This is a genomic window from Rhodopseudomonas sp., from assembly GCF_048594845.1.
GTDB lineage: Bacteria > Pseudomonadota > Alphaproteobacteria > Rhizobiales > Xanthobacteraceae > Rhodopseudomonas.
On sequence record NZ_JBMDXE010000324.1, the window covers coordinates 1 to 54940 of the forward strand.

Sequence of the window (54940 nt, forward strand, 5' to 3'; positions counted from 1 at the left end):
ACCAACGAGAAGCTCGCTAATGCCCGGTTCGGCGTCGAGGTCGAGCAGTCCTACGAGGCGGCGCGCAGCTCGACCCAGGCGCGCGCAATCCTCACCGCCATCATCATCTTCATCGTGTTCGCCAGCGTCGTGGCAATCCTGTGGGTCGGCTCGCACGACGTCGCCAACGGCACGATGACGCCGGGCCGGCTCGGCCAGTTCATCCTCTATGCAGCGTTCGCGGCCTCCAGCCTCGGCCAGCTCAGCGAAGTCTGGGGCGAAGTATCTGCCGCGTCCGGCGCTGCCGAGCGGCTGTTCGAGATCCTGCGCGTCAAGCCGGAGATTGCCGCACCCGCCAAGCCGCGCGAGCTGCCGCTGCCGGTGCGCGGCGATGTGGCGTTCGACAATGTCAGCTTCGCCTATCCGACCCGGCCGGACTATTTGGCGCTGAACGGCCTAACGCTCTCGATCAAAGCCGGCGAGAAGGTTGCGATCGTCGGCCCCTCGGGCGCCGGCAAGAGCACGCTGTTCCACCTGCTGCTGCGGTTCTACGATCCGGTCGCCGGCAAGATCTCGCTGGACGGCGTGCCGATTACCGAGGCCGATCCGCAGGCGGTGCGCGAGCGCATGGCGCTGGTCCCGCAGGACTCGGTGGTGTTCGCCGCCTCGGCCCGCGACAACATTCGCTTCGGCCGGGACGAGGCCAGCGACGCGGACGTCGAGCGCGCCGCCCAGCAGGCCCACGCCACCGAGTTCATCCACCGCCTGCCGGACGGCTTCGACACCAAGCTCGGCGAGCGCGGCGTGATGCTGTCGGGCGGCCAGCGCCAGCGCATCGCCATAGCCCGCGCCATTTTACGCGACGCCCCGCTGCTGCTGCTCGACGAAGCGACTTCGTCGCTCGATGCCGAGAGCGAGACGTTGGTACAAACCGCCCTGCAGGGTCTGATGCGGGACCGCACCACCCTGGTGATCGCCCATCGCCTTGCCACCGTGCTGTCCTGCGACCGCATCCTGGTCATGGAACACGGCCGCATTGTCGAACAAGGCACCCACGCCCAGCTCGTCGCCCGCGGCGGGCTCTACGCACGGCTGGCGAAGCTGCAGTTCGAGGCGGCTTAGCGCTGCTATTCCGAGCGCGTCGGCTGGTCCGGATTTCGGGCGGCGTGACGAACCGCGTGGATAATGATCTCGCTCGCAGCGATCTCGTAGAAAACGAGATAGGGATAGGGGCTGGTTACCAGCCGCCGGATTGTGGGATCGGTAGCTCGGACGCCGATCTGCGGATGGTCTGGTAACAGCCCGATCATGGTCCGGATGCGCGCCTGGACGCGGCGGGCTCCCTGCGGCGACTGTTCTGCCAAGTAATCGAGAATCGAGGCGAGATCGGCAAGGGCCGGGGCTGTGAAGCGCAGCCTCACAGCCCGTGCTTGGCCCACACCGCGCGGATCTGTTCGTCCGTCGCAAATTCGCCGCGGACTGCTGCGGCTTTCGATCGCTGGATCGCCGAGCGTTCGTCGTCCGACAATGAAACCGTCGCGACGTCTCGGCTCGCAAGCTGCATGACTAGCCGGGCGATGTCGTCCTGCTCCTCCGCAGGCAGACTGCGGGCCATCTCCAGCGCCTGATCGAGCAACGTTGTCATCGGCGCAATGTAGCTAGTTTTGCGCGGCGGCGAAAGATCAGGGCCGCCACAGCATGTTCAGCACCGGGCGGCCGGAGCTGTTGGTTTCTTCGCCGGTGACGGCGAAGCCGTGGCGGCGGTAGAACTTGATGGCTCGGTAGTTGTCGGCGTTGACCTTCAGCGTCACCTCGCGCGGCGAGCGCAGCTTGACCTCGTCGACCAGCGCTTCGGCAACGCCCCAGCCCCAATGTTCCGGCTCGACCACGAGTTGATCGAGATAGCCGGCGGTGTCGATCGTCACGAAGCCGATCATGCCGCCGCTGTTTTCAGCGACGATGATCTCGGCCTTGGGGACCAGCTCAGTGCGCCAGCGTTCGCGCCACCAGTCGACGCGCTTGTCGAAGTCGATCGCCGGATAAGCCAGCCGCCAGGTGCGCAGCCACAGGCCGATCGCGGCGTCTTCGTCGTCGTTGCGATAGGGGCGGAGCGTGAAGGCGGTGGTCATCCGGGCTCATTCGTCATGCCTGGACTTGAACCGGGCAACTTGTCGGAAGCATTCGTCGGATGGAAGGCCGGGTCAAGCCCGGCCATGACGCTTTGATAACAGCGATGACTCACCGCTCCGTCAGCTTCAGCTCGATGCGGCGGTTGCGCTTGAAGGCGTCTTCGGTGTTGGCGGTGTCGAGCGGCTGGAATTCGGCGAAGCCGGCGGCGAGCAGGCGCTGCGCCGGCACACCGAGCGTGATCAGATATTGCACCACCGCGATGGCGCGGGCGCTGGACAGTTCCCAGTTCGACTTGAAAACGCCGGTGATCGGCCGCTTGTCGGTGTGGCCGTCGACGCGGATCACCCACGGGATCTCCTCGGGAATCTTCTTGCCGATCTCGATCAGCGCCTGCGCCACCTTGTCGAGCTCGGCGCGGCCTTCGGGCAGCAGCACCGCCTGGCCGGTGTCGAAGAACACCTCGGACTGAAACACGAAACGATCGCCGACGATGCGGATATCGGGGCGGTCGCCGAGGATGGCGCGCAGCCGGCCGAAGAATTCCGAGCGATAGCGCGACAGCTCCTGCACCCGCTGCGCCAGCGCGACGTTCAGGCGCTGGCCGAGATCGGCGATGCGGCCCTGGGATTCCTTGTCGCGCTTCTCGGACGCATCGAGCGCTTCCTCGAGCGCCGCGAGCTGGCGGCGCAGCGCGGCGATCTGCTGGTTCAGCACCTCGACCTGCGCCAGCGCCCGCGCCGAAATCTGCTTCTCGGAGTCGAGCGCCTTGCCGAGTTCGCCGGCGCGGCCGGCTGCATCATTGCCGGCGCCCGCGAGGCCGTCATACAGGCTCTTCACCCGGTCGCGCTCGCCCTCCGCCGCGGTGAGGCCGGCGCGAACCTGCGACAGCTGCTCCTCGAGGTTCAGCTTGCCGAGCTTCTCCAGCGACAGCAGGTCGTTGAGCTGGGCGATCCGGGCATTCAGTTCCTGCAGCGCCTTGTCTTTGCCGGTGACTTCCTGTGACAGGAAGAACTGCACGACGAGAAACACCGACAGCAGGAACACGATGCCGAGGATCAGCGTCGACAGCGCGTCGACGAAGCCCGGCCAGTAGTTGAACCCGACCTCCTGCCGCCGCCCGCGCCCGAGCGCCATCAGCTCTTCTCCCGCTGGCGCACCAGCGTGGCCAGCAGTTCCTTGATCTCGCGGTTCTGCTCGCCCTGGGCGTCGGCCCATTCGCGGATCATCTGCTGCTCGTTGCGCATGTGAGCGACGAGGTTCTGGATCGCGTCGGCGAGATTGGCCATCGCGGCCGTGGTGGCGCGGTTGGCGCCGCCGTCTTCCATCGTCAGCCGCAGCCGCTCGATCGCGGTCTGCAACTCCGCGCTGCCGGCCATCGTGCCCTCGGGCGCGGCGCCGCGCACCGTCGAGGCGAGCCAGTCTTCGAGGTCGGTATAAAAGCGGTTCTGCGCCTGGCTCGATTGCAGGTCGAGGAAGCCGAGGATCAGCGAGCCGGCGAGGCCGAACAGCGACGACGAGAACGAGATGCCCATGCCGCCGAGCGGCGCGGCGAGGCCTTCCTTCAGCGTGTCGAACAGCGAACCGGCATCGCCTGTCACCTTCAGTCCGCCGATCACCCCGCCGATCGAGCCGACGGTTTCGATCAGGCCCCAGAACGTGCCGAGCAGGCCGAGGAACACCAACAGGCCGGTCATGTAGCGCGAGATGTCGCGCGCCTCGTCGAGCCGCGTGGCGATGGAGTCGAGCAGATGCCGCATGATCTGCGGCGAGATCGAGATGCGGCCGCTGCGCTCACCGCCCAGGATCGCGGCCATCGGCGCCAGCAGCGTCGGCCGGCGGTCGAGTGCAAGGCCGGGATCGGCAAGCCGAAAATTATTGACCCAGGCGACTTCGGGATACAGCCGGATCACCTGCCGGAACGCCAGCACGATGCCGATCGCCAGCACCGCCAGGATCAGCGCGTTGAGCCCCGGATTGGCGAGGAACGCCGCCATCGCCTGCTTGTACAGCACGACTGCGACCAGCCCGCACAGCACCAGAAAGACCAGCATCCGCACCAGGAAGATCCGCGGCGACGACAGCTTGGTGAGTTCGATCTCCATCGCCGAGCGGGAAGAGGAGCCAGATGCCATCGCGCGTTCGTTCTCCGGTTTGCCGGAAGCGGCTGTTTCAACCAATATGGCACAGTGCAGCGCGGAAGGAAGTCTCACCAGAGGTTTTCCGCTACTCCTGCACCATCGCGCCGCCTTGGTTCGGCTGGTGAAACCGGACGTTCCACGCGACCGTATGTCGGCTGCATGGCGCGGGCATGAAGGACTTACGATGACGGCTTTGTATCTCGAAGCTCTGGTGGCGATCGCGATTGCGCTCGGCGTGCTGATGGCCGGCGCCTGGCTGGTGCAGCAGAAGACCGGCAACTCCGGCTGGGTCGACACCATCTGGACGTTCTCGCTCGGCCTCACCGGCGCCGCCGCGGCGTTGTGGCCGGTGGAGGGAGCAGCGCCGAATACGCGGCAGTGGCTGGTGGCGGCGCTGGTGGTCGCCTGGTCGGTGCGGCTCGGCTCGCATATCGCGGCGCGCACCCGCCACATCACCGACGACCCGCGCTACGCCGCCTTCGCCAAGGACTGGGGGGCGGATGCGCCGAAGAAGATGTTCGTGTTCCTGCAGCAGCAGGCCTACGGCTCGGTGCCGCTGGTGTTCGCGATCTTCGTCGCCGCCCGTGCGCCGGCAGGCCCTTTGCGGTTGCAGGATTGGCTCGGCCTCTTGATCCTCGCCATCGGTATCGCCGGCGAGGGGCTCGCCGACTCGCAGCTCAAGGCTTTCCGGGAAAATCCCGCCAACAAGGGCAAGGTCTGCGACGCCGGATTGTGGCGCTGGTCACGGCATCCGAACTACTTCTTCCAGTGGTTCGGTTGGCTCAGCTATCCGGTGATCGCGATCATATTTGCCGATCCCTTGTCCTATCCGTGGGGCTTCGCGGCGCTGCTGGCGCCGCTGTTCATGTACTGGATCCTGGTCCACGTCACCGGCATTCCGCCGCTCGAAGAACAGATGCTCAAATCACGCGGCGAGCGCTATAAGGCGTATCAGGCGCGGACCAGCAAGTTCTTCCCGCTGCCGCCCGGAGGGTAAGCTGGACTATGAGCTTTGTGTCTTCCATTATCGGCGTCGCAGAGCGCGTGCCGTTACCGGACGCGGTGATCCGCGCCGGCATTCAGCGGCTGTGCGCCCGGACCGCCTTGAAGCTGGCGCAGGGCAACGAGGCGGCCGACGCCGCCTTCGCCCGCGAGATGGCGTTGCGCGCTGTGGCCGAACACACCGATGCGGCGAACGCGCAGCACTACGAGGTGCCGGCGGCGTTCTTCGGCAAGGTGCTGGGTCCGAACCGCAAGTACTCGTCGTGCTTCTATCGCGAGGCCGACACCACGCTGGCGCAGGCCGAAGAGGAAGCGCTGCGGATCACGATGGAGCACGCCGATCTGCGCGACGGCCAGTCTGTGCTCGAACTCGGCTGCGGCTGGGGCTCGTTGTCGCTGGCAATGGCCCGGCATCTGCCGAGCTCGCGCATCGTCGCGGTGTCGAACTCGTCGTCGCAGCGCCACTACATCGAGAGCGAGGCGGCGGCGCGTGGCCTGCTCAATCTGCGGGTGATCACCTGCGACATGAACGCGTTCGAGCCGCACGAGAAGTTTGACCGCATCGTCTCGGTCGAGATGTTCGAGCACATGATGAACTGGCGCAAGCTGCTCGGCTGGATCCGGGGCTGGCTCAATCCCGGCGGGCTGTTCTTCATGCATATCTTCACCCATCGCAGCGGCGCCTATCTGTTCGACCGCGCCGATCGCGAGGACTGGATCGCGCAGCACTTCTTCACCGGCGGCGTGATGCCGAGCCACAAGCTGATCCGGCAATACGGCGACCTGTTCAGCATCGATGAGCAGTGGCGCTGGAGCGGTCGGCACTATCAGCGGACCGCCGAGGACTGGCTGACGAATTTCGACAAGCACGAGTCCGAGATCGCAACCATCCTGCGTCCGGTCTATGGTGACGACACCGCGCTTTGGATGCGGCGCTGGCGCTGGTTCTTCCTCGCGACCTCCGGCCTGTTCGGCTCTGCGGACGGCGACGAATGGGGTGTGAGCCACTACCGGTTGAAGCCAGTCTAGGCGTTCGCCGTCGCCAGCCTGCGATGTTGTGCCGCGGCGTGCGGCACGAGCTACTCACGAGCTGTTGAATTTCAACGCAGCGTTGCGGGCGCGCGGAAAATCGATTAACAATCAACTAACTACATCATCTGTTAGGTCCGGATCGGGGCATTGTTGCGGTTCGGAATTGATCCGGCGCAATGCGGCCAGAGGTACTCGCGTCTAGGTTTCCGGCTCAACAACGGCAGGAGATGTAGCGTGTATCTGGATTCGCTTGGTTCGCTTGTGTTGTTCCTGGCCTGTGCCGTCGCACCCGCGTTGATCGCGTATCTGGTTCTCGACGACATTCGCCAGCGCGTGTTCCGGCGGACGCAATTGCGGCAGCCGGAGCCGATGGTGCGGGCGGCGTCCGTGCCGATGCAGGCGCGTCGGTCCGGCTGGTTCGCCTGGGCGAATAGCTGAGCTTCGATGAAGCGCGGAGCACCCGCCGCGAGTGATCCGGGTGCAACTCATCAACCAACGACAGTGAGGGTGAAGCCTTGACCATTGTTGCATTGATCGCCGCGATCTACGTGCTGGTCGGCCTGATCGGCCTCGTCGCGCTGGTCTATGGCGGACGCGAGATGGTGTCCGAGACCGCGCGCTGGAAGCGGTTCGACGAGGCGCATTACTGGGACGCCGCCGCCGAAGACTGGCGGCCCCATGAGCATCTCGCCGCGGGACAGATGCGCTGAGGCAGCGCTTTCAGGAATCCGTCCTGATTCTGTTCGATCTGCCCTGTTCAAGATCTGCCGGCATCCACCTGATCGGGTGGGTGCCGGTTTTTTATTCGGCGCGATCAGCGACGAACTCGAGAATGTCGCCCGGCTGGCAGTCGAGCGCCGCGCAGATCCGTTCCAGCGTATCGAAGCGGATGCCCTTGACCTTGCCGGATTTCAGCAACGAGACGTTCTGCTCGGTGATCCCGATGCGCTCGGCGAGCTCCTTCGAGCGCATCTTGCGCTTCGCCAGCATGACGTCGAGATTGACGACGATCGCCATCGATTACACGAAGCTCGCATTCTCGTCGGCGAGCCGCGTTGCCTCGCGCATCACCGCCGCGACCGCGATCAGGACGCCGCCGACGATCACCGAGACGTAGTCGTTACTTGAAAAGGTCAGCACCAGCATCCGCTGACCGGCGGGATTGCTCAGCGACAACGCGAGGGCCAGAGCGGTCGCGGTGACCGGGCCGAGCAGGCCCTGCGCCAGCACGGCGATGCCGAAGCGCTGAAGGTGGGTTGCGGCCGCGGCGGTGAACACCCGGCCGCGCGCAAACTCGGCGAACAGCGCCCGCACATTGACCAGCCCCCACAGCATCACCACGACCGGCACGGCGATGATCACCGCCGCCAGCGCCTGATTGCCGGAGTCGAGCGGTAGCCGCGCGCCGATTTCGCCGAGCTTCGTCAGCAGGAGATTGCGGGTCCAGCTCGGGACCAGGAAGGCCGCGGCGATCAGAGCTACGATCAGCACGATCCCGATCGTCGTCACCCACTCCATCGCGCGCGACAGCCGCACCAGCCTGGCGGCCGCCGGGTCAGCCAGACCGAGCGGGGCGCCGGCAGATGTTCGTGCTTGCATCGGAAAGCTCCATCATCTATTTCGACATGAAATTATCGTAAAACGATAAATTATCATCGTCAAGATAGGATGGCGTGATGCGCTTCCCTGCTCTGTTCAAATCCGCTGCTGCCGCCATGGCGCTCTGCGCACTGACCGCCTGCAGTTCGGTTCCGGTGACTTCGATGGTCAAGCTGGCGCGTACAGATCTGGCGGCTACGGACCCGGCCGCGCTGCGCATTGCCGTGCGGCTGCCGCAAGGGCTGCGGCCGCGCCGCGTGACGCTGCGCGTCACCGTGGCGGTCGGCGCGGAGAAAAGCGAGCAGGCGTTCGTACTGGCCGATCTGGACGACCCCGGCGAACTGTTGTCGCTGGCCGGCGAAGTGACGAACGACAGCATGATCTACGCCTTCCGGATCGCGCCGGCCGACGTGCCGCGGCTGCTCGCCGTTCGCGACGAGATGGCGGCCCACAAGGCGAAGGGCGAGCGCGGCTCGCTCACCATCGGCGTCGGCGCCGAAGCGTGCCGGCTCGGCGCGCTGCCGGCCAAGACGCTGGTCACCACCTATCTGAAAACCGAGCGCACCGGCGACTTCTTCCCGCTGACGCGCGACGTCGATCTGCGCAAGGACATGCCGAAAGAAGCCGCCCCGGAGCGGATTCCGTTGTGCGGCTAATGCGAGGGCGGAATAACCTCTACCCGCGCGCGGGGAGAGGTCGACCGGTGAAGCCGGGCGGGTGAGGGGGCGTCTCCACGAGTTTGAGCGTCTCGACCTGCTAGTTTGTAAGTTCCGATGACCGCCATCCGCGCTCGGCCGCGTGGAAGGGCCCCCTCATCCCACCCTTCTCCCCGCGCGCGGGGAGAAGGAGCAGGCTGTGCCTGGGGCTGACTCTTTCGAAGCGAGTTGGTAGTTCGACGACTTGGGCTCAGCTCTTCGGACACGTCGGAGGCGTGTCGTCGGACCATTCCGGCGCGGCGAGATCGAGGTCGTCGAGGCCGAGCAGGCCGATGGCGCGCAGCGCGATGTGGTCGATCATCTCGCTGATCGAGCGCGGTCGCTGATAGAATGCCGGCGAGATCGGCGCGACGATGCCGCCGATTTCGGTGACCTGCGCCATGCTGCGGATATGCCCCAGATGCAGCGGCGTCTCGCGCAGCATCAGCACCAGCCGGCGGCGTTCCTTGAGCTGCACATCGGCGGCCCGCACCAGCAGATTGTCGAGCTGGCCCCCGGCGATCGCCGACAGCGTGCGCACCGAGCACGGCGCCACGATCATGCCGGCGGTGCGAAACGAGCCCGATGCGATGCTGGCGCCGACGTCTTCGAAGCCATGATGCCGCTGTACGAGCTCTGTGACATGGTCGAGCGCCTTCGGCCCGATCTCGTAGGCGATGGTGCGCTCCGCGGCCGACGACACCACGAGATGAATTTCGTAGTCGGTGGTGGCGAGCAGTTCGACCACGCGCAGCCCGACCGCCGCGCCTGACGCGCCGCTGATGCCGACGATGACGCGGCGCGGCGCGCTCATCGCAGCAGCCTGCGCGCCGCGGCGCTCGGCGTCGGCGCGGGACTGAGGCCGAGGCTGGTCCACATCGCATCGACCCGCGCGATGACGTCCTTGTCCATCTCCAGCACCTTGCCCCATTCGCGGTCGGTTTCGGTGCCGATCTTGTTGGTCGCGTCGATCCCGAGCTTGCCGCCGAGGCCGGATTTCGGCGAGGCGAAGTCCAGATAGTCGATCGGGGTGTCGCTGATCGACACCATGTCGCGCGAGGTGTCGCTGCGTGTCGACACCGCCCACATCACGTCGGCCCAGTCGCGGACATCGACATCGTCGTCGACGATGATCAGGAGCTTGGTATAGCTGAACTGCGGCAGCATCGACCACAGCCCCATCATCAGCCGCCGCGCCTGGCCGGGATAGCGCTTCTTGATCGATGCCACGGCGATCCGATACGAGCACGCTTCCGGCGGCAGCCACAGATCGACGATCTCCGGAAACTGCCGCCGCGCCACGGGCAGGAAGACGTCGTTGAACGCCTCGCCGAGCCGCGACGGCTCGTCCGGCGGCCGGCCCGTGTAGGTCGACAGGTAGATCGGATTGCGCCGCATGGTGATCGCGGTGATCCGCATTACCGGAAATTCGTCGACCGCGTTGTAGTAGCCGGTGTGGTCGCCATACGGCCCTTCCGGCGCGGTCTCGGTCGGCGACACGAAGCCTTCCAGCACGATCTCGGCGTCGGCCGGCACCTGCAGCGGGATCGACACGCACGGCGTCAGGCTCGGCCGCTCGCCGCTCAAGAGGCCGGCGAATTTGATCTCCGACACCGTTTCCGGCAGCGGCAGCACCGCGGAGAGGATCATCGACGGATCGGCGCCGATCACGATCGCGACCGGCATCTCGCGATTGCCAGCCTTCCACTGATGATGATGCTTGGCGCCGCCGCGATGCGCCAGCCAGCGCATGATCAGCCGGTCCTTGCCGAGCACCTGCATCCGATACACGCCGACATTGTCGGTGCCGTGTACTCCCGGCGCCGGCTTGGTGAAGACCAACCCCCAAGTGATCAGCGGCGCCGGCTCGCCCGACCATGGAATCTGCACTGGCAGCCGGCCGAGATCGACTGCGTCGCCGGTCAGCACCACCTCCTGCACCGATGCGGATTTGGCGACCCTCGGCCGCATCGCCAGCGCGGCCTTGGCCATCGGCAATTTGCTCAGCGCATCGGTGAGGCTCTGCGGCGGCGCCGGCTCGCGCATTTCGGCGAGGGCTTCGCCGAGCCGCGACAGATTTTCCGGCAGGATGCCGAGCCCCCACGCGACGCGTTCGACAGTGCCGAACAGATTGACCAGGATCGGCATCTGGGACGGCGTGCCGTCGGCCTTGATCGGGTGTTCGATCAGCAGCGCCGGGCCGCCGGCGTGCAGCACGCGGCGATGAATTTCGGTGAGGTCGTGGACCACCGACACCGGCTTGCGGATCCGGTGCAGTTGCCCGCGGGATTCCAGATAGGCGGTGAAAGCGCGGAGGTCCGGGAAGGGCGGTTTGACGCGGCTGAGCATGGTGTCTCCGTGCGGACACCTCTGGTCAGCATCTGCGATCGGAGCTGTCTTTGATCAGGCGCAAAGAAGTACCGGCGAGACCGTTTAAACGAATGGTTCCTCATAAGGTGGCTCATGTCGGTATCCAATTCGTCCGTCTCCAGGATGCCCGCGCCGCTTGCCCTCGCAACGCGGGTTCTGCCGCTGTTGCCCCTGCAGGTGTTGCTCGGCATTTGCCTGCGGGAGATCCGCAGTCGGCATCCCCGCATCTTCGATCGTCTCGGCACGCACACCGGCAAGCGCTACGGCCTCGCGCCGACCGATCTGCCGATCGCTTTCGTGCTCGAGCCGCGGCGGATGAATCCGCGCGTCACCGTGGTGCGCACGCTGCCGTCCAATATCGACGCGCGCATTGCCGGACCGTTGTCGGCGCTGATCGGCATGACCGACGGCTCCTATGACGGCGACGCGCTGTTCTTCTCGCGCGACATCGAGGTCGACGGCGACATGGAAGCCGTGGTGGCGCTGCGCAACGCGATCGACGACTCGCGCGTCGATTTCCTCAAGGAGTCGGTGGCGTGGTTCGGCCCGCTGGCGGCGCCGATCGAACGAATTCTGCGCAGCCTGGTGGGCGCGCAGCCGACCTATCGCGAAGAGATGGGCGTCGGAGGCGGAGGTTAGACTATGGAACTGATCTGTCCGGCCGGCACGCCCGCCGCGCTGCACGACGCTGTCGCGGCAGGCGCCGACGCGATCTATTGCGGCTTCAACGACGAGACCAATGCGCGCAACTTTCCGGGGCTGAATTTCAGCCGTCAGGAGATGCGGGAGTCGATCGCCCATGCGCATCGCTACGGCACCAGCGTGCTGGTGGCGATCAACACCTTTGCGCGTGCCGGCAATGTCGAACTGTGGCAGCGCGCCGTCGACGATGCGGTCGAGGCAGGCGCCGACGCAGTGATCCTCGCCGACGTCGGCGTGATGGACTATTGCGCGCGGACGCATCCGCAGCAGCGTCTGCACGTCTCGGTGCAGGCAGCCGCCGCCAATGCCGACTCGATCAGGTTCTACATCGACAGCTTCAACGCCAAGCGCGTGGTGCTGCCGCGCGTGCTCAGCGTGCAGGAAATCGCGGCGATCACCAAGGAGGTGAACTGCGAGACCGAAGTGTTCATCTTCGGCGGGCTGTGCGTGATGGAGGAAGGCCGCTGCTCGCTGTCGTCCTACGCCACCGGCAAGTCGCCCAATATGGATGGCGTGTGTTCGCCCGCGGCGTCGATCCAGTATCGCGAGCAAAACGGAGCGCTGGTGTCGCGGCTCGGCGAGTTCACCATCAACAAATTCGCCAAGGGCGAGGCAGCGGCCTATCCGACGCTGTGCAAGGGCCGCTACCAGACCGACGAAGGCTGCGGCTATCTGTTCGAGGATCCTGCCTCGCTCGACGCCACCACGATGCTGCCGGACCTGCGTGCGGCGGGCGTCGCGGCGCTGAAGATCGAAGGCCGCCAGCGCGGTCGCGCCTATATCGAGCGCGTGGTGAAAACCTTCAAGGACGTGCTCGGTGCGCTCGACGAGGGCCGGCCGCTGCCGGTCGACGCGCTGCGCGGCCTCAGCGAAGGCCAGTCCAACACCACCGGCGCCTACAAGAAGACCTGGCGCTAACTCTCGAACGCTGATCGCGTCCGGCGCGCCGCGCCGGCGATCGTTTGATCGATGCACAACGAGGCGACTCCCATGCAACTCACGCTCGGTCCGGTGCTGTACAACTGGAAGCCCGAGGAGTGGCGCGATTTCTATTTCCGCATCGCCGACGAAGCGCCGGTCGACACCGTGGTGGTCGGCGAGGTGGTGTGCTCGAAGCGCCAGCCGTTCCTCGAGCCGCACATCCCCGCGGTGGTCGAGCGCCTCGCCGGCGCCGGCAAGGCCGTGCTGATGGGCTCGCTGACGCTGATGTCGCTGCCGCGCGAGCGCAAGGCGATGGCCGAACTCGCCGCCGATGACAGCTTCCCGATGGAGGTGAACGACCTCACTTGCCTGGGCATGCTCGGCGGCAAGCCGCATGCGATCGGCCCTTTCGTCAACATCTACAACGAGGCGACCGCCGGTTACTTCGCCACGCGCGGCGCGACGCGGATCTGCCTGCCGCCGGAATTGCCGCTGTCGGCGATCCGCGCGATCGCGCGGTCGCAGCCCGAAGTGACGTTCGAAGTGTTCGCGTTCGGCCGCGTGCCGCTGGCGATCTCGGCGCGCTGCTATCACGCCCGGCTCAACAAGCTGTCCAAGGACAATTGCAAATTCGTCTGCGAGCAGGACCCCGACGGCCTCGCCGTGACGACGCTCGACGACGAGCCGTTCCTGGCGATGAACGGCGTGCAGACGCTGTCCTACACCTGCGCCAGCTTGCTCGGCGACATCGACAAGCTGAAGGATGCCGGTGTCGGCAGCCTGCGGCTGTCACCGCAGCAATGCGACATGGTGGCGCTGGCGAAGCTGTTCCGCGACGTGATCGACGGCAAGATCAGCGCGGCCGAGGGCGGGCAGCAAGTGGAGCAGCTCTACCCGCTGCGCAAATCCAACGGCTTCCTGTTCTCCAAGCCGGGCGCCGCGTTCATTACCGACAGCGGTGACGTGCGACGGATCGTTCCGGCGGCGTGACCGCACGGGACTGATTAGCACCATGGGCGTCGCCACAGTGCCTGCCATCGTCCTCCGCGAAGGCGTAGGATAGGGGCGGCGGCGCGCTAAAGCTGGGCTTTGCGATTTAGGGGCGCCCGCGCTTGCAGGCTACGAAGGCTTGTCCGCCGCGCAGTCGCGTATCGCCGCTCCGCCATCATCCGTAAGCGCCCTCCCAGGTCCCAGGTCCCAGGTCTTCTCACAGAAGTTAGGGGAGCCGATCGAAGCCTGGCAGCAACGCCGGGGGCGGGGGCCAGCTCGGTGACCAGTGCATGACATGAGGCAGCGAAGTTGCTGTGTCGCGACAGCGGTTCGGCCCCACTTTCTCCGGAACGGTCAATTTTGAACGCGCTTGGTGATTGCGACTACGTGTTAGTACGAGGTCAAAATTTCACCGATCCTCAATCGTTGATGTCGCATTTGATAAGCATCATTCCAAGCATAAGCCGGGTTCGATGCGCCTTACTCTCAAATTCTCGCTGATCGCCATTGTGTCGCTGCTCCTGATGATTGTGGCGGTTCAAGGTGTCGTCGCCGTCATGAAGATCCAGGCGGTCAATTCGCGGACCGAAGATATCGCGGTCAACTGGCTGCCGTCGGTCAAGGTGCTCGGCCAGCTCAAATATGCGGTCACCCGCGCGCGGCTGAGCGTGTTCCGGCAAGCTCTGGGCGATGCGCAGTCGCAGGACCGGCTCGGCAAGATCCTGGATGACCGCCTCGCGACGGTCGACAACCTGTCCAAGCAATATGCTCAGCTGATCACCGGTCCGGAGGAGCGAAAGCTCTGGGACGACTTCTCGGCGAAATGGAAGGCCTATCTCGACGAGCAGCGCAAGGTGATGGAGGTCGGTCCCGCGAACTTCATCAATGTCGATGACGCGAGGTCTCGGCCGCTGTTCGACGCGGCGCTGAAGGCGCTCGATGCCGACGTCGACTTCAACAATAACGGCGCGGCCAATGCGACGGTCGCGGCCAAGACCGGGTTCGACGAAGCCTGGTACATGATGGTCATCGTCAGCACGGTCGCGGTCGCCATCGGCATTGCGGCGATCCTGTTCGTGATCTTCTGGGTCGCCCGCGGCCTGACCGGTCTCAACGGCGCGCTCGGCCGGATGGCCGGCGGCCAGCTCGACATCGTGATCCCGGGCGCCGGCCGCGGCGACGAAATCGGCGACATGGCGCGCAACGTCACACGGATCCGCGAGAACGCCGAGCTGAAGGCACGCGAGGAGGCCGAGGCCAAGGCGCGGCAGGAGCACATCGCAGCCGAGCAGCGGAAGCAGGAACTGCTGGCGCTGGCGGACAATTTCGAGGGGGCGGTCGGCGAGATCATCGAGACCGTGTCATCCGCCGCCACCGAGCTCGAAGCCTCGGCCGGCACGCTCACGACCACGGCCGATCGCTCGCTCCAGATCGCCACCGAGGTCACGTCGGCGTCCGACGAAGCCTCGACCAACGTCCAGTCGGTAGCCTCCGCCACCGAGGAAATGGCCTCGTCGATCACCGAGATCAGCCGCCAGGTCCAGGCCTCGGCGCAGATCGCCGGAGCCGCGGTGGCTCAGGCGGAAAAGACCAACTCGCAGATCGGTCAGCTCGCATCGGCCGCCAACCGGATCGGCGATGTCATCGAACTGATCAACAACATCGCCGGCCAGACCAACCTGCTGGCCCTGAACGCCACGATCGAGGCGGCTCGGGCCGGCGAGGCTGGCCGCGGCTTCGCCGTGGTGGCTTCGGAGGTCAAGGCGCTGGCCGAGCAGACCGCCAAGGCGACCGGCGAGATCAGCCAGCAGATCAGCGGCATGCAGGCGGCGACCGGCGAGTCGGTCAACGCCATCAAGGAAATCAGCCTCACCATCAGCCAGATGTCGGAGATCGCCTCGACCATCGCGTCGGCGGTCGAGGAGCAGGGGGCCGCCACGCAGGAGATTTCCCGCAACGTTCAGCAGGCTGCGATGGGCACCCAGCGGGTGTCGTCGAACGTCTCCGACGTTCAGCGCGGCGCCGGCGAAACCGGCTCGGCTTCCGCCCAGGTGCTGTCGGCGGCCAAGTCGCTGTCGCGCGACCGCAACCTCCTGAAGCAGCAGGTCGGCAAGTTCCTGAACACGATCCGGGCGGCCTGACGCCGTCCGGCGGCGCTGGCGGGCCGCTTTAGCGGTCCGTCTCGCTCGTCAGCTCAGCGGCTTCAGAATCCGCGCCAGCGTGCCGTGGATGACCTCGTTGCCGGCGACGATGTCGCCGGTCTTCAGCACGTCGCCGCCGTTGATGTCGCCGACGGTGCCGCCCGCTTCGCGGATCATCACGATGCCGGCCGCGATGTCCCACGGCGACAGGTTGCGTTCCCAGTAACCGTCGAACCGGCCGGCGGCGACGGCCGCGAGGTCGAGCGAGGCGGTGCCGAAGCGGCGCAGGCCGGCGACCTTGGGCTGCAGCGCCAGCATCTCGCGCTGGTTCTGAGCGAAGTCGCCGCGGCCGATATGTGGCAGGCCGCAGGCGATGACGCAGTCGTGCAGCTCGCGGCGGCCGGCGACGCGCAGTCGGGAGTCGTTGAGGAATGCGCCCTTGCCGCGCTCGGCGATGTACAGCTCTTCGTTGGCCGGATTGTAGATCACGCCCGCGATCGGAACGTCCTCGCGCACGAGGCCGATCGAGATCGCGAAGTGCGGGATGCCGTGCAGGAAGTTGGTGGTGCCGTCGAGCGGATCGACGATCCAGGTGTGGCTCTTGTCGCTGCCTTCGCGGGAGCCGCCTTCCTCGCCGAGGAAGCCGTAGCCGGGCCGCGCCTTGGCGAGGTCGTCATACAGCATCTCTTCGGCGCGCTTGTCGGCCTTCGACACGAAGTTCGCCGGCCCCTTGAGCGACACCTGCAGGTTCTCGAGCTCGCCGAAATCGCGCTTGAGGCTGCGGCCGGCGCGGCGCGCGGCCTTGACCATGACGTTGATGAGAGCGGAAGGGATCATGGCGGTCTCGAAACGACCTGCGGCAGGTCTGACAGAGGAATTTGCGGGGGATGGACGGGCCGAAGGGGTGCCCTGCGCGGGCCGCGCCGTCAAGCCTCGATGACACGCCGGATCAGGTGCGGGGACGCCTGATCATTTGGCGCCGAGCCATTTGCGGGCGGCGTCCTGGGCCTTGGCGCGGTCCTCGGGGCTCAGCTGGGCCTGGGCTTCGTCGAGCATCAGGTCGCCCTTGCCGGAGGTCTTGGCCACCAGATGCCATTTGATGGCCTCGACCGGATCGCGCGGCGCGCCCTGGCCGCTGAACAGCACATGGGCGAGGCGGTTCTGGGCGATCGGATTGTTGGCCTGCGCGGCCTTGCGCAGCAGCGCCACCGCCGCGACCTCGTTCTTCGGCGTGCCGGTGCCGTTGTACAGCGCGATGGCATATTCGACCTCGGCGGCGACGTTGCCGGCGACCGAGGCGGCCTGCAGCAGCCGCACCGACTGCTCGATGTTCTTCTCGACGCCGGTGCCCTCCTTGTAGAAGGTCGCCAGCGCATATTGCGCCTCGGGATTGCCGGCATCGGCCGCCACCCGCAGCAGCTCGGCGGCGCGCTTGAGGTCCTGCGGGAAGGTCTGGCCGTCGAGATACAGCAGCGCCAGATTATAGGCCGCCTTGGGCTCGCCGAGCTTGGCTGAGGACGCCAGCCATTTGGCGGCTTCCTCGCGATTGGCTGGCCCGCCGCCGCGTCCCGCCATGCGGGCCATCGCCAGCGCGAACATCGCCTCGCGGTCGCCCAGATCGGCGGCGCGCCTGTACCATTCCACCGCCTTGTTGTAGTCGCGCTTGGTGCCGAGCGCGTTGGCGTAGAGTTCGCCCAGCATGGTCATCGCCTTGGGGTCGCCCTGCTCCTGGGCGCGCTTCATCGCCAGGTCGAACGCGGTCTTGTAGAAGCCGCGCTGATAGGCGCCGTACACCAGATCGACATTGGGGTCGTCCGCGGCTGCATCGGCCCCCTCCGCGGGCGTGCCGGGCTTGGCAGGGCCGCCCTTGTCGGCGGCGGGCTTCTTGGCCTTGTCCTTATCGGCGGGCGCCGCAGCGGGCTTGGCGGCGGCTTTGGGCGCGGGAGCCGGCTTGGGCTTCGGCTTCTCCGGCTCGATCGGCTTCGGAAACGGATTGGGCGGCGGCGGCGTCAGCGACAGTTGCGCCGACGCCGTGGTGGCGAACAGCAGCACGGTCGCGGCAAGCGAGATCGGGCGCAGCGATTTCATCGATCATCCCCGCGAGGCTGGGGCCGCTTCGGCGGCCGCCGCATAGCCCCGCTTCAGCGCCGCTTCCGCGTCCGCCAGGACAGCCGCCTCAGCGCCGGGTTCGGCCCAGACGAGGTCGCCGACCAGCACGAAATCGGCGCCGGCCGCCGCGAATTCCTCGACCTCGTCGCGCGACAGCGCGTAGACGACGCAAGGCGGCTCGAACAGCTCGGCCCACCAGTTCAGCCGCTCGGCGATCGCATCGGACGACGGCCGGGTGCCGTCGTCGGCCGGTTCGCCGAACAGCACGTAGTCGGCGCCGGCTTCGCCGGCCATCATGGAATCGTGGCGGGTCGGCAGGCCGCCGACGCCGGCGATCCGCGACGGCTGCAATTGCGGCAGCCATTCCTTCATTTCGCCGAGGCCGGTCAGGTGGGCCCCGTCGGCGCCGCCGCGTGCCACCAGGTCGGCATGGCTCTCCAGGAGCAGCGCGGCGCCGCCCGCCTGCACCACGCCCGCCACCGCCTTGGTGCGCGTGATCAACGTCCTCGGATCGGATGGTGCGAGCCGCAGCAGCACCGCCGCGATATCGGCAGCGGCGAGCAGGCGCGGCAGCACCGCGAGCAGGGGAGCGGGATCAGCGAGCACCGGCGTCGCGAGGTAGAGACGCGGCGCCGGACGAGGCGGGGCAGGCTTGGCGGCCATCGAGGCTATGCGGCTTTCTTGCTTTCGAGCGACGAGCTCCACTCGCCCTTGCTGGCGAGCGAATTCATCTTGGCCCGATGGGTGAACGCGGCCTGGCCGGCCGCGACATTGTCGACCTTGCCCGACCACGCCTTCTGCGGCGCGGCCTGCAGGGCGCGGCCGTAGGAGAACGTCAGGCCCCAGGGCAGGCCGCCGATCTTGTTCATGGCGTCGAGATGCGCGGTGGCTTCCTCGTCGGACTGGCCGCCCGACAGGAACGCGATGCCCGGCACCGCCGACGGCACACACGACTTCAGCAGCTTGACGGTCTTCTCGGCGACTTCCTGAACCGAAGCCTGCTTGGACGACTTCTTGCCGGCGATCGCCATGTTGGGCTTCAGGATCATGCCCTCGAGCGCGACGCGCTGGAAGTAGAGCTGCTGGAAGGTTTCTTTCAGCACCCACTCGGTGACGTTGTAGCAGGTGTCGATGTCGTGGGCGCCGTCCATCAGCACTTCCGGCTCGACGATCGGCACGATCTGGGCCTGCTGGCACAGCGCGGCGTAGCGCGCCAGCGCGTGCGCGTTGGTCATGATCGCCGTGTGGGTCGGAACGCCGCTCGCGGAATCGATATCGATCACCGCGCGCCATTTCGCGAAGCGCGCGCCCTGCTTGTAGTACTTGTCGAGACGCTCGGCGAGCTTGTCGAGACCGACGGTGATCAGTTCGCCCGGGCAGCCCGGCAGCTTCTGGGTGCCTTCATCGACCTTGATGCCGGGGATGGAGCCGGACTGCTCGATCAGCTTGACCAGCGGCGTGCCGTCGGCGGCGTTCTGCCAGATGGTTTCGTCGTACAGGATGACGCCGGAGATGTACTCGCTCATGGCCTCTTTGGAGCGGAACATCATCTCGCGATAGTCGCGGCGGTTGGTTTCGGTGGACTCGACGCCGATCACGTCGAACCGCTTCTTGATGGTCCCGGAGGATTCGTCGGCCGCAAGGATGCCCTTGCCGGGCGCGACCATCGCCCGGGCAATCTTGTTGAGGTCGGCGAGGTTCATCAACGTCTCTCCTATGAGGTGTTTTTGTTGGTTGGAAGGCAGCGGACAGGGTCTTAGACGAAAGCCGAGATGAGGGTCTTAGACAATGCCCAGGAAAATGGCGAGGGCGCGATTGACCGCGGAGATGTCTTCGGGGGAGAGGCGGCCGATGCGTGAACGGATTCGGTGAGGTGCGACTGCCGTGATCTTGTCCACCATGATCTGAGACAGATGCCGGAGGCCGTTATCCGGGGCCGGCTCGACTGAAACGCGGATCACGTCGATATCGCGCAATTCTGTGGTGAGCGGTAAGACCACGATCGAGGGGACTTCATCGAAATCCTCGTTCTGGACAACAACAGCGGGTCTGGGCTTGCCATAGTCGCCTTGCATGGCGACCAGAACGATGTCGCCTCGGGTCACTTCCAGCCTTCTGGATCGTACCAGTCTTCAATTTCGGCGAGAATCTGCTGCTCGTGAGGATCGTTCGCGATCAATTGGCACTGCCGCTTGATCTCGGCCTTCCATTCCGCCGACTTGTAGTTCTCGGGAACCCAGATCGTCGCTGGCTTCAGCCCCATCGCCTTCATCTTCTCGCGGTGACGGCGGACGCGTTCGGCGCTGAGGCTGCGCGGCTTGTCGGCACGCTGGGCCTTAGCGGCCGTGCGCTTGCCGGTGGCCGGCTTGTCGACCTTCCTGTCCATCGGGACTGCCTCCATCCGAAGCGTTACATGTAACGCAACATAGGCCCCGGAAGGCGGGCTCGCAAGCCGGCGCGGAGGCGCCGGCCGCGAGCCTTACTTCGCCCGCAGCACTTCGACGCCCGGCAGCGGCTTGCCTTCCATCCACTCCAGGAAGGCGCCGCCGGCGGTCGAGATGTAGGTGAAGTCGTCGGCCACGCCGGCGTGGTTGAGCGCCGCGACGGTGTCGCCGCCGCCCGCCACCGAGATCAGCTTGCCGTCCTTGGTGCGCTTGGCGGCGTGCTTGGCGGCCTCGACGGTGCCCTTGTCGAACGGCGTCAGCTCGAACGCGCCGACCGGGCCGTTCCAGACCAGCGTGGCGGCGTCATCGATCGCCGCGTGGATGCGCTCGATCGAGCGCGGGCCGACGTCCAGGATCATGGCGTCGTCCGGAATCGCGTCGAGCCCGTAGGCGAAGGACGGCGCGTTGGCTTCGAAGTGATAAGCCACGGTTGCGTCGACCGGCAGGATGATGGCGCAGTTCGCGGCCTCGGCCTTGTTCATGATGCGCAAGGCAGTCTCGGCCAGATCCTTCTCGCACAGCGACTTGCCGACTTTGACGCCCTGCGCATGAAGGAACGTGTTGGCCATGCCGCCGCCGATCACCAGCGCCTGCACCTTGGTCACCAAGTTTTCCAGCAGGTCGATCTTGCTCGACACCTTGGCGCCGCCGACGATCGCGATCACCGGCTTGGTGGGGGCTTCCAGCGCCTTCTCCAGCGCAACCAGTTCAGCCTGCATGGTGCGGCCCGCATAGGCCGGCAGCTTGTGGCCGAGGCCTTCGGTCGTCGCATGCGCACGGTGCGCCGCCGAGAACGCGTCGTTGACCCAGATATCACCGAGCTCGGCGAGCTTGGCGACAAAGGCCGGATCGTTCTTCTCTTCTTCCGGATGGAAGCGGGTGTTCTCGAGGCACAGGATGTCGCCGTCCTTCATGGCGGCGATCGCCTTGGCGGCGGGTTCGCCGACGCAATCGTCGGCAAACGCGACGGGTTTCTTGATCACCTCGGCGAGCGCAGCGGCGACCGGCTTCAGCGAGTTCTTGTCGTCGCGTCCCGTCGGCCGGCCGAAATGCGCCAGCAGGATCACCTTGCCGCCCTTACCGGCGATCTCGGTGATGGTCGGCGCGACGCGGTCGAGCCGGGTGGTGTCGGTCACCTTGCCGGCGTCCATCGGCACGTTGAGATCGACGCGCAGCAGCACGCGTTTGCCTTTGACATCGACGTCGTCGAGGGTGCGGAATGATTTGGTCATGATGAACCCGTGCCTGGGGTGTCATCCTTCGAGACGCCTCGCTGCGCTCGGCCGCTCGGGATGAGGATTACGACACCGCGAGGACTAACACCCCCCGCGTTCAGATGCGCTTCTTCATGGTGAGGCGCGGGCAAGGCCCGCGTCTCACCATGCGAAGACGCGTAGTTAGTTCGTCAGATCAGCTTGCCCATCGCCACGGCGGTGTCGGCCATGCGGTTGGAGAAGCCCCACTCGTTGTCGTACCACGACATCACGCGTACCAGCGTGCCGTTCTGCACCTTGGTCTGGTCCATGTGGAAGGTGGACGAGTGCGGATCGTGGTTGAAGTCGATCGAGACGTTCGGCGCGTCGGTGACGCCGAGGATGCCCTTCAGCTCCTGCGACGCCGCGCGGCGGATCGCGTCGTTGATCTCTTCCTTGGTGGTGGCCTTCTTGGCGATGATCTTGAGGTCGACCACCGAGACGTTCGGGGTCGGCACGCGGATCGCGACGCCGTCGAGCTTGCCCTTCAGCTCGGGCAGCACCAGGCCGATTGCCTTCGCGGCACCGGTCGAGGTCGGGATCATCGACATCGCGGCGGCGCGGCCGCGGTAGAGATCCTTGTGCATGGTGTCCAGCGTCGGCTGGTCGCCGGTGTAGGCGTGGATCGTGGTCATGAAGCCGGTCTCGATGCCGACGGTGTCGTTCAGCACCTTGGCGACCGGTGCCAGGCAGTTCGTGGTGCACGACCCGTTCGACACGACCATGTGGTCCTTCGACAGCGTCTCGTGATTGACGCCATAGACGATCGTCGCGTCCGCGCCGTCCGACGGAGCCGAAACGAGGACGCGCTTGGCGCCGGCGGTCAGCAGCGCGGCGGCCTTGTCGCGGGCGGTGAAGATGCCGGTGCATTCCATCGCGATGTCGACGCCGATGTCCTTGTAGGGAAGCGCCGACGGATCCTTGATGGCCGTGACCTTGATCTTGCCACGGCCGATGTCGAGCGCGTCGCCGTCGACCTTGACCTCGTGCGGGAAGCGGCCGTGCACCGAGTCGAAGCGCAGCAGATGGGCGTTGGTCTCGACCGGGCCGAGGTCGTTGATCGCAACGACTTCGATGTCCTTACGGCCGGACTCGTAGATCGCCCGCAGAACGTTGCGGCCGATACGGCCAAACCCATTGATCGCGACCCGGACTGCCATCCAACTTCTCCTCGGTGCTAATGATACTCAATTGTCATGGGGAGAGGGGTTCCCCGTACTTGTGCGGTGTCATGCCCTGAATGCACCGCACTTGCAATGCGCTCGTTTGTCGAATCTCCCCAGCGCCTTACTTGGCGCCGAGACGGCTCGTCGCAGCCTCGACGACCGCTTCCGCGGTAATGCCGAAATGCTTGTAAAGCTCCTTTGCGGGAGCGCTGGCGCCGAAGCTCGACATCCCGACGAAGCCTCCCTCCGGACCGATGATCGCATCCCAGCCGAACCGCACTGCGGCCTCGACCGCGACCTTGACGGGCGCGTCGCCGATGATCGACTTGCGGGTCGCCGCATCCTGCTGCAGCAGCAGGTCGAGCGACGGCACTGACACCACGCGGGCGGCGACGCCCTTGTCGGCCAGCAGCTTCTGCGCCGCGACCGCGATCTCGACCTCGGAGCCGGTGGCGAAGATCGTCACCTGTGCCTTGCCGTTCGCGGCGACCAGCTCATAGCCGCCCTTGGCGCAGCGGTTCTCGTCCGACTTGGTGGTGCGCACCGGCGTCAGGTTCTGCCGCGACAGCGCCAGCACCGTCGGGCCCTGGGTGTTCTCCAGCGCAAGCTGCCAGCACTCGGCGGTCTCGACCGGATCCGCCGGGCGGAAAACCCGCATGTTCGGCATCGCGCGCAGCGAGGCGAGGTGTTCGACCGGCTGGTGGGTCGGGCCGTCTTCGCCGAGCCCGATCGAGTCGTGGGTCATGATGTAGACCACCGGCACATGCGACAGCGCCGCGATGCGCATTGACGGGCGCGCGTAGTCGGCGAAGCACATGAAGGTGCCGCCGGCAGGCGCGAAGCCGCCATGCATCGCGAGGCCGTTCATCGCCGCCGCCATGCCCATCTCGCGGATGCCGTAGTGGATATACCGTCCGCTGAAATCATCCGGCGTGACGTCCTTGGCATGCTTGGTGCGGGTGTTGTTGGACGGCGTCAGGTCGGCCGAGCCGAGCAGCATCTCGGGCACCACTTCGACGATTGCTTCGAGCGCCACTTCGCTGGCCTTGCGGGTGGCGATGGTCTGCGGCTCGGCGACCAGTCTGTCCTTGAGCTTGCGGATCGCGCCGTCCAGCGCCGCCGGGCGCTTGCGGTCGATCACCCGGCGCTGGAATTCGCCGCGCTGCTCGGCCGGCAGCGCCTCGAAGCGCTTCTGCCAGTCGGCACGGGCCTTGGCGCCCTTGCTGCCGACCTCGCGCCAGGCGGTCAGCACATCGTCCGGAATTTCGAACGGGCCGTAGTCCCAGCCCAGCGCTTTCTTGGCGCCGGCGAGTTCTTCGGCGCCGAGCGGCTCGCCGTGGGCCTTGGAGGTGCCCGCGCGGGTCGGCGCGCCGAAGCCGATCGTGGTCTTGCAGGCGATCATGGTGGGGCGGTCTGACGCCTGCGCCTTGCGGATCGCGTCGGCGATCGCCTTGTGGTCGTGGCCGTCGATCCGGAACGAATTCCAGCCGTGCGCCTGGAAGCGCGCCACCTGGTCGACATTGTCGGTCAGCGTCAGCGGGCCGTCGATCGAGATGCCGTTGTCGTCGTACAGGAAGATCAGCTTCGACAGCTTGAGATGGCCGGCCAGCGCGATTGCCTCGTGGCTGACGCCTTCCATCAGGTCGCCGTCCGAGCACAGCACATAGGTGTAGTGATCGACGATCTCGCCGAACTCCGCGGCGAGCAGACGCTCCGCCAGCGCGGTGCCGACCGACGACGCCACACCCTGGCCGAGCGGGCCGGTGGTGGTTTCGACCGAGTCGGTGATCGAATTCTCCGGATGGCCGGGCGTGCGCGAATCCAGCTGGCGGAAATTCTTGATCTGGTCGAGCGTCATCTCCTTGTTGCCGGTCAAATACAGCAACGCGTAGAGCAGCATCGAGCCATGGCCGGCCGACAGGATGAAGCGGTCGCGGTCCGGCCAATGCGCATCGGCTGCGTCGAATTTCAGGAATTCGCTCCACAGCACGGCAGCGACATCGGCGGCGCCCATCGGCAGGCCCGGATGTCCGGACTTGGCCTTCTCGACTGCATCCATCGCCAGCGCCCGGATTGCGTTCGCCATACGGGAATGATCGACCTTCGCCATGATGTAACCACCTGAAATCGTGTGTTTGCCGGCGCTCCGCGGGTCGGAGCGCAGTGCCGCTCCGGCACAGCCAGAGACACGAACAGGCCGAAAATACCGGGGTGCGCTGGTGGCATAGCACCATGATCCGGCGAGTCCAAGGCAGGGGCCTGGGATCAGCACGAGGCGCGTGCTTTGTGGTGCATAGTTGAGCAGCGGCGTTGCGCTCGGCTGCCTTGCTGCGTAAATTTCCACGCCTAAAGGCTTGTCCAATCGTGGCTTTTATTTGGACGCGTGAAGCTGCGAGGGTCGCGCAACACTATGACCGATCGTCCCGCCCCCGGTTCCATCAGTGCCGATCAGGCTCCGACCGAGATCGTCGCCGCGACGCGTCGTCTTGCCGCGGCGCTCGAGGCGCTGGAAGGCGCGGTCGAGCGGCGGGCCGAGGCGGACCGTGACGAGGACGAACTGGCGTCACGGATTCAGGCGCTCGGCGCCGATCGCTCCCGCCTCGCCGACGAACTCGATGGATCGCTGGTCAAGACCCGCAAGCTGGAGCGCGCCAACCGGGAGATCGCCCAGCGGCTCGACGCCGCGATCGGCACCATCCGCGCCGTGCTCGAATCCGAGCCCGCCGACGAAGAGGAGCCGTCATGAGCTCGAAGGACGCCGCGGCCGCCGCCAACCATGTCAGCGTCACCATCAATGGCCGGCAATACCGCATGGCCTGCGAGCCGGGGCAGGAGCCGCAGCTCCTCGGCCTCGCCGACAATCTCGAGAGCCGCATCCAGAGCCTGCGTGGCCGCTTCGGTGAGATCGGCGATGCACGCCTCACCGTGATGGCCGCGCTGATGATGGCCGATGAACTGCTCGACGTGAACGGCCGCCTCGCCGCGCTTCAGCAGGAAGTCGACGCGCTGCGCGAAGACCGCAGCCAATCGATCGAACGCACGGTGACCACCAACCGTGCCGTCGCCGCCGCCCTCAACAGCGCCGCCGAACGCATCGAACGCACCACGCAGGTCCTGAACCGCACCATCGGCGGCGGGATTGCGATCGGGTAGTTAGGACGTTCGACCTCTCTACGTCGTTGCGAGCGAAGCGAAGCAATCCAGCTCCGTGCTCGGCGCTGGATTGCTTCGTCGCTGCGCTCCTCGCAATGACGGCGCAGATGGTTGTTACTTCCTGAACACCGCGACCAACTCGACATGCGGCGTATACTTGAACTGATCGACGGGGGTCACCTTCTCCAGCCGGTAGCCGCCGTCGATCAGCAGCCTTGCGTCGCGCGCGAACGTCGTCGCGTTGCAGGAGACGGCGATGATCAGCGGCACCTTGCTGGCCGCGAGTTGCGCCGCCTGGGCCTGGGCGCCCTGGCGCGGCGGGTCGAATAGCACGGCGTCGAAATCAACTAACTCTGGCGGTGCCAGCGGACGGCGGAACAGATCGCGCGGCTCGGCTTTCACCGGCTTAAGGCCGGGCGTCGCCAGCGCGGCCTTCTGCAGGGCCGACACCGCCGGCGCATCGCTGTCGCAGGCGAACACGCGGGCCTTCGTCGCGAGCCGTAGCGCGAACGGGCCGACGCCGCAGAACAGATCGGCGATCAGCTTGGCGCGCTTGATTTCGGCCAGCGCGAGATCGGCCAGCGTCTGTTCGCCGAGCGCGGTGGCCTGCAGGAAGGCGCCGGGCGGCAGCGTGACGCGCGCGGTGCCGATCATCACCGTCGGCGGCATCCGCATCAGCACCAGTTCGCCGTGCCGCGTCAGCCGCGCCAAACGATGCTGCTCGGCGAGCTTCGACAGCGACACGATCAGCTTCGGCGGCAGCGGGCCGGAGCCGCGCACGTCGACATCGAGGCCGTTCTCGGCGGCGGTGACCTGAATATCGAGCGGCTTGCCGACCGGCGTCAGCGCTTCCGCTAGCGCCCACGCCGCCTCGATCGCGCCATTGAGCCCCGGATCGAGGATCGGGCAATGATCGATCGGCACGACGTCGTGGCTCGCCGCCGCGCTGAAGCCGACCTTGAGGACGTCGTGCGTGCCCCTGCGTCCGTGCAGCGTGATGCGGCGGCGGCCGGCGCCGTGCGCATCGATCAGCGGCGCGACCGGCGCGTCGATCTTCGCCTGCGCCAGCGTCTCGACCACCAGATTGCGCTTCCAGGCGCGATACGGCTCGTCCTGCCAATGCTGAATCGCGCAACCGCCGCAGATGCCGAAATGCGGGCAGAACGGATCGACGCGTTCGGGGCTGGCGACATCGACGCGCAACAGCTTGCGCCGGTCGGGATGGCCCGACACCAGCGCCGTCTCCACGGTCTCGCCGCCGAGCGCGTAGGGCACAAAGAGGGTGCCGCTGGTGGCGAGGCTGACGCCGTCGCCGCGATGGCCGACGTGATCGATCTTGAGAATGTCGTTCATGCTGCAGCGATATAGCGCGCCGCGGCCGGCCGGGCACCTGTGCGTCTCAACAAATCGCTAGGCGCTCGGCATCGCGGTCCGGCTCAGCAGGTGGAAACGCCACACCAGCAGCGCGGCGTACACCACCAGCCCGATCGCCAGACCGATCCAAACCCCGAACGGCCCAACGCCGGCGGTAAAGCCGAGCAGCCAGCAGCACGGAAACGCGATCACCCAGAAGCACAGGATGGCGAACAGCAGCGGCACGCGAGTATCGTTGCGCCCGCGCAGCGCACCGTTGGCGACGACCTGCAGGCCGTCGGCGATGAAGAAGCTGGCGCCGACGATCAGCAGCGCCGCGGTCAGCTCCGCCGTGGCGGCCGACTGCGCGCTGTCGCCAAGGAACAGATGCGGGATCTGATGCCGCGTCAGCGCCACCAGCAGCGTCATCGCCGCCATGAATACGAGGCCGAGCCCGATCGCCGCGAAGCCGGCGCGTCGCGCGCCCTCGGCGTCGGCGCGGCCGATCGCGTGCCCGACCCGCACGGTGGCGGCGATCGAGATGCCCATCGGCACCATGAACATGATGGCCGCGATCTGCAGGGCGATCTGGTGCGCAGCCAGCGCTGTGGTGCCGAACTTGCCCATCAGCAGCGCTGCGGCGCCGAACACGCCGTATTCCAGCACGGAAGCGCCGGAGATCGGCAAGCCGAGATGCAGCAGCCGGCCCATCAGCGGCCCGTCGAACCGCCACAGCTCGCCGAACACCTGGTATTTCCTGAACGGCCGCATGGTGACGCAGACGATCGCCGCGACCACGCACATGCCGACCGCGACGATCGCGGTGGCGAGACCAGCGCCGAAGATGCCGAGCTGCGGCACGCCGAAGCCGCCATGGATCAGCCAATAAGCGAGGCCGAGATTGATCGGGATCGCCGCCAGCATGATCCACAGCGCCGGCTCCGGCCGGTTCACCGCGCCCATGAAGCCGCGCAGCGCGATGAACAGCCAGGACGGCAGCAGCGACCAGGCGAGGCCATCGAGATACAGGCCCGCCAGCTTCGCCGTGCCGGGATCCTGGCCGAGCGCCAGCAGCATCTGCTCGCCGAGCAACTGGCCGAGAGTCAGCGGCACACCGGCGATCACCGTCGCCCACAGTCCGACGCGCAGCGCCGCGCGCACCTGCCGCGGATTGCGGGCGCCGACCGCCTGCGCGGCCAGCGGCGTCACCGCGGAGACCAGGCCGAGCCCCATCGTGAAGGTGGCGAACAGCACCGTGTGGGCGAGCGCGGCCGCGGCGACCGACTGGTCGCCGAGCCGGCCGATCAGCGCCAGGTCGGTCGTCATCATTGCAATTTGGCCAAGCTGCGTCAGCGCCATCGGCGCTGCGAGCCACAGCGTCTCGATAACTTCCGTTCGCCACGCAGACGATTTCGCCGGCGCAAACGCGCCGGCGGTGACTTCCGAGCCAGGGTGGGTCATGGCGCGCACCATAGCCGAACTTGCGGCGGGAGTAAGACTGTTGCGATTGCGAAGCCTGTCAGCCGCGCCGCGCTCCGAGGAAGAATTCCGTGTTGCCGTCGCCGCCGGCGATCGACGAGGCGAACACCTCGATGTCGGTGCAGCCGAGCGAGGCCGCATAGGCGGTGATGTTGTCGCACACCGCGCGATGCGCCGCGGTATCGCGGACGATGCCGTGCTTCGACGGGACTTCGAATTGCGGCTTGATCAGCGCCAGCAGACTCATCGGCGCCGCGGCGAGCGACAGCGCGGCCGGCAGCACCAGCTTCAGCGAGATGAAGCTGGCATCGATCACCACCACGTCGGGCCGTTGCGGCAGCCGCTTGCCTTCCAGGCTGCGGATGTCGGTGGATTCCATCGACACGATCTTCGCATGGCCGCGCAGCGACGGATGCAATTGATCGCGGCCGACATCGACCGCGAACACCAGCGCCGCGCCCTCGGCCAGCAACACCTCGGTGAAGCCGCCGGTGGACGAGCCGACGTCGAGGCAGACGTGGTCTTCGATCTCGATCGGATAGCGCTCCAGCGCGCCCGCCAGCTTGACGCCGCCGCGCGACACCCACGGATGCGCCGCCTCGGCCTGCAAGCTGGCGTCGAGCGCGATCGGCTCGGACACTTTGGTGACTTGCTTGCCGTCCGCGAACACAAGCCCAGCCTCGATCGCCGCCTGCGCCCGCGCGCGGCTTTCGAACAGGCCGCGCTCGACGAGGACGACGTCGGCGCGCTTGCGGGGTGGGGAGTCGGGCGACTTGGCCATGATTAGTTCGCCGCCTTCTGCAGCAGCCGTTGCGCTGCGATCTGCACGCAGCTCTCGAACGCGGTGAGATCGTGCCACAAGTCAGCAGGCGCGTTGCGCGGGGTCACCAGCGGCGCGCCGTGCAGTTCCAGGCAATGGATCAGCATCAGATTGTCGGCGAGGCCGAAATCTTCGACCGCGAGCCCGTCGGCGCCGATCAGCAGGTCGTCGCGTTTGGTGATCGTCTCGAACCGCGCGACGCGGTCGACGTAGCTCGCCGGATCGTTTGTATAGCCGAGGACGAGCTTGCCGCGGCCGGCCATGTAGCCGAGTTCGTACACCGTGCCGGCATCGGCGCTCGGTCCGCGAAACGGCGTCAGATTGGCGATGATCGCATCGGCCCGGTCCATCATCGCCTCGTTGCCGCGAAAGATCTGCAGCGACGCATCATGCGCCGCGAGCGCGACGGCGTTGTCGAGCGGGAAGAGGCCGGTGAGGCCGTGGCGCGCACAGAGCGCAGCCTTGCGCCGACCCATCTCGAGCGCATCGGGCAGGAAGACGTCGGGACCGGCGAGGTAGATGTTCATCGCACACGCGCATATCTGTGCCCCGGACGCTGCGCAACGCGCCGCGCAGCGGCGTGGTGCGCTGCAGATCCGGGGTCCCGGTTGCTGGGGTGAAACAGAACCGGGGTCCCGGATCTGCGCTGCGGCAAGTGCCGCAGCTTGTCCGGGACACGGATCGGGTTGGCGCGTTACGCCAGCTTTGAGGTCTCGGCCTTGACGTCCTTGCCGAGCGCTTCGAACACCTTCTTGACGATCGCCTTGGCGTCGAGGCCGGCGCGGGCGTACATCGCGGCCGGGGTGTCGTGGTCGAGGAAGACGTCGGGCAGCACCATCGAGCGCATCTTTACTTCGCCGTCGAGCTTGCCGTGTTCGGCCAGCGCCTGCATCACGTGGCTGCCGAAGCCGCCGATCGAGCCTTCCTCGATGGTGATCAGGATCTCATGGTCGTTGGCGAGCTTCAGGATCATGTCGATGTCGAGCGGCTTCATGAAGCGCGCGTCGGCGACGGTGGCGGAGAGGCCCAGCGTCGCCAGCTCTTCGGCGGCCTTCTCGCACTCGGCCAGACGGGTGCCGAACGACAGCAGCGCAACCTTGTTGCCCTGGCGGACGATGCGGCCCTTGCCTATCTCCAGCGGAATGCCGACTTCCGGCATCTCGACGCCGCGGCCTTCGCCGCGCGGATAGCGTACCGCGCTCGGCCGGTCGTTGATCGCCACCTGGGTGGCGACCATGTGCACCAGCTCGGCCTCGTCGGCCGCCGCCATGATCACCAGGTTCGGCAGGCAGCCCAGATAGGCGTTGTCGAACGAGCCCGCATGAGTGGCGCCATCGGCGCCGACCAGGCCGGCGCGGTCGATCGCGAAGCGGACCGGCAGGTTCTGGATGCAGACGTCGTGCACGATCTGGTCGTAGGCGCGCTGCAGGAAGGTCGAGTAGATCGCGCAGAACGGTTTGTAACCCTCGGTGGCGAGACCGGCCGCGAAGGTCACGGCGTGCTGCTCGGCGATGCCGACGTCGAAGGTGCGCTTCGGGAACGCCTTCTCGAAGATGTCGATGCCGGTGCCGGACGGCATCGCGGCGGTGATGCCGACGATCTTGTCGTCCTTCTGGGCTTCCTTGACGAGGCTCTGGCCGAACACGTTCTGATAGGCGGGGGCGTTCGACTTGGCCTTCGACTGCGCGCCGGTGGCGATGTCGAACTTGACCACCGCGTGATACTTGTCGGCGGCGGCTTCGGCCGGGGCGTAGCCCTTGCCCTTCTGGGTCACGACATGGATCAGGAACGGGCCGGCGTCGGCGTCGCGGACGTTCTGCAGGATCGGCAGCAGATGATCGAGGTTGTGACCGTCGATCGGGCCGACGTAGTAGAAGCCGAGCTCCTCGAACAGCGTGCCGCCGCCCATCATGAAGCCGCGGGAATATTCCTCGGCGCGGGCGGCGCGGTCGGCGATCAGCTTCGGCAGATGCTTGCCGATCTGCTTGCCGGCCTCGCGCAGCGACCGGTAGGTCTTGCCCGAATACAGCCGCGACAGATACGACGACATCGCGCCGACCGGCGGAGCGATCGACATGTTGTTGTCGTTGAGGATCACGATCAGCCGCGAGTTCATCGCGCCGGCGTTGTTCATCGCCTCATAGGCCATGCCGGCCGAGATCGAGCCGTCGCCGATCACCGCGATGACGTTGTTCTTGACGCCCGACAGCTCGCTGGCCACCGCCATGCCGAGGCCGGCCGAGATCGAGGTCGAGGAGTGACCGGCGCCGAACGGATCGTAGTCGCTCTCGGTGCGCTTGGCGAAGCCGGACAGGCCGCCCGGGGTGCGCAGCGTGCGGATGCGGTCGCGGCGGCCGGTGAGGATCTTGTGCGGATAGGCCTGATGGCCGACGTCCCAGATCAGGCGGTCACGCGGGGTGTCGAACACATAATGAATGGCGGTGGTCAGTTCCACCACGCCGAGGCCGGCGCCGAAATGACCGCCCGTGACCGACACCGCATCGATCGTTTCTTGCCGCAATTCGTCTGCAACCTGCCGAACTTGGTCGATTCGAAGCTTGCGGAGGTCTTCCGGCGTACGGATGGTGTCGAGAAGCGGCGTCTTACTCAATTCGGTCACGGCGATATTCCAGTCTTAACTATGGGGCTGGTGAGGCCCGCGACGAATGGTCCGAACTGTCCGATCTGCGGCAGCCCACCAGGCTTCCGCCTCCTTGCTCAGGAGAAAATCAACGATCGAAAGCGTAAGCTGCGCTTCGATCAGTCGAAGTGACCCGGATCACTGAAGTGCGGCAGCACACGTCCACCGAAATTGGCAGCTGCCACCAAGCAGGTGTCACCCTCGGCGCATAAGCTCATACCCTTACACAAACTCTAATTCAAAGCCAATGAGGGGCTGCCCAACGCTTGGCCGGCCTGCATAAACTTTCGCCGAACACGGTTGATCCATGCAATTCCGACCCAAGTGTTGTGTGTCTGCCACGGCCATCTGGGTTCGATCTCAGGTGTCCGGACGTCAGATGACGCCCGGTTACCTGTCGGTTTGCTGAACAGCCCGATTATTGAACGTCGAGCGGCTCGGTTCCCGTAGGCTGGCCGCTGGCGTCGGTGGTGATCTTGTCGACGCGCGCCTCGGCCTGCCGCAGCAGGTCCTCGCAGCGGCGCTTAAGTACTTCACCGCGCTCGTAAATCGCCACCGACTCCTCGAGCGGAACCTTGCCGTCCTCGAGCCGCTTGACGATCGTCTCGAGTTCCTCGATCGCGCGTTCGAAGCTCAGCTTTTTGACATCGGCGGGGGCGTCGGCCATCGGCGGCTCCTGGATGCGCCGGGTGCGGCCGGCGGCAAAGGTATGCTGTGGGGGTGAGGAGGGCGCCTCAGGCGCCCATCAGGGCGCCGACATGGGCGGCGACCGATTCACTCAGGCCCTGCAAGTCATACCCGCCCTCGAGCACCGAGACAATGCGGCCGCCGGCGGTCTTGTCGGCGACGTCCATCAGCTTCTGGGTGACCCAGGCGAAGTCCTCGGCGTGCAGGTTGAGGCTGGCCAGCGGGTCGCGGTAATGCGCGTCGAAGCCGGCCGAGATCACGATCAGTTCCGGCGCGAAGCGCTCGAGCTGCGGCAGGATCGCGGTATCAAAGGCGAAGCGGAACTCCTTGCCGCCGTCCTCGGATGCCAAGGGGGCATTGACGATGTTGTCGTGCTCGCCGCGCTCGGTGGCCGAGCCGGTGCCGGGGAACAGCGGCATCTGGTGGGTCGAGCAATACATCACGGTGCGGTCGCCCCAGAAGATGTCCTGCGTGCCGTTGCCGTGGTGCACGTCGAAGTCCACCACCGCGGCGCGCTCGATGCCGTATTTGCGCTGCGCATAGCGGGCGGCGATTGCGGCATTGCCGAAGAAGCAAAATCCCATCGGCTTGGTGACTTCGGCATGGTGGCCGGGCGGACGCGTCGCCACGAAGGCGTTGGCGGCCGTGCCCTTCATCACCGCGTCGACCGCCGACACCGCGCCGCCGACGCCGCGCAGTGCGGCTTCGAACGTGCCCGGCGACATCGAGGTATCACCATCGACATAGACGATGCCGCTCGACGGCGACATGTGGCGCATCTCGACGATGTGGTGATCGGTGTGACACAGCGCGATGTGTTCGAGCGAGCCGATCGGCGCTTCGCCGCGCGCCAGCGTCGCGAACCGCTCGGCGGTCAGCGTCTTGTTGACGGCGATCAGCCGCTCGGCGCGTTCCGGATGCCCCTCAGGCGTATGATGCTCGAGACACGCAGAATGGGTCAAAAATAACGTGGTCATTCGGGAGCGCCTGAAACGTCCGATCGGGGGAGAGACGAAATAATCATCGAATGAACTTAAGTGCCCGCCGCGTCGTGCGGAAGGGCCGCTTAAGGCTTAGCGAGTCACAGACTTAATTCAATCGCAAAATGCGGTCTTGCGCAGCCGGCGCGATCGGGCTGTGCGCCTTGAAATAGCCGAACAGCGCATCGACGTCGTAAACGCCGGTGAGCCGCTCGCTGCCTTGCGTGAACGGCACGAAGCCGTCGCCGCCCGAGGCGAGATACTGATTGACGGTCACGCGATAGTTACGATCCGCCGCGATCGGCCGGCCGTTCAGCATCATGCGGTCGGCGACGATCCGCGCGCCGGGCGCAGCGGTATTGTCCCACGTGTAGCTGAAGCCGCTCGACACCTGCAGGATGCGCGGCCGCGCCGGATCCTGCCATTGCAGTTCCAGCGCTGCTTTCAGCTGAGCGCCGCTCAGCGTCATCGTCACCAGCTGATTGCGGAACGGCTGCGCCGCGAACACGTCGCCGAACGTCACCTTGAACGGCGCCTCGCCATGCGCGGCACCGTTGATATCGGCGCGCAGGCCGCCCGGATTGGTGATCGCCAGCTCGGCGCCGCCGGTTTCCGGATCACGCGTCGCGGCGAGCTGGGCGTCGGCGACGAGATTGCCGAGCGCGCTTTCGCCGGCGGTATTCGGCATCCGCGACAGCGGCGCGGTGACAGCGCCAGCCGGCCGCGCCGCGATCGGCCCGGCGAGTTTGTTGTAGGCCTTGATCAGTTCGGTCTGGGCCGGATCCTTGGCCAGCGAGGTATGCACGATGACGTTGTCGGCCTTGGCGCTGGCGATGTCGCGCGTCGCCGGATCGAGCTGCAGGTCGATCGCGGTGACCAGCGTGCCGTATTTGTCGCCGCTGGTGACGAGCCGGCCGTCGATCGTGCAGGTGTAGGCGCGGTGGGTGTGGCCGCTGATCACCAGGTCGACGGCCTTGTCGAACTTCCTGACGATCTCGACGATCGGCCCGGAGATGGCGGGGCAATCGTTGATGCCGCCGCTCGGAAAGCCGCCCTCGTGGATCAGCACCACGATCGCCTCGACGCCGCGCGCCTTCAGCTCGGCGACCTGCGCGTTGACGGCGTCGGCTTCGTCGAGAAACTTCAACCCGGCGACGCCTGGCGGCGACACCATGGTGGGCGTCGCCTTCAGTGTCAGCCCGATGAACGCGACCGGAATACCGCCGAACTCGCGGATCGCATAAGGCGGCAGGATCGGCTTGCCGGTCGCGGTGTCGATCGTCGATGCCGCGAGGTACTGGAATTTCGCGCCGGTAAACGGATGCGGCCCCATGCAGCCGTCGACCGGATGACAGCCGCCGTTCTGCATCCGCAGCAGTTCGGTCCTGCCCTCGTCGAATTCGTGGTTGCCGACCGCCGACAGCGCCAGCCCCATCAGCGACATCGACTCGATGGTCGGCTCGTCGTGAAACATCGCCGACAAAAACGGACTGGCGCCGATCAGATCGCCGGCGGCGACGAAGATGTTGTGAGCGTGTCCCTCGCGCAACTGCTTGACCAGCGTGGCCATATGCTCTGCGCCGCCGGCCGGGACGCTGATCGTCTTGGTGGCGTCAGCGGGATTGAGCGTGACGAGGCCGCCGGACGGCGGCTGCAGGTAACCGTGGAAGTCGTTGATCGCCAGGATGCGGACATCGACCGGCTTGGCGGCCTCGTCGGCCATGCCGGCGAGCGGCGTCCAGGCAATCAGTGCGGCGAACACAGCGAGGCAGCGGCGACGGCAGGGCATGGGACGTCCGGCGAATTGCGATGACGGGGCATCGCTCAGCCGGCCCCGTCTGGCAACCGGATTCTGTCCCTCGCCCGGCGCGGCCAACCGCCGCTGAATACCATTTTCCGGGCAGCCCTTGAGCAAGCGCAACGTCGCGCCGAAACTGACGTGGTGATTTTAGCTCCGCCTGCCGCGCCGCCGGCGCGCTTTCCAAGAGGTGACGCATGCGTCCGAAGCCGATCACGCTCCTCCTCGCCGCCGTCCTGATCTGCGGATGCGCGCTCGCCGCTGCGCTGCCGCCGGCTGCCGCGCAGCAGGCCGCCGACGCCGTCAAGCCCGGCAACCCGCGCCTCGCGGATCTGATGGAGGCCGCGCAAGGGCGCCACATCAAGCTGTGGTTCGCGGGCATCACCGGCAACTGGAAACTCGCCGCCTACCAGACCCGCCAGATCAAGACCCGCCTGCAGGACGCCGCCTCGCTGTACCAGAGCCTCCCGGTCAACGACATCACCACCATGGCCAAACCCATCGACGCCGTCACGGCCGCGGTCGCCGCGCAAGACAGCAAGGCGTTCGTCAAAGCCTATGGCGAACTCACCAAGGGCTGTAACTCATGCCACAGCGAGCTGAAGCTGGGCTTCGTCGAGCTCAAGACGCCGACGATGAATCCGTTCAGTGACCAGGTGTTCGAGGTGAAGAAGAAGTAGTCCGTCACGAACTCGCAGAAAGGCTGACGATCCAGTGCTCATTGCACTGAACGGCTTTTCTTCTGCAGTCTAAGTGCTCAGCTCCCGCTTCGTTGGTAATGCGCTCTGGTTGTGTAAGACGCTGATTTGCTTAGTGTGCGCGTGTATTAGCGCTTAGACCATTTCAGGTGAACCTGTGGCTGAAGATATTTCAGAAGTTGAAGTAGTAAATCTGTCGCTTGAGAATGGCATTTCGGACGGATCAGAGATTGCGCCCCAGCTGCCTTTGTTTCACAATACCGATCTTGCCGGGGTCTTCTTTATAGCGTCGAAGGGCGAGATCCGTCCTATGCCATTCCGCGCTGATCAATTTGTCTATTTGGCGTATGGCAAGCCTCGATACATCCGAGTGAAGGCGCAGAAAGAGCTTTACCCTAACGGCTCTTGGCGAGCGCGCAATTTAACTCTTTTCTCGTTTGTTTTTCCCGGGATGGATGGTTTGCATGCTGACTCATTAAGTCCGTTCGACTCTGGTTATTACCTGCGAGGCGATCTCGAGAGCGATTTTCAAATTCAGACCAATAGAAGTACAGTTGAAGAACGCAAGACTTGGTCCGACCAGCAATTAAGAATGTCGGCAAATAATTCGAATGCTGGGCGGTTTGTCACTCATTTTTGGGGATCAAATGCCGCATATATATGCGGAATTCGATCTCAGTATTTTCTGTCACCGCAGCCGAATCTTAACTCGGGCTACGAATTTGTACGGTGGGTTCTTCATCTTGCTCAGGGCCGCAAGTTGCGTAAAGCTCTCGCTCTACGGAAAGAATCCGCAGAAACTATCGAACTACGGTGTTCAATTCTTCCAAAGACTTGCTTGAAGGATGCGGTTCTTTACGTCCCGCTAGACTCTTATCGAGCGTTGCGGGATGTATTGACGCAGCTGAGAGCAGTAGTGAAGGACGTTCGTGGTTATGCTCGAAGTCGCGGCGGGCGCTCGGAGCAAAGCGACTATGACGACTTGGTTAGTGCAATGCGTGCTACGGGAGTCTACGATCACGTTGCGGAGGAGTTGAATTGATCAGGAGCAAAAATTGAAATCTGCTCTTTCCCGAGTGGAGATTTCAGATTTTGAGGCGCGACCAGAGGTTGAGGCTCCGCCTGGAGTCGCGATTTACAATCTCTATGGTTTTGTGTCTGATTCGGGGTTTGGCTTCGCGCGTCCAGTATTTGAACGTGACGGGGTAAAGTACGAACAGGTGTCTGACGACTACGACACGATCGAGTATTTTGTTCAGTTTGACGGGGGTGGTGTTTCGATTATTCATGAAGAAGTTGGACGCAAGTATATTGGTCTTGTTGGCGGCGCTGCTCTTTATGTATTCATCAACGAAAGCTCGGTGGTTTGGTGTGGAAGGCGATTCAACGCTCGGAAAGCGCTTAAGAATCTCGCAGATGAAGATGTCGACTTCCTGTTGAAATACGAGCTTGCAGTTTTCGCGGGTAAACCGCTGGAGTCTTGCGAATTCAAAGACGATGCTTTTCCCTTTCCTGAGTTGCTCGGGGGGCTCGAAGCCCAATATCGACTAATTCGTAAAGAGGATTGGTACCGTCCGAAGGCATGGCAATTTCGCTCGTATACAGGCGAGCGCGAAGAATACCTCTATCTGGCATGTTCGTTGCTCAACCCTTCTGACGAAGCCCTCTTGGTGCGAGACGTGCTCGTTTTCGTTCAGCGATGTTGGGCTAAGTGGGACGATGTAGGCGATGCCGCGAACCAGTCAATTCGCGAAATCTTCGGAGTCATCGGAAGATTGGATGATGCTATAGCAGCCAATCGAAGCCCAGACTCATTAGAGGTGATCTCGAAGGCAAGGGAATTCGCCTGTTACGTCTATGCATTAAAGGTGATTCGAAAGTACTACGTAAAAAATCGACAGAAAGTGCGGGGTCGCCAGCGGGTTGGATTTTGGGAGGCCGTTAGAGCTGATGATTTGATCAGATCGATGAAGATCTACCTTGATGCGCGCCCTTCAGATCGTATGAGGTGGCTTGCAGCTACTCTAGCGTCTTTTTCGTTTGGTGAGATTGATCAGTTGCAATCGGGGGCGCTCGTAGTGGGGCGCGTTGTAGAAGTAAAGCCAACGCAGGCGCTGTTGCTTGAAACGCACGGGCTGACGTTCGAAGTCCCCAGAGGGCTTGTTACAGTAGATGATTACTCTTTAATTTCTGCGGGAGAAGGTCAGTCCTTGGTGGGACAGTATCGAGTGTTTGCGAAGCTGCTAAAAGAGGTGGATGGGCACGGCGCTACATGCCGAGGGCCGCAGTATTTGCAAGATGCCTTTGAGTTGTTCTTTCCCGTATCCACGGACACCGAGAATGAGACGCGCTTCATTCTGGGCGGAAGTGGCAGCTTCCTTGCAGTTTTGACTTCCTCCAAAAAGAAGACGCGTCTTTTGGCTGGCACTAATGTGAATGATCATCTTGTTTCGATCCGGGATTGTTTGGGCTTGCGGAGAATTGTGGTGATCGAGTTTCGCGATTACATAAAGAGCTGGCAAGCAAGCTTGGTAAAGCACTTCATTAATGACGTGTTTGGTAGCATTAGGATTGCTGGGCTCGAAGGTGGTGAGTGGCCTCCAAATCGCTTGGTGTTCCATGTTCCACGATCCCAAAGATTTGCTTTGGCGGGTCGAAAGTATGATCACGATTTTATAAAGATACGTACGACGATTTCGATGTTCAACAAGCTTTGTAAGGCGTTTGGCTTCGATCTAAATCCGAAGTGGTTGTTGGAGTGGGGCAAAATTAACAAAAAGATCCAGTATATCGATTGGGAAGAGTATAAGATAATCACGTCAGGTGTTGTTGGACTCGATCTCGCTGATGATAGCGATGGGCTCGATGGGCAGAATCCGAAGGTGATCTATGCTTGGAGCTAGATCTCACCCCCGTTTCCTCTGAAAGAACCGCGTAAACGCGCTCACCGCTTCTTCCGACTTCATCCGCTCGCCGAACAGATGGCTTTCCTGATCGATGCGGCGGACGATTTCGTCCGGCGGCGGGCGCAGCAGTTTGCGCGACAGGGCGACGGCTTCGGCCGGCAGGGTGCAGATTTCGCGGGCGGCCTTGCGGGCTTCTTCCTCGGTGTGGCCCGGCGCCACGACGGCGTTGACGAAGCCGGCTTCGCGGGCTTGTTCGGCGCTCACCTTGTGGCCCATCACCAGCATGCCGAAGGCGCGCTGGTGGCCCATTGTCCGCGGCGCCAGCAGGCTGGAGGCGCCTTCCGGCACCAGGCCGAGCTGGATGAACGGCGTCGAGAACGTCGCGGTGGTCGAGGCCAGCACGTAGTCGCAGTGAAACAGCAGCGTGGTGCCGATGCCGATCGCGATGCCGTCGACCGCCGCAATGATCGGCTTCACGTTGTGCGCCAGCGAGTAGAGAAACTTCGTCGCGTTGCTGGCGCGCGCGGCGCCGCTGGTGTCGGTGCCGGCTTTGAGGAAATCGTCGAGGTCGTTGCCGGCGGTGAACACGCCGGAGCCGCCGGTGATGATCAGGCAGCGGATGTTGGGGTTGTTCTGCGCGGTGTCGATCGCGTCGCTCATCGCGCGATACATGTCCTGCGTCAGCGCGTTCTTCTTCTCCGGCCGGCGCATGGTGATGACGCGCGTGGCGTCCTCATCGGTGACGATCAGATGCTCCGTCATGGACTTTCCCCCAACCCGGTTCGCTTGCGGCCGGACCGACGGCCGCATTTGCGAACAGTGTACACTATCAGTTGCGAGGCCAGAACGGGGTTCGACGAAAGACTCCGCTTTTCAACCGGTTACGGCGAGGGCGCGCGGTGAGACGCGCGGCCCCCGGAGTTGCCCCAAGTTTGCCTCAAGGTTTTTGGCCGTCGAAAGCGACGCGCTCAGGCGGTCAGCACCGCCTCGGCACCCTGCAGCCCGGCGGCGGCATCGACCACATTGCGCTCCAGCGCGCTGGCCTGCACCGCTAAATTCTCGGCGAAGAACCGCGCCAGCGTGACGTAGCGCGCCGGCTCGGCGACGCCGTCGAGATTGCGCGCCGCCAGCGCCTCGGCCGCCAGCGAGCAGCCGCCGAGCGTGGCGCCGAACAGCCGCAGATACGGCGTCGCGCCGGCCAGCGCGTCGTTGGTCGATGAGCCGAGCTTGTCGAGCAAGTACTTGCTGGTGCGGGTCAGCGCATCGAGTGCGTCGCGCAGCCGCGGGCCGGTGGCGCCGAACGCCGGATCGTTGCTGGCCTCGACGTCCTTGATGATGCCGTCGAGTTCGCCGAGCAGCGCCCACACCGACTCGCCGCCATTGGCGCCGAGCTTGCGGGTGACGAGGTCGATCGCCTGAATGCCGTTGGTGCCTTCGTAGATCGGCGCGATGCGCGCGTCGCGATAATGCTGCGCGGCGCCGGTTTCTTCGATGAAGCCCATGCCGCCGTGGATCTGCACACCGAGCGAGGCGACCTCGGTGCCGATGTCGGTCGAGAACGCCTTGGCGATCGGCGTCAGCAGCGCGGCACGCGCGGTGGCGGCGGCCTTGACCTTCGGATCGTTGCTGCGCGCCGCGATGTCGAGCGCGACCGCAGTCGCGTAGCAGATCGTGCGGGCCGCGCCGGTCAGCGCCCGCATCGTCAGCAGCATGCGCTTGACGTCGGGATGCTTGATGATCGGGTCGGAGCCCTTGCTGTCGCTGCCGATCGCGCGGCCCTGCTTGCGCTCTTGCGCATAGGCGAGGGCCTGCTGATAGGCGCGGTCGGCGATGCCGACGCCTTCGAGGCCGACGCCGAGGCGGGCCTGATTCATCATCGTGAACATGCACTGCATGCCGCGATTTTCCTCGCCGATCAGATAGCCGATCGCGCCGCCCTGATCGCCCATCTGCATCGTGCAGGTCGGCGAGGCGTGGATGCCGAGCTTGTGCTCGACGCCGCTCGGGAAGATGTCGTTGCGCGCGCCCAGCGTGCCGTCGCCGTTGACCAGGAATTTCGGGACCAGAAACAGCGAGATGCCCTTGGTGCCGGCCGGCGCATCGGGCAGTCGTGCGAGCACGAAATGCACGATGTTGTCGGTCATGTCGTGGTCGCCATAGGTGATGAAGATCTTGCTGCCGAAGATCTTGTAGCTGCCGTCGGCGGCGCGTTCGGCGCGGGTGCGCAGCGCGCCGACGTCGGATCCGGCCTGCGGCTCGGTCAGCTGCATCGTGCCGGTCCATTCGCCCGACACCAGTTTGCCGAGATAGATCGACTTCAATTCGTCGCTGCCGTGCGTATGCAGCGCGTCGATCGCCGACAGCGTCAGCAGCGGGCACAATCCGAACGCCATGTTGGACGACGCCCACAGCTCGGTGCACACCGCGTTGAGCGCGGCCGGCAGGCCCTGGCCGCCAAACTCTTCAGGTCCCGACACCGCATTCCAGCCGGCGGCGACCCAGCGCTGATAAGCGTCCGGCCAGCCCGGCGCGGTGGTGACGGCGTTATGCTCGAGCTTGATGCCGTGCTTGTCGCCGACCCGATTGAGCGGCGCCAGGATGTCGCCTGCGAACTTGCCGGCTTCTTCCAGCACTTGCGCGGTGATCTCGCTGTCGTAGTCGCCGAGATGCCCGGCCGCCACGGCGGCCTGCAGGCCTGCGCCGTGGTTGAGGGAGAGCAGAATGTCGTCGATCGGAGCGCGATAGGTCATGTGAAGATCCCGGCTGACGGAGCACTGGCCCGCCTTCTTCCACGAAATCCGGCGGCTCTCAACCTTTCGTCACCTCCGCCCGGGATGCCGATTTCGCGGTTCCCCAGCCATCCTCTGCGGTTGAAAACCCGCGTCCGTCTCTATAGACCGGCGGAGCCGAAACATGATTCCGCCGCCGGTTCGATTACAACGGCCGGCGGGCGATGGGGCGTAGCCAAGCGGTAAGGCAGGGGATTTTGATTCCCCCATGCGGAGGTTCGATCCCTCCCGCCCCAGCCAATGATTTCAACGAGTTGAGGATCGCGCCGGTCAGCGATCCGCATCCTCGCCCGCAAGCAGGTTCCACTTAAAGCGTCGGCTCACGAGGAACTCGGCCGGTCGCTGGCGCTGACGTGGCTGTCGGCAGGAACGGACGCGCTCCCTTCATTGTTGCCGCGATGACGCAGCACGGCGAGCTTCCCGTCGGGAGGCGCGACAGCGCAGCAGCAGTTGGAGAGGCAGGAGTGACATGATGGCGGACAGGGATCTGGCCGGGCAACGGCGTGAAGCGCACGACGATGAGGGGGCCGAGAGCCGTGACGCTGCCGGCAAGACGAAATCCCGGGCGCCAGACGTCAAACCGGAGCCGAATCCCGCTGGTCCGCACACCAAGCCGGAACTGACCGACGAAAGTAAAACGCCCGGCAGCGGGATGTTGTCAGACCCCGACGATTCCAACGAGGCTCCAAGCGGCTAACGCCGCGAGAGGGCGAAGCGCGCAAAAAAAAGCCGAGCGCGGGGACATGCTCTGGCCGTGCTGCGTCTGATCAGCAGGCCTCCTTCTCAAAAGCAGGCCTTGCGCGCCAAGTTCGGCGGCCCGCGTGAGTGCATCGTCCAGGCACTCAGGGCAGGGCCGCAGCCATGCGCGGAGTTTCCATCGGGATCATGGGCTGCAGGGCCGGCGCGTCCTCGGCGACCGGAAGGCTCTGCCCGGTGGCGATCGCCACGACATCGGGCCAACGCGCGATGAAAGCATCGACGCAGGCCGGGTCGAAATGGCGGCCCTTTCCCTCTTCGAGTTGCTGTCGCGCGACCGGCAGCGGGAAGGCGTCCTTGTAAGGCCGCTTCGTCGTCAGGGCGTCGAACACGTCGGCGACGGCCACGATCCGGGCGGCGATCGGAATCTCCTCGCCCTTCAGGCGGTGCGGATAGCCTGCGCCGTCCCATCGCTCGTGGTGAGAGACGGCAATGTCGGCAGCGAGCTGAATCAGTTCGCAGCGGCTGCCGGCGAGGATGGTGCCGCCGACCGTGGTATGCGTCCGCATCACGGCGATCTCGTCGGGAGAGAGCCCACCCGGCTTCAACAGGATATGGTCGGGCGTCGCGACCTTGCCGACATCGTGCAGCGGCGCGGCCAGATAGATATCGCGGCACAGCCGCGGAGACAGGCCGAGTTGCCCGGCGATCAGCCGGCTGTACTTGGCAACCCGCAGCGTGTGGTCGCCGGTGTCGTTGTCGCGATACTCGACCGACAGGGCCAGCCGCAGGATGATCTCTTCCTCACGCTCCTGAAGCTGCCGGGTCGCCTCCGCGACTTCCCAGGCCAGATGCGCGGCGCGGTCGTTGAGCTTGCGGATCGCCAGGCCGAGTTTGACGAGATTGCGCAGCCGCACCTGCGTTTCGAGCGTCTTCTGCTGTTTGGGCAGGAAGTCGGTAGCGCCCGCATCCAGGGCGCGGAGCCGGACGTCGTCGCTATCGACCGAGGTGATCATCACGATCGGAATGTCGGAGAAGTGCGGCAGCGCGCGTAGTTCGCGGATCAGGCTGATGCCGTCGAGATGCGGCATCTCGTAGTCGACCAGCGCGAGACCGATATCGGTATGCCGGGCTGCAGCCAGCGCCTCGAGCGGGTCGGTGAAGGTGATCGCGCCGACGTCGCCGGCGGCTTCGATCTGACGCTTCATATACTCCAAGGCAGAGCGGCTGTCGTCGACAAGAAGCGCCTGGATGAGCATCTCGGCTGGTCCCCGTATAAATACTGGCGCTGATGAGCGGCAGTCGCGACAAGCCTATCTGCCGGAAGTTTAACGTCTACTGAAGCTTTTGCCGAAGTCTGTCGCTCAATAAAAATGCACGGGCAAGGTCTACGTATAACTACGCAGTCCCGAGGTGGGTGACGACTTGTGCCTGTCTGACAGGCGCCGTTTTGAATGATAATTGCGAGGGAATCGGAGTGGAGCGGTTCGAAGAAGTAACAATCGGCATTATGCGCGAGGCGCAACTTTAAACCGTCCACGTATAAATTCTTAATACCTTATCGGCACACTTTCGGCACTGAGCGAATGCGCGGCGATTGCATCACCAATTGTCCCCGCGCGTGTCGCCACGTGACTGGGGCTTGCAATGACGCACGATTCTGCCGGGGCGAAGAATTCGCTGCGGCTTCCTTCCGACTTTAGTATTGGCTCAATCCGGGGAATCTACGAGGCAGTCCGCGAAGCCTTCAGCCGCCAAGGCCGGTTGGAGATCGACTGCTCGAGCGTAGACAAGGCCGACGTCACGTCGGTCCAGCTTCTGCTGTCGACAGCGAAGACCGGCGAGGCGCAAGGACGGCCTGTCGTCCTGATAGAGCTGTCTCAACCCCTCCGCAACACCATCCGGCGCGCCGGCTTTTCCAGCGACGCGATGATCGATCAGCATTTCCCGCAAAAGAAAGTTGGCTCCTGATGGCCACGATTCTCACCGTCGATGATTCCCCCAGCATTCGTCAGATGATCAAGGTGACGCTGGAGCCGGCCGGGCACAGCGTTCTGGAAGCCGGCGACGGCGCGCAGGGGCTCGCAAAGGCGCAGTCGACCAAGGTCGACCTAGTCATCACCGACCTCAATATGCCGGTGATGAATGGTCTCGACCTGATCAAGGCGCTGCGCAAGCTGCCGACCCTAGTGGGCCTTCCGATCGTCTTCCTGACCACGGAATCGAATGACGCGGTCAAGCAGGAGGCCAAGAGCTGTGGCGCGACCGGCTGGATCACCAAGCCGTTCAAGCCCGAGCAGCTGCTTTCGGTCGTCAGCCGGCTGGTGCGCGCATGACCGCGATCGATCCGGCAGCGGTCTTTCGCCAGGAGGCCGCCGAGCTGTTCGAGGTCCTGGAAGCTGCGCTGCTGGATCTCGGACAAAACCCCGACGATCGCGAACTGATCGACTCGGCATTTCGCGCCCTTCACACCATCAAGGGGTCGGGCGCGATGTTCGGCTTCGACAAGGTTGCGACCTTTACCCATGAATTCGAGACCGCGTTCGAGCGTGTCCGCAAGGGCGAGATCAAGCCGACGCAGGACCTGATCTCCGTCGCGCTGGCCGCGAAGGACTTCATCCGCGCGCTGATCGAGACGCCGGACGAGACCGACGCGATCATCGGTGACGCGATCCTGGCCGATCTCAGCCGCTTTGTCCCGCCGGAAGCCGGCGCTGCCCCGATGGTGCCCGCCGAAGCTCCGGTGACGCCGGCGCCGGCCGAGCGCCGCCCGGTCGGTTGGCGGCTGCGTCTCGAATTCGATCAGCACATTCTCCGCAACGGCTCCAATCCGCTCGATCTGCTCGAAGACCTCGCCAAGCTCGGCCCCTGCTTTGTGGTGCCGCTGACCGAGGACATTCCGTATATCGACGAGTTCGAGCCGGAAGACTGCTACCTGAAATGGGATGTCGCGCTGCATTCCGACTGCGACAAGGCGGCGATCGACGACGTCTTCATGTTCGTCATCGATGAAATGAAGCTAACGCTGGAGCCGCTGCTCGAAGAGCGCGGTCCGGCGCCGGTGGCCGAAGAGACGCTGCCCGATATCCTGGCGTCGGAGGTGCCCCTTGTCCCGCCGCTGGCACCGGCCGAGCCGGTCGTGGCCGAGCAGCCGACTGCCGCTGCGGCGCCGAAGGTGGAGCGTCGGAGTGGCGAGCCGCGGCGCGCCGACGACCGCGGCATCGCGACCGTACGCGTGCAGGCCGAGCGGCTCGACGAATTGATGGACCGGGTCGGCGAACTGGTGATCGCGCAGGCGCGGCTCAGCCAACTGGCCGCGTCCGGCTCGGATCTGTCGATCAAGATGATCGCCGAGGAAATCGAACGGCTCGCTTCCAGCCTGCGCGACACCACGATGGGCGCCCGCATGGTGCCGATCGGCTCGCTGTTCGGCCGCTTCCGCCGCCTCGTGCATGATCTGTCGCGGGATCTTGGCAAGCCGGTCGAGTTCATCACCTCCGGCGAGGACACCGAACTCGACAAGACCATGATCGAGTGCCTGGCAGATCCGCTGGTTCACCTGATCCGTAACTCGATCGACCACGGCATCGAGATTCCGTCCGCGCGCGCGGCAGCCGGCAAGCCCGAGCAGGGCCGGATCGAACTCGCCGCGGTGCACGCCGGCGCCCAGGTGCTGGTGACGGTGAAGGACAATGGCGGCGGGCTAAACACCGCGCGTATTCGGGCCAAGGGCGAAGAGCAGGGGCTGATCGCGCCCGGTGCGACACTGTCCGATCACGAGATCCACCAGTTCCTGTTTCATCCCGGTTTCTCGACCGCGCAGACGATTTCGGCGCTGTCCGGCCGCGGCGTCGGCATGGACGTCGTCAAGCGCACCATTGAGAACATGCGCGGCTCGATCGATCTGTCGACCGTGCCGGGCCAGGGCACGACGGTGACGCTACGTCTGCCGCTGACGCTTGCGATCATCGAAGGTCTGCTGATCCGCGTCGGTGACCAGCGCTACATTATCCCTCTGTCGGCTGTCGAAGAATGCGTCGAACTGACGGCTGAAGACGAACGCTCGCGCGGCCGCAACTTCCTCAACGTCCGCGGCAATCTCGTGCCGTTCATGCGGCTCCGCGACGCTTTCGAATCCACCGGCGAGCCGGACGAACACCAGAAGACGATCATCATCTCGACCGGCGAGACCCGCGTCGGTCTGGTCGCCGACCAGATCATCGGCAACCACCAGACCGTGATCAAGTCGCTGTCGAAGCTGCATTCAAACGTCACGATTTTCTCCGGCGCGACGATCCTGGGCGATGGCACGGCGGCGCTGATCCTCGACGTCGTTCAACTGGTGGCGCTGGCGCAGGCGCAATCCGAAAAGCAACAGATGAGCGAGGCGGCCTGATGACCCGGGAGCAAGCCCAAGACGCCACTCACCACGATGACGCGATCCAGGTCGTCATGATCGGTCTCGGCGGCGAGAAATTCGCGCTCGATGCGGAATCCGTGCGCGAGATCATCGATCCGATCCCGGCCACCAAAGTGGCCGGTGCCAAGGCCTTCGTGCCGGGCGTGATCAACGTGCGCGGTAACGTCATTCCGTTCGCCGATCTGCGCATTCGCTTCGGCATGCCGGCTGTGCGCGAAACCGTCGATACCCGGATCGTCGTTCTCGAAGTTCGGATCGATAACGACCCGGTGCTGGTCGGCGTCACCGCAGACAAGGTCTACGAAGTCACCGAAATCTCCAAGGTCGACGTGCAGCAGACGCCGCGGGTCGGGATGCATTGGAAGCCGGACTACATCCGCTTCATCACCAAGTGGCGCGAGGAATTCGTGATCGTGCCGAACATGGAACGGATCCTCAATTGAGCGGGCTGTCCATCAAGAGCGCGCGTGGGTGCGACTGGCTGGGCTGGGGCGGAGTGTAAGATGGCCGAAATGGCGCAATATCTGACATTGGGGCTCGCTGGAGAAACCTTCGGCATTCCGATCCGCAACGTCCGCGAAATCCTCGACATGCGGCCGATCGCCCGCCTGCCGCATGCGCCCGAGTTCATGCTCGGCATGATCGATGTCCGCGGCGCGGGCTATCCGATCCTCGATCTGCGGCTGAAGCTCGATCTGCCCGCGGTGGCCGCCACCGAGGCGACACGGATCATTATTCTCGACGTTCCGATCGGCGACCGCATCGTCGGCGTCGGCTTCGTCGCCGACTGCGTTTACGAGGTAACCGGCATCGAGGAGAGCTCGCTGGAGCAGGTCCCGGATGTCGGCGGAAAATGGAAGTCCGACTACATCGCCGGCATCGGCCGTAAAGGCGAGCGCTTCGTCATCATCTTCGATCTGTCCAAGCTGATGGCGACCGCAAAGTTACCAGAGCACGAGTTGGCCATGGAGTCGTCCCGTGCGGCGTAGGTGATGAGTGAGTGGTGTCAGGCGTAACAACCCAATTCAACCGATCAATTCAGGTGCAAGAAAATGAGATTTACGGTCAAAGCTAAACTCGCGACGGGGTTCGGCATCGTCATTCTTCTGTCCGCCATCGCTGGCGCGCTCGCCTACGTCAAGCTGAGCGACATGGCGACGACGACGGAGGTGCTTTCTTCGGCGGCGGCGCGGCTGGACAAGGCCGGTCAACTCAAGGAAATGCTGCTACTTCAGATCCGCGCCGAGAAGAACTCGGTCATGGCGACCTCCGATAGTGAAGTCGATCGCTATGCGGGGGAGATCAACAATCTCCGCTCGAAGCTGCTGCAGACCAAGGATGAAATCTACGCAACAGCGACTGAGAACGGCAAGAAGATCCTCGACAAGTTCTCGGTCGTCTATCCGCGCGTGAACAGCAGTCAGGATCAGACGCTCCGCTTGGCGAAGTCGGACAAGGCGAAAGCGGTCGAGATGTCGACGACGGAGGTCCGCAAGGCGGTTTCCGAGTCGACGGCCATCCTCGACGACTACACCAACTACGTGCGCAAGACGATGACCGATCGGTCCGAACAGGCCAAGGAAGATGGTGCGCGCGCTCAGCTCATGCTGATCAGCCTCGTGATCGCCTCGCTGGTGATCGCCGTGATCGCCGCGATCTGGATTGCGATCAATATCAGCCGGGCGCTGGCTCGTGCGGTCGACCTCGCGGATTCGGTCGCGATCGGCGACCTCAGCAAGAAGATCGACGTCTCCAGCAACGACGAAATCGGCGATCTGGTGAAGTCGCTGAACGCGATGACCGCCAATCTGAATGCGACGGCGACCGTTGCCGATCAGATCGCGCAGGGCAACCTGACGGTCGATGCCAAGCGTCTGTCGGAGAAGGACACCCTCGGCATCGCGCTCGAGCAGATGGTCGAGAAGCTGCGCCAGATCGTGTCCGAAGCGCTGACCGCCGCGCAGAACGTCTCGGCCGGCAGCCAGGAGCTTTCCGCCAGCGCCGAGCAGCTCTCGCAGGGCGCGACCGAGCAGGCGTCGTCGGCCGAAGAAGCCTCCTCGTCGATGGAGGAGATGGCCGCCAATATCAAGCAGAACGCCGAGAACGCCAACCAGACCGAGAAGATCGCCGCGCAGTCCGCCAAGGATGCCGAAGCGAGCGGCGCCGCGGTCGGCCGTGCGGTCGAAGCGATGCGGACCATCGCGGAGAAGATCACCATTGTGCAGGAAATCGCCCGCCAGACTGATCTGCTGGCGCTAAACGCTGCGGTCGAAGCCGCCCGCGCCGGCGAACACGGCAAGGGCTTCGCGGTGGTGGCTTCGGAAGTGCGCAAGCTCGCCGAACGCAGCCAGGCCTCGGCGGCCGAAATCGGCTCGCTCTCGGGCGAGACCGTCAAGGTTGCCCAGGAAGCCGGCGAGATGTTGGCCAAGCTGGTGCCCGATATCAAGAAGACCGCCGAACTGGTCGAAGAGATCACGTCGGCCTGCCGCGAGCAGGACGTGGGCTCGTCGCAGATCAACCAGGCGATTCAGCAGCTCGACAAGGTCGGCCAGCAGAACGCCAGCGCTTCCGAGCAGGTCTCCTCGACCTCGGAAGAACTCGCCTCGCAGGCCGAACAGCTGCAATCGACGATCGCTTACTTCCGCATCGACGAAAGCGGCGCGCAGGTGCGCAGCGCGCCGCTCGACAAGGCGGTGAGCCAGCTCCGCAGCAAGGCCGCGCATATGGCGGCGGTAGATCGTGGACCGGCAAAGAAGCTCGTCGCGGCCAAGCCGCAGCGCCAGCTCAAGGCGGCGGGCGGCGGCGGTTTCGCCTTCGCGCTCGACGACGGCGAGGACGATCGCGACGCCGACTTCCAGCGCTGATCGAAGCTGGCCTTCGAAATCGATGTCATCGCGCTGTCTGAGGCGCGATGACATTCTGGTCCAGGCTCGACTACTCAGGACGACGGGTCAGCCGATCCGGTATCGCAGCCGTGCCGGCGCTTCGTCCCTCCTCACAAGATAAGTGAAAGCTGAATGCACGAAGTCAGGCGCCAGTTGTCGGATCGGCAATTCAAGTCGATCGCTGACCTGATCGAAGGGCAGGTCGGCATCAAGTTGCCGAACGCCAAGCGGCTGATGCTGGAAGGCCGGCTGTTCAAGCGCGTCCGGGCCCTCAAATTCGATGCGGTCGGCGACTACGTCGATCATCTGTCCGACGAAGATGCGCTCGAGAACGAGCTGACGCATCTGATCGACGTCGTCACGACCAACAAGACCGACTTCTTCCGCGAACCCCAGCATTTCGATTTCATCCGCCGCGTGGCCGTTCCCGATCTGCTGAGGCAGCACGGCCGGAAGTCGCGCGATCTCAAGGTCTGGAGCTCGGCGTGTTCCACCGGCATGGAGGCCTATACGGCCGCCATGGTGCTGGACGACATGATCCGTACCGGATCGCGTTTCCACTTCCGCATTCTGGGCACCGACATCTCGACCGCGGTGCTGCGCATCGCGACGTCGGCGATCTATCACCGCGACACCATCGAGCCGGTGCCCGAAGAATTTGCCAAGCGATACTTTCTCAAGGCGCGCGACCGTACCCGCACCGAGGTTCGCGTCGTGCCGGAACTGCGGCGCTTGACGAATTTCACCCGCATGAACCTGATGGACACCTCGTATCCGGTGGATCGCGATGTCGACATCATCTTCTGCCGGAACGTGCTGATCTACTTCGACCGCGACACTCAGCGCCGGGTGGTGCAGCGGCTCGCCTCGCATCTGCGCCCCGGCGGTTATCTGCTGGTGGGACATTCCGAATCGATGATCCACAGCGCGCTGCCGGAGTTAAGGCAGGTTCAACCAACGATCTTTAAGGTCTAGCCGGTGCGGCGAGTTCTGACCGGCTCGTGTGATCAGCATGCGGATAGCAGGGCTGGAGTTCGGCCCTTGCCCGATCGGTACGGCGAGTTCGAGATCTGAAGGGAACGCATTGTATGCCGAAGAAACCGATCAGCGTGCTCATCGTCGATGACTCCGCCTCGGTGCGTCAGATCCTGACCAACATCCTGAGCGAGGATCCCGAGCTCGTGGTGATGGGGACCGCATCTGATCCGTTCGTGGCGGCGCGCCGGCTGCAGGAAGAACTGCCCGACGTCATCATCCTCGACATTCAGATGCCGCGCATGGACGGCATCACGTTCCTGCGCAAGATCATGGCGCAGCGTCCGATCCCGGTGGTGATCTGTTCGTCGTTGACCCCCGAAGGGTCGGACCTGATGTTCGAGGCTTTCGAAGCCGGTGCGGTGGATATCGTGCCAAAGCCCCGGATCGATACGCGGCAGGCGCTGTGGGAAAGCTCCGGGCGACTGCGTGAGGCGGTCAAATCGGCAGCACGCGCGCGCGTTCGTCCGCGGGCGGCACGCCGTGTCATCGAGCAGAAACTCACTGCCGACGCCATCATCCCGCCGCCGGTGGCGACCAAGGCCCGGCCGACGACCGAGCGCCTTGTCTGCATCGGCGTGTCGACCGGAGGCACCGAGGCGCTGCACGACGTGCTTGAAGTCCTGCCGCCGAATTGCCCCGGCATTCTGATCGTGCAGCACATGCCGCAGGGCTTCACCGCGGCATTCGCCCGGCGTCTCAATTCCGGTTGCGCCATCAACGTCAAGGAAGCCGAGGACGGCGATCCCGTGCTGCCCGGCTGGGCCTATATCGCGCCGGGTGCTCGTCACATGCTGCTGCAGCGGACGGGGCTGCGCTACAGCATCGCCATCAAGGACGGTCCGCCGGTGTCCCGACATCGCCCGTCGGCCGACGTACTGTTCCGTTCCGCCGCGCAGCATGCCGGCGCCAACGCGCTCGGCATCATCATGACCGGAATGGGCGACGATGGCGCGCGCGGTCTGCTCGAAATGCGCAAGCTCGGAGCCACCACGCGCGCGCAGGACGAGGAAAGCTGCGTCGTGTTCGGCATGCCCAAGGAAGCGATCGAATGCGGCGCGGTGGAGAAGGTCGTGTCGCTGAGCCAGATTCCGCGAGAGATCATGATGTGGCAGCAGACCGGTCAGACGGTTCTGACGGATTGATGCAGTGACGTCATCCCATCATCAGCTCGCCGATGCGATTACCGCGATCGAGCAGGTCTCTTCCCGTATCGAAACGACGTTCGCCCATGTCGGAGGTCAACTCGGTCATGGCCACACGATCTTCCAGGGCCTCAACGAATCGCTCAGCGCGCTGTCGGGCGAGCTGTCGGGCGCCCAGATCGAGGGTGCCTCGGGCGCGCTGCAGGACATCGCACGGCGGCTGAACGATCTCGCCGAGGCATTGCCGGCGGAAAGCGCATTGCTCGATCGTCTGCGGATCACCGTGATCGAATCCGGCGGGCTGCTGAAGCAGCTGGCCAAGTATGTCGGCATGATCATGATCGTCGCGCGAAGCGCGAAGATCGAATCCGCTTCGCTCGATGGGGACCGTGGCGATTTCGTCGCCTTCACCCAGGAGGCTTTCGACCTCGGCAAGGCCGTACAGGTTTCGATCGAGGACTGCGCGCGCGACCAGCAATTGCTCGCGGCAGCGGTGGAAACCGCCTGGGGCCGGCAGACCGAATTCGAACGCCGCTATCGACCGCAACTCGGCGCATCGACCACCGAATTGCGATCGGCATTCGTGGATCTCGAGCGCCAGCGCAACAACAGCATTCATGTTGCCGATCTCGCCGGCGGCAGTGCGCGCAAGATCAGCGACGTGGTCGGCCGATCGATTGTGTCGCTGCAGGCCGGCGACAGCACGCGCCAGCGACTCGAGCATGTCTGCGAAGGGCTACAGCGTGTCGGGGACATCGGTCCCACCCTCGTTCCGGCGATGACGGCAGGCGGCTCGCTCGATCAGGTTATCGTGCAACTCGAAGCTGCGCAGTTGAAGGACGCCCAGCAGGAATTCGAGAGCGGCATCGGCGAGATCGTTCAGTCGTTTTCGACCATCATCTCCGAAGTGGCGTTGCTGATCGAGCGCGGCCGCTCGCTGCACGGCGGCAAGGACGGGGATTCCTCGTTCCTCGCGCGCGTCCGCGCGACTCTGGCTCAGGCTTCCAACCTGATCGCGATGTGCGAAGACGGCGGCCGGTCGATCGACGAAGCGCTGAGCGTGGTCGAGGGCACGCTGGTGAAATTCCGCGATGCGATCGCCAATCTCGCGGACTCCGTCATCGACATCACGCTGATCGGCATGAATGCGAGTCTCAAAGCCGGTCATCTCGGCGCCAAAGGTCGTGCCTTCGTCGTCATCGCCAACGAGATGAAGGTTACGGCGGACCACATGAGCGGCGTCGCCGTGAAACTCGAGCCGCTGCTGGTCGGGATCGGAAGCGCGGCGGATGAACTCAGGGCCACGCGCTCCCGGAATGAGCAGCACGAGCTGAGCAGCATGGAAGCCGAAATCCTGCAGGCCTTGCACGAGGTCGAGGCCGGCAACGACCGGCTCGGTGGCCTGATCTTACGCCTGGTCGAGGAGGGCGGCGAGTTCGATCGCGTGATGAATGGCGCGATGGATCAGATGGCGACGCTCGGCGTCGGCGTCTCCGCGCTGCCTGCCGTCGCGCAGCGGCTCGAAAGCGCGGCGGGCGATCTCGGGATCGTGGCGCTCGATCCCTCGGACGAGGCGGTGCTGGAGCAACTTCATGCCCGCTACACGATGGAGCGGGAACGAAATCAGCACCGCGAAGTGCTACGCCGCCTCGGCATCGCCACCAAGGAGCCGGCGCCGGTGGCCGAGGAGTGCGACTTCGAGCTGTTTTAAGGCGTGGTACGGCCCGCAGCGGTGAACTCGTCCATGCTCTTGCGCAGCCAGGAGAGGAAACTGCGCGCCTTGCGATTGAGCGGGCGTCCTTTGGGCCGCACCACATAGTGCGCCAGCTTTCGCTCGAAGGGCGCGTCGAACAGCGGCACCAGGGTTCCGTCTGCAATCTCGTTGCGCAGAAGGTGGATCTGGCCGATCGCGACGCCCACCCCCTCCGCGGCGGCCTGATATGTTAGGATCGACGACGAGAAGCTGATCTCGTTGCTCGACAGCAGATCGGTGCGGTTCACGGCAGCCAGCCAGTCGTGCCAGTCGGTGCGGCGATAATGGGAATGCAGCATTTGCACCTTCTTGAGATCATCGATCTCCACGAGCCGCGCGGCCTTGAGCAGCTTCGGACTGCACACCGGCTGTATGAGATCGGGAAACAGCAGTTCAGAAACGACACCGGGCCAATTGCCGTCGCCGAACTGGATAGCGAGATCGACGCGGTCCTTGGCGAAGTCGATCGGCGCGACGACGTTGCTGATGTTCAGTCGGATGTTCGGATGTGCGACGTGAAATGAGGGAAGTCGCTGGATCAGCCATTTCGACGCAAAGGTCGTGTAGACGCGGATCTTCAGCGGCTCGACCTTGCGGGTCTCCTTCAGCCGCGCTGCGGCGCCTCGGATAATGTGGAATGCGGGCGAGATCTCGCGCTGGAACTGTTCGCCCTCCGGCGTCAGCCGAATGCCCTGCTTGTCCCGCTCGAACAGGCGGACGCCGAGAAACTCTTCCAGCGTGCGGACCTGTCGGCTGATGGCCGGTTGGGTGACGCGCAGCTTCTCGGCCGCCTTGGTGAAACTGCTCAGCCGCGCTGCCACTTCAAATACGTGAAGTGGATTGAGCGGCGGCAGCCACTCTGACATCGGCACTTCCTTTTCGGACATCGCTGCGCCGCCTTCACATTACAAATTGTAATGCACAAATAACCGATGCACAGTTGCCGGTCCAGTCCGCCGCTGGGAAACAGAAGGTCACCTCGATCTGCGGCGGACCTATGGATTTCGAACTCACAGAAGAACAGCACGCCT

At 64.8% G+C, this 54940-nt stretch carries 56 protein-coding genes and 1 tRNA gene (1 of these 57 cut by a window edge); 27 read left to right on the plus strand and 30 right to left on the minus strand.

Going from position 1 to position 54940, the window contains the following annotated elements; genetic code table 11:
• A partial coding sequence (locus ACOJTD_RS21630) for an ATP-binding cassette domain-containing protein (RefSeq protein WP_420134919.1) occupies window positions 1-1101 on the plus strand: 1101 nt, incomplete at its 5' end.
• Window positions 1102-1106: 5 nt separating this feature from the next.
• On the opposite strand, the gene ACOJTD_RS21635 is transcribed toward ACOJTD_RS21630, so the two are convergent.
• From ACOJTD_RS21635 to ACOJTD_RS21655, 5 genes are all read right to left on the minus strand, one after another.
• Window positions 1107-1400, minus strand: a complete 294-nt coding sequence (locus ACOJTD_RS21635; RefSeq protein ID WP_420134920.1) for a type II toxin-antitoxin system RelE/ParE family toxin — start codon at window positions 1398-1400, stop codon at window positions 1107-1109.
• Complete coding sequence (locus ACOJTD_RS21640) at window positions 1397-1624, minus strand: hypothetical protein (RefSeq protein ID WP_420134921.1); 228 nt, start codon at window positions 1622-1624, stop codon at window positions 1397-1399. Before ACOJTD_RS21640 ends, ACOJTD_RS21635 begins: the two co-directional genes overlap by 4 nt.
• Before the next feature lie 37 nt (window positions 1625-1661).
• On the minus strand, window positions 1662-2108 hold the full coding sequence (locus ACOJTD_RS21645; RefSeq protein ID WP_420134922.1) for a GNAT family N-acetyltransferase: 447 nt from the start codon (window positions 2106-2108) through the stop codon (window positions 1662-1664).
• 109 nt (window positions 2109-2217) lie between these two features.
• Entirely contained in the window at window positions 2218-3243 is a 1026-nt protein-coding gene (locus tag ACOJTD_RS21650; RefSeq protein ID WP_420134923.1) for a peptidoglycan -binding protein, read from the minus strand.
• A complete protein-coding gene (locus tag ACOJTD_RS21655) occupies window positions 3243-4241 on the minus strand; it encodes a flagellar motor protein MotA (RefSeq protein ID WP_420134924.1) in 999 nt (332 codons plus the stop codon). Before ACOJTD_RS21655 ends, ACOJTD_RS21650 begins: the two co-directional genes overlap by 1 nt.
• 190 nt (window positions 4242-4431) lie before the next feature.
• On the opposite strand from ACOJTD_RS21655, the gene ACOJTD_RS21660 reads away from it, so the two are divergent.
• The 4 genes from ACOJTD_RS21660 to ACOJTD_RS21675 all read left to right on the plus strand — a co-directional run bounded on the left by ACOJTD_RS21660 (window position 4432) and on the right by ACOJTD_RS21675 (window position 6991).
• Complete coding sequence (locus ACOJTD_RS21660; RefSeq protein ID WP_420134925.1) at window positions 4432-5244, plus strand: DUF1295 domain-containing protein; 813 nt, start codon at window positions 4432-4434, stop codon at window positions 5242-5244.
• Window positions 5245-5252: 8 nt separating this feature from the next.
• Entirely contained in the window at window positions 5253-6278 is a 1026-nt protein-coding gene (locus ACOJTD_RS21665; RefSeq protein WP_420134926.1) for a class I SAM-dependent methyltransferase, read from the plus strand.
• A gap of 237 nt (window positions 6279-6515) precedes the next feature.
• The gene (locus ACOJTD_RS21670) at window positions 6516-6719 is read left to right on the plus strand and encodes a hypothetical protein (RefSeq protein WP_420134927.1); all 204 of its coding nucleotides are present in this window, start codon (window positions 6516-6518) and stop codon (window positions 6717-6719) included.
• 77 nt (window positions 6720-6796) lie between these two features.
• The gene (locus tag ACOJTD_RS21675) at window positions 6797-6991 is read left to right on the plus strand and encodes a hypothetical protein (RefSeq protein WP_378387654.1); all 195 of its coding nucleotides are present in this window, start codon (window positions 6797-6799) and stop codon (window positions 6989-6991) included.
• Between the two features lie 91 nt (window positions 6992-7082).
• Here ACOJTD_RS21675 and ACOJTD_RS21680 read toward each other — a convergent pair whose 3' ends face one another.
• Both ACOJTD_RS21680 and ACOJTD_RS21685 read right to left on the minus strand, forming a co-directional pair.
• The gene (locus ACOJTD_RS21680; RefSeq protein ID WP_420134928.1) at window positions 7083-7298 is read right to left on the minus strand and encodes a helix-turn-helix domain-containing protein; all 216 of its coding nucleotides are present in this window, start codon (window positions 7296-7298) and stop codon (window positions 7083-7085) included.
• 3 nt (window positions 7299-7301) lie between these two features.
• A complete protein-coding gene (locus ACOJTD_RS21685; RefSeq protein WP_420134929.1) occupies window positions 7302-7880 on the minus strand; it encodes a DUF2975 domain-containing protein in 579 nt (192 codons plus the stop codon).
• A 77-nt stretch (window positions 7881-7957) separates the two neighbouring features.
• On the opposite strand from ACOJTD_RS21685, the gene ACOJTD_RS21690 reads away from it, so the two are divergent.
• Window positions 7958-8536 carry a hypothetical protein gene (locus tag ACOJTD_RS21690; RefSeq protein WP_420134930.1) on the plus strand — a complete coding sequence of 193 codons (579 nt, stop codon included), beginning with the start codon at window positions 7958-7960 and terminating at the stop codon, window positions 8534-8536.
• A 250-nt stretch (window positions 8537-8786) separates the two neighbouring features.
• Here the strand turns inward: ACOJTD_RS21690 and ACOJTD_RS21695 are convergent, their stop codons facing one another.
• A complete protein-coding gene (locus tag ACOJTD_RS21695; protein WP_420134931.1) occupies window positions 8787-9389 on the minus strand; it encodes a UbiX family flavin prenyltransferase in 603 nt (200 codons plus the stop codon).
• Entirely contained in the window at window positions 9386-10924 is a 1539-nt protein-coding gene (locus ACOJTD_RS21700) for a UbiD family decarboxylase (protein ID WP_420134932.1), read from the minus strand. Before ACOJTD_RS21700 ends, ACOJTD_RS21695 begins: the two co-directional genes overlap by 4 nt.
• 114 nt (window positions 10925-11038) lie before the next feature.
• On the opposite strand from ACOJTD_RS21700, the gene ubiT reads away from it, so the two are divergent.
• From ubiT to ACOJTD_RS21720, 4 genes are all read left to right on the plus strand, one after another.
• Window positions 11039-11584, plus strand: coding sequence for a ubiquinone anaerobic biosynthesis accessory factor UbiT (gene ubiT / locus ACOJTD_RS21705; protein WP_420134933.1), 546 nt, complete (start codon window positions 11039-11041; stop codon window positions 11582-11584).
• 3 nt (window positions 11585-11587) lie between these two features.
• Window positions 11588-12565: a ubiquinone anaerobic biosynthesis protein UbiU gene (gene ubiU, locus ACOJTD_RS21710; RefSeq protein ID WP_420134934.1), complete on the plus strand. Its 978-nt coding sequence runs from the start codon at window positions 11588-11590 to the stop codon at window positions 12563-12565.
• Between the two features lie 72 nt (window positions 12566-12637).
• On the plus strand, window positions 12638-13558 hold the full coding sequence (locus ACOJTD_RS21715; protein ID WP_420134935.1) for a U32 family peptidase: 921 nt from the start codon (window positions 12638-12640) through the stop codon (window positions 13556-13558).
• A 473-nt stretch (window positions 13559-14031) separates the two neighbouring features.
• Entirely contained in the window at window positions 14032-15699 is a 1668-nt protein-coding gene (locus ACOJTD_RS21720; protein ID WP_420134936.1) for a methyl-accepting chemotaxis protein, read from the plus strand.
• Between the two features lie 48 nt (window positions 15700-15747).
• Here ACOJTD_RS21720 and ACOJTD_RS21725 read toward each other — a convergent pair whose 3' ends face one another.
• The 9 genes from ACOJTD_RS21725 to tkt all read right to left on the minus strand — a co-directional run bounded on the left by ACOJTD_RS21725 (window position 15748) and on the right by tkt (window position 24781).
• Complete coding sequence (locus tag ACOJTD_RS21725; RefSeq protein WP_420134937.1) at window positions 15748-16536, minus strand: inositol monophosphatase family protein; 789 nt, start codon at window positions 16534-16536, stop codon at window positions 15748-15750.
• 132 nt (window positions 16537-16668) lie between these two features.
• The gene (locus ACOJTD_RS21730; RefSeq protein ID WP_420134938.1) at window positions 16669-17787 is read right to left on the minus strand and encodes a tetratricopeptide repeat protein; all 1119 of its coding nucleotides are present in this window, start codon (window positions 17785-17787) and stop codon (window positions 16669-16671) included.
• Window positions 17788-17790: 3 nt separating this feature from the next.
• Window positions 17791-18471 (minus strand): thiamine phosphate synthase, encoded by a 681-nt coding sequence (locus ACOJTD_RS21735; RefSeq protein WP_420134939.1) that lies wholly within the window; start codon window positions 18469-18471, stop codon window positions 17791-17793.
• A 5-nt stretch (window positions 18472-18476) separates the two neighbouring features.
• Window positions 18477-19511, minus strand: a complete 1035-nt coding sequence (locus ACOJTD_RS21740) for a class I fructose-bisphosphate aldolase (RefSeq protein ID WP_420134940.1) — start codon at window positions 19509-19511, stop codon at window positions 18477-18479.
• Window positions 19512-19589: 78 nt separating this feature from the next.
• Window positions 19590-19913: a type II toxin-antitoxin system PemK/MazF family toxin gene (locus ACOJTD_RS21745; protein ID WP_420134941.1), complete on the minus strand. Its 324-nt coding sequence runs from the start codon at window positions 19911-19913 to the stop codon at window positions 19590-19592.
• A complete protein-coding gene (locus tag ACOJTD_RS21750; RefSeq protein WP_420134942.1) occupies window positions 19910-20194 on the minus strand; it encodes an antitoxin MazE family protein in 285 nt (94 codons plus the stop codon). The genes ACOJTD_RS21745 and ACOJTD_RS21750 overlap by 4 nt, the downstream gene beginning before the upstream one ends.
• Window positions 20195-20287: 93 nt before the next feature.
• The gene (locus ACOJTD_RS21755) at window positions 20288-21484 is read right to left on the minus strand and encodes a phosphoglycerate kinase (protein WP_420134943.1); all 1197 of its coding nucleotides are present in this window, start codon (window positions 21482-21484) and stop codon (window positions 20288-20290) included.
• 173 nt (window positions 21485-21657) lie between these two features.
• Window positions 21658-22665 (minus strand): type I glyceraldehyde-3-phosphate dehydrogenase, encoded by a 1008-nt coding sequence (gene gap, locus ACOJTD_RS21760; protein ID WP_420134944.1) that lies wholly within the window; start codon window positions 22663-22665, stop codon window positions 21658-21660.
• 127 nt (window positions 22666-22792) lie between these two features.
• Window positions 22793-24781 (minus strand): transketolase, encoded by a 1989-nt coding sequence (gene tkt, locus ACOJTD_RS21765; protein WP_420134945.1) that lies wholly within the window; start codon window positions 24779-24781, stop codon window positions 22793-22795.
• A 300-nt stretch (window positions 24782-25081) separates the two neighbouring features.
• On the opposite strand from tkt, the gene ACOJTD_RS21770 reads away from it, so the two are divergent.
• Window positions 25082-25417, plus strand: a complete 336-nt coding sequence (locus ACOJTD_RS21770; RefSeq protein WP_420134946.1) for a DUF4164 domain-containing protein — start codon at window positions 25082-25084, stop codon at window positions 25415-25417.
• A complete protein-coding gene (locus tag ACOJTD_RS21775; protein WP_420134947.1) occupies window positions 25414-25824 on the plus strand; it encodes a cell division protein ZapA in 411 nt (136 codons plus the stop codon). The genes ACOJTD_RS21770 and ACOJTD_RS21775 overlap by 4 nt, the downstream gene beginning before the upstream one ends.
• Window positions 25825-25938: 114 nt before the next feature.
• Here the strand turns inward: ACOJTD_RS21775 and ACOJTD_RS21780 are convergent, their stop codons facing one another.
• The 8 genes from ACOJTD_RS21780 to ACOJTD_RS21815 all read right to left on the minus strand — a co-directional run bounded on the left by ACOJTD_RS21780 (window position 25939) and on the right by ACOJTD_RS21815 (window position 35573).
• Window positions 25939-27177 carry a class I SAM-dependent RNA methyltransferase gene (locus tag ACOJTD_RS21780; RefSeq protein ID WP_420134948.1) on the minus strand — a complete coding sequence of 413 codons (1239 nt, stop codon included), beginning with the start codon at window positions 27175-27177 and terminating at the stop codon, window positions 25939-25941.
• Between the two features lie 57 nt (window positions 27178-27234).
• On the minus strand, window positions 27235-28650 hold the full coding sequence (locus ACOJTD_RS21785; RefSeq protein ID WP_420134949.1) for an MATE family efflux transporter: 1416 nt from the start codon (window positions 28648-28650) through the stop codon (window positions 27235-27237).
• A gap of 46 nt (window positions 28651-28696) precedes the next feature.
• Window positions 28697-29437 (minus strand): TlyA family RNA methyltransferase, encoded by a 741-nt coding sequence (locus ACOJTD_RS21790; protein ID WP_420134950.1) that lies wholly within the window; start codon window positions 29435-29437, stop codon window positions 28697-28699.
• A 2-nt stretch (window positions 29438-29439) separates the two neighbouring features.
• Entirely contained in the window at window positions 29440-30003 is a 564-nt protein-coding gene (locus ACOJTD_RS21795) for a nucleoside 2-deoxyribosyltransferase (RefSeq protein WP_420134951.1), read from the minus strand.
• Window positions 30004-30170: 167 nt separating this feature from the next.
• Window positions 30171-32087, minus strand: coding sequence for a 1-deoxy-D-xylulose-5-phosphate synthase (gene dxs / locus ACOJTD_RS21800; RefSeq protein ID WP_420134990.1), 1917 nt, complete (start codon window positions 32085-32087; stop codon window positions 30171-30173).
• A gap of 448 nt (window positions 32088-32535) precedes the next feature.
• Window positions 32536-32784, minus strand: coding sequence for an exodeoxyribonuclease VII small subunit (locus tag ACOJTD_RS21805; RefSeq protein WP_420134952.1), 249 nt, complete (start codon window positions 32782-32784; stop codon window positions 32536-32538).
• A gap of 67 nt (window positions 32785-32851) precedes the next feature.
• On the minus strand, window positions 32852-33781 hold the full coding sequence (locus ACOJTD_RS21810) for a histone deacetylase family protein (protein WP_420134953.1): 930 nt from the start codon (window positions 33779-33781) through the stop codon (window positions 32852-32854).
• 112 nt (window positions 33782-33893) lie between these two features.
• Window positions 33894-35573, minus strand: coding sequence for a bifunctional metallophosphatase/5'-nucleotidase (locus ACOJTD_RS21815; RefSeq protein ID WP_420134954.1), 1680 nt, complete (start codon window positions 35571-35573; stop codon window positions 33894-33896).
• Between the two features lie 206 nt (window positions 35574-35779).
• On the opposite strand from ACOJTD_RS21815, the gene ACOJTD_RS21820 reads away from it, so the two are divergent.
• The 3 genes from ACOJTD_RS21820 (at window position 35780) to ACOJTD_RS21830 (ending at window position 39183) form a co-directional block, all read left to right on the plus strand.
• Entirely contained in the window at window positions 35780-36262 is a 483-nt protein-coding gene (locus ACOJTD_RS21820) for a hypothetical protein (protein ID WP_420134955.1), read from the plus strand.
• Between the two features lie 175 nt (window positions 36263-36437).
• Window positions 36438-37322 carry a hypothetical protein gene (locus ACOJTD_RS21825; protein WP_420134956.1) on the plus strand — a complete coding sequence of 295 codons (885 nt, stop codon included), beginning with the start codon at window positions 36438-36440 and terminating at the stop codon, window positions 37320-37322.
• A 13-nt stretch (window positions 37323-37335) separates the two neighbouring features.
• The gene (locus tag ACOJTD_RS21830; RefSeq protein WP_420134957.1) at window positions 37336-39183 is read left to right on the plus strand and encodes a hypothetical protein; all 1848 of its coding nucleotides are present in this window, start codon (window positions 37336-37338) and stop codon (window positions 39181-39183) included.
• A gap of 3 nt (window positions 39184-39186) precedes the next feature.
• Here ACOJTD_RS21830 and ACOJTD_RS21835 read toward each other — a convergent pair whose 3' ends face one another.
• Together ACOJTD_RS21835 and ACOJTD_RS21840 are read right to left on the minus strand one after the other, a co-directional pair.
• A complete protein-coding gene (locus ACOJTD_RS21835) occupies window positions 39187-39948 on the minus strand; it encodes a crotonase/enoyl-CoA hydratase family protein (RefSeq protein ID WP_420134958.1) in 762 nt (253 codons plus the stop codon).
• Window positions 39949-40154: 206 nt separating this feature from the next.
• On the minus strand, window positions 40155-41936 hold the full coding sequence (locus ACOJTD_RS21840) for an acyl-CoA dehydrogenase (RefSeq protein ID WP_420134959.1): 1782 nt from the start codon (window positions 41934-41936) through the stop codon (window positions 40155-40157).
• A 204-nt stretch (window positions 41937-42140) separates the two neighbouring features.
• Between ACOJTD_RS21840 and ACOJTD_RS21845 the strand changes: the two genes are divergently transcribed.
• Together ACOJTD_RS21845 and ACOJTD_RS21850 are read left to right on the plus strand one after the other, a co-directional pair.
• A tRNA-Gln gene (locus ACOJTD_RS21845) sits at window positions 42141-42215 on the plus strand.
• A gap of 232 nt (window positions 42216-42447) precedes the next feature.
• Entirely contained in the window at window positions 42448-42672 is a 225-nt protein-coding gene (locus ACOJTD_RS21850; RefSeq protein ID WP_420134960.1) for a hypothetical protein, read from the plus strand.
• Between the two features lie 145 nt (window positions 42673-42817).
• Here the strand turns inward: ACOJTD_RS21850 and ACOJTD_RS21855 are convergent, their stop codons facing one another.
• Window positions 42818-43930, minus strand: a complete 1113-nt coding sequence (locus tag ACOJTD_RS21855; protein WP_420134961.1) for an HD domain-containing phosphohydrolase — start codon at window positions 43928-43930, stop codon at window positions 42818-42820.
• 388 nt (window positions 43931-44318) lie between these two features.
• On the opposite strand from ACOJTD_RS21855, the gene ACOJTD_RS21860 reads away from it, so the two are divergent.
• From ACOJTD_RS21860 to ACOJTD_RS21900, 9 genes are all read left to right on the plus strand, one after another.
• Complete coding sequence (locus tag ACOJTD_RS21860) at window positions 44319-44642, plus strand: STAS domain-containing protein (protein ID WP_420134962.1); 324 nt, start codon at window positions 44319-44321, stop codon at window positions 44640-44642.
• Window positions 44642-45007 (plus strand): response regulator, encoded by a 366-nt coding sequence (locus ACOJTD_RS21865; RefSeq protein WP_420134963.1) that lies wholly within the window; start codon window positions 44642-44644, stop codon window positions 45005-45007. Before ACOJTD_RS21860 ends, ACOJTD_RS21865 begins: the two co-directional genes overlap by 1 nt.
• Window positions 45004-47067 (plus strand): chemotaxis protein CheA, encoded by a 2064-nt coding sequence (locus ACOJTD_RS21870; RefSeq protein WP_420134964.1) that lies wholly within the window; start codon window positions 45004-45006, stop codon window positions 47065-47067. Before ACOJTD_RS21865 ends, ACOJTD_RS21870 begins: the two co-directional genes overlap by 4 nt.
• Window positions 47067-47534 (plus strand): chemotaxis protein CheW, encoded by a 468-nt coding sequence (locus ACOJTD_RS21875; RefSeq protein WP_420134965.1) that lies wholly within the window; start codon window positions 47067-47069, stop codon window positions 47532-47534. Before ACOJTD_RS21870 ends, ACOJTD_RS21875 begins: the two co-directional genes overlap by 1 nt.
• Before the next feature lie 60 nt (window positions 47535-47594).
• Complete coding sequence (locus tag ACOJTD_RS21880) at window positions 47595-48080, plus strand: chemotaxis protein CheW (protein ID WP_420134966.1); 486 nt, start codon at window positions 47595-47597, stop codon at window positions 48078-48080.
• Window positions 48081-48143: 63 nt separating this feature from the next.
• The gene (locus tag ACOJTD_RS21885; protein WP_420134967.1) at window positions 48144-49955 is read left to right on the plus strand and encodes a methyl-accepting chemotaxis protein; all 1812 of its coding nucleotides are present in this window, start codon (window positions 48144-48146) and stop codon (window positions 49953-49955) included.
• 153 nt (window positions 49956-50108) lie between these two features.
• Window positions 50109-50951, plus strand: a complete 843-nt coding sequence (locus ACOJTD_RS21890) for a CheR family methyltransferase (RefSeq protein WP_420134968.1) — start codon at window positions 50109-50111, stop codon at window positions 50949-50951.
• 113 nt (window positions 50952-51064) lie between these two features.
• Window positions 51065-52156 carry a protein-glutamate methylesterase/protein-glutamine glutaminase gene (locus tag ACOJTD_RS21895; RefSeq protein WP_420134969.1) on the plus strand — a complete coding sequence of 364 codons (1092 nt, stop codon included), beginning with the start codon at window positions 51065-51067 and terminating at the stop codon, window positions 52154-52156.
• 4 nt (window positions 52157-52160) lie between these two features.
• A complete protein-coding gene (locus ACOJTD_RS21900; RefSeq protein ID WP_420134970.1) occupies window positions 52161-53867 on the plus strand; it encodes a chemotaxis protein in 1707 nt (568 codons plus the stop codon).
• Here ACOJTD_RS21900 and gcvA read toward each other — a convergent pair.
• Window positions 53864-54775, minus strand: a complete 912-nt coding sequence (gene gcvA, locus ACOJTD_RS21905; protein ID WP_420134971.1) for a transcriptional regulator GcvA — start codon at window positions 54773-54775, stop codon at window positions 53864-53866. The two genes, ACOJTD_RS21900 and gcvA, sit on opposite strands and share 4 nt — an antisense overlap.
• A 74-nt stretch (window positions 54776-54849) precedes the next feature.
• On the opposite strand from gcvA, the gene ACOJTD_RS21910 reads away from it, so the two are divergent.
• Window positions 54850-54940, plus strand: the 5' portion of a protein-coding gene (locus ACOJTD_RS21910; protein WP_420134972.1) for an acyl-CoA dehydrogenase family protein. The gene runs 1130 nt beyond the window's last position; the window shows 91 of its 1221 coding nt (coding positions 1-91); it begins with the start codon at window positions 54850-54852; its stop codon lies beyond the right edge, outside the window.

What these genes read in the sequence shown, in the direction of transcription:
- ACOJTD_RS21640 (WP_420134921.1), bottom strand. Translation starts at nt 1,624, where the DNA reads ATGACAACGTTGCTCGATCAGGCGCTGGAGATGGCCCGCAGTCTGCCT.
- ACOJTD_RS21645 (WP_420134922.1), bottom strand. Translation starts at nt 2,108, where the DNA reads ATGACCACCGCCTTCACGCTCCGCCCCTATCGCAACGACGACGAAGAC.
- ACOJTD_RS21650 (WP_420134923.1), bottom strand. Translation starts at nt 3,243, where the DNA reads ATGGCGCTCGGGCGCGGGCGGCGGCAGGAGGTCGGGTTCAACTACTGG.
- ACOJTD_RS21655 (WP_420134924.1), bottom strand. Translation starts at nt 4,241, where the DNA reads ATGGCATCTGGCTCCTCTTCCCGCTCGGCGATGGAGATCGAACTCACC.
- ACOJTD_RS21660 (WP_420134925.1), top strand. Translation starts at nt 4,432, where the DNA reads ATGACGGCTTTGTATCTCGAAGCTCTGGTGGCGATCGCGATTGCGCTC.
- ACOJTD_RS21665 (WP_420134926.1), top strand. Translation starts at nt 5,253, where the DNA reads ATGAGCTTTGTGTCTTCCATTATCGGCGTCGCAGAGCGCGTGCCGTTA.
- ACOJTD_RS21680 (WP_420134928.1), bottom strand. Translation starts at nt 7,298, where the DNA reads ATGGCGATCGTCGTCAATCTCGACGTCATGCTGGCGAAGCGCAAGATG.
- ACOJTD_RS21685 (WP_420134929.1), bottom strand. Translation starts at nt 7,880, where the DNA reads ATGCAAGCACGAACATCTGCCGGCGCCCCGCTCGGTCTGGCTGACCCG.
- ACOJTD_RS21690 (WP_420134930.1), top strand. Translation starts at nt 7,958, where the DNA reads ATGCGCTTCCCTGCTCTGTTCAAATCCGCTGCTGCCGCCATGGCGCTC.
- ACOJTD_RS21695 (WP_420134931.1), bottom strand. Translation starts at nt 9,389, where the DNA reads ATGAGCGCGCCGCGCCGCGTCATCGTCGGCATCAGCGGCGCGTCAGGC.
- ACOJTD_RS21700 (WP_420134932.1), bottom strand. Translation starts at nt 10,924, where the DNA reads ATGCTCAGCCGCGTCAAACCGCCCTTCCCGGACCTCCGCGCTTTCACC.
- ubiT (WP_420134933.1), top strand. Translation starts at nt 11,039, where the DNA reads ATGTCGGTATCCAATTCGTCCGTCTCCAGGATGCCCGCGCCGCTTGCC.
- ubiU (WP_420134934.1), top strand. Translation starts at nt 11,588, where the DNA reads ATGGAACTGATCTGTCCGGCCGGCACGCCCGCCGCGCTGCACGACGCT.
- ACOJTD_RS21715 (WP_420134935.1), top strand. Translation starts at nt 12,638, where the DNA reads ATGCAACTCACGCTCGGTCCGGTGCTGTACAACTGGAAGCCCGAGGAG.
- ACOJTD_RS21720 (WP_420134936.1), top strand. Translation starts at nt 14,032, where the DNA reads ATGCGCCTTACTCTCAAATTCTCGCTGATCGCCATTGTGTCGCTGCTC.
- ACOJTD_RS21725 (WP_420134937.1), bottom strand. Translation starts at nt 16,536, where the DNA reads ATGATCCCTTCCGCTCTCATCAACGTCATGGTCAAGGCCGCGCGCCGC.
- ACOJTD_RS21730 (WP_420134938.1), bottom strand. Translation starts at nt 17,787, where the DNA reads ATGAAATCGCTGCGCCCGATCTCGCTTGCCGCGACCGTGCTGCTGTTC.
- ACOJTD_RS21735 (WP_420134939.1), bottom strand. Translation starts at nt 18,471, where the DNA reads ATGGCCGCCAAGCCTGCCCCGCCTCGTCCGGCGCCGCGTCTCTACCTC.
- ACOJTD_RS21740 (WP_420134940.1), bottom strand. Translation starts at nt 19,511, where the DNA reads ATGAACCTCGCCGACCTCAACAAGATTGCCCGGGCGATGGTCGCGCCC.
- ACOJTD_RS21750 (WP_420134942.1), bottom strand. Translation starts at nt 20,194, where the DNA reads ATGGACAGGAAGGTCGACAAGCCGGCCACCGGCAAGCGCACGGCCGCT.
- ACOJTD_RS21755 (WP_420134943.1), bottom strand. Translation starts at nt 21,484, where the DNA reads ATGACCAAATCATTCCGCACCCTCGACGACGTCGATGTCAAAGGCAAA.
- gap (WP_420134944.1), bottom strand. Translation starts at nt 22,665, where the DNA reads ATGGCAGTCCGGGTCGCGATCAATGGGTTTGGCCGTATCGGCCGCAAC.
- tkt (WP_420134945.1), bottom strand. Translation starts at nt 24,781, where the DNA reads ATGGCGAAGGTCGATCATTCCCGTATGGCGAACGCAATCCGGGCGCTG.
- ACOJTD_RS21770 (WP_420134946.1), top strand. Translation starts at nt 25,082, where the DNA reads ATGACCGATCGTCCCGCCCCCGGTTCCATCAGTGCCGATCAGGCTCCG.
- ACOJTD_RS21775 (WP_420134947.1), top strand. Translation starts at nt 25,414, where the DNA reads ATGAGCTCGAAGGACGCCGCGGCCGCCGCCAACCATGTCAGCGTCACC.
- ACOJTD_RS21780 (WP_420134948.1), bottom strand. Translation starts at nt 27,177, where the DNA reads ATGAACGACATTCTCAAGATCGATCACGTCGGCCATCGCGGCGACGGC.
- ACOJTD_RS21785 (WP_420134949.1), bottom strand. Translation starts at nt 28,650, where the DNA reads ATGGTGCGCGCCATGACCCACCCTGGCTCGGAAGTCACCGCCGGCGCG.
- ACOJTD_RS21790 (WP_420134950.1), bottom strand. Translation starts at nt 29,437, where the DNA reads ATGGCCAAGTCGCCCGACTCCCCACCCCGCAAGCGCGCCGACGTCGTC.
- ACOJTD_RS21795 (WP_420134951.1), bottom strand. Translation starts at nt 30,003, where the DNA reads ATGAACATCTACCTCGCCGGTCCCGACGTCTTCCTGCCCGATGCGCTC.
- ACOJTD_RS21805 (WP_420134952.1), bottom strand. Translation starts at nt 32,784, where the DNA reads ATGGCCGACGCCCCCGCCGATGTCAAAAAGCTGAGCTTCGAACGCGCG.
- ACOJTD_RS21810 (WP_420134953.1), bottom strand. Translation starts at nt 33,781, where the DNA reads ATGACCACGTTATTTTTGACCCATTCTGCGTGTCTCGAGCATCATACG.
- ACOJTD_RS21815 (WP_420134954.1), bottom strand. Translation starts at nt 35,573, where the DNA reads ATGCCCTGCCGTCGCCGCTGCCTCGCTGTGTTCGCCGCACTGATTGCC.
- ACOJTD_RS21820 (WP_420134955.1), top strand. Translation starts at nt 35,780, where the DNA reads ATGCGTCCGAAGCCGATCACGCTCCTCCTCGCCGCCGTCCTGATCTGC.
- ACOJTD_RS21835 (WP_420134958.1), bottom strand. Translation starts at nt 39,948, where the DNA reads ATGACGGAGCATCTGATCGTCACCGATGAGGACGCCACGCGCGTCATC.
- ACOJTD_RS21840 (WP_420134959.1), bottom strand. Translation starts at nt 41,936, where the DNA reads ATGACCTATCGCGCTCCGATCGACGACATTCTGCTCTCCCTCAACCAC.
- ACOJTD_RS21850 (WP_420134960.1), top strand. Translation starts at nt 42,448, where the DNA reads ATGGCGGACAGGGATCTGGCCGGGCAACGGCGTGAAGCGCACGACGAT.
- ACOJTD_RS21855 (WP_420134961.1), bottom strand. Translation starts at nt 43,930, where the DNA reads ATGCTCATCCAGGCGCTTCTTGTCGACGACAGCCGCTCTGCCTTGGAG.
- ACOJTD_RS21860 (WP_420134962.1), top strand. Translation starts at nt 44,319, where the DNA reads ATGACGCACGATTCTGCCGGGGCGAAGAATTCGCTGCGGCTTCCTTCC.
- ACOJTD_RS21865 (WP_420134963.1), top strand. Translation starts at nt 44,642, where the DNA reads ATGGCCACGATTCTCACCGTCGATGATTCCCCCAGCATTCGTCAGATG.
- ACOJTD_RS21870 (WP_420134964.1), top strand. Translation starts at nt 45,004, where the DNA reads ATGACCGCGATCGATCCGGCAGCGGTCTTTCGCCAGGAGGCCGCCGAG.
- ACOJTD_RS21875 (WP_420134965.1), top strand. Translation starts at nt 47,067, where the DNA reads ATGACCCGGGAGCAAGCCCAAGACGCCACTCACCACGATGACGCGATC.
- ACOJTD_RS21880 (WP_420134966.1), top strand. Translation starts at nt 47,595, where the DNA reads ATGGCCGAAATGGCGCAATATCTGACATTGGGGCTCGCTGGAGAAACC.
- ACOJTD_RS21885 (WP_420134967.1), top strand. Translation starts at nt 48,144, where the DNA reads ATGAGATTTACGGTCAAAGCTAAACTCGCGACGGGGTTCGGCATCGTC.
- ACOJTD_RS21890 (WP_420134968.1), top strand. Translation starts at nt 50,109, where the DNA reads ATGCACGAAGTCAGGCGCCAGTTGTCGGATCGGCAATTCAAGTCGATC.
- ACOJTD_RS21895 (WP_420134969.1), top strand. Translation starts at nt 51,065, where the DNA reads ATGCCGAAGAAACCGATCAGCGTGCTCATCGTCGATGACTCCGCCTCG.
- gcvA (WP_420134971.1), bottom strand. Translation starts at nt 54,775, where the DNA reads ATGTCAGAGTGGCTGCCGCCGCTCAATCCACTTCACGTATTTGAAGTG.